The organism is Microcoleus harperi Pol14_C6, from assembly GCF_036701295.1.
Taxonomy (GTDB): domain Bacteria; phylum Cyanobacteriota; class Cyanobacteriia; order Cyanobacteriales; family Microcoleaceae; genus Microcoleus.
In genome coordinates this window covers 1-57,671 of record NZ_JAUBQN010000027.1, presented here as the reverse complement: position 1 = coordinate 57,671, position 57,671 = coordinate 1, and the positions used below count along the sequence as shown (strand labels likewise).

At 45.8% G+C, this 57,671-nt stretch carries 52 protein-coding genes, 1 tRNA gene and 1 pseudogene (1 of these 54 running past the window's edge); 17 read left to right on the top strand and 37 right to left on the bottom strand.

Translation table 11 applies throughout. The features are described from left to right. The 3 genes from QUA27_RS18335 to QUA27_RS18325 form a co-directional block, all read left to right on the top strand. Positions 1-208, top strand: the end of a protein-coding gene (locus QUA27_RS18335; RefSeq protein ID WP_333069553.1) for a tetratricopeptide repeat protein. The gene continues 1,607 nt to the left of window position 1, outside the view; 208 of the gene's 1,815 nt are visible here — the last part of the coding sequence; the start codon falls outside the window, past its left edge; the stop codon is at positions 206-208. 52 nt (positions 209-260) lie between these two features. Further along, on the top strand, positions 261-971 hold the full coding sequence (locus tag QUA27_RS18330; RefSeq protein ID WP_333069552.1) for a hypothetical protein: 711 nt from the start codon (positions 261-263) through the stop codon (positions 969-971). 133 nt (positions 972-1,104) lie between these two features. Further along, positions 1,105-2,370, top strand: coding sequence for a hypothetical protein (locus QUA27_RS18325; protein WP_333069550.1), 1,266 nt, complete (start codon positions 1,105-1,107; stop codon positions 2,368-2,370). A 30-nt stretch (positions 2,371-2,400) separates the two neighbouring features. Here QUA27_RS18325 and QUA27_RS18320 read toward each other — a convergent pair whose 3' ends face one another. The 3 genes from QUA27_RS18320 to QUA27_RS18310 form a co-directional block, all read right to left on the bottom strand. Next, a complete protein-coding gene (locus QUA27_RS18320; protein WP_333069549.1) occupies positions 2,401-2,694 on the bottom strand; it encodes a DUF3288 family protein in 294 nt (97 codons plus the stop codon). Positions 2,695-2,843: 149 nt separating this feature from the next. Then, positions 2,844-3,752, bottom strand: a complete 909-nt coding sequence (locus QUA27_RS18315; protein ID WP_333069548.1) for a hypothetical protein — start codon at positions 3,750-3,752, stop codon at positions 2,844-2,846. 55 nt (positions 3,753-3,807) lie between these two features. Next, complete coding sequence (locus tag QUA27_RS18310) at positions 3,808-4,383, bottom strand: tetratricopeptide repeat protein (RefSeq protein ID WP_333069547.1); 576 nt, start codon at positions 4,381-4,383, stop codon at positions 3,808-3,810. A 171-nt stretch (positions 4,384-4,554) separates the two neighbouring features. Here QUA27_RS18310 and QUA27_RS18305 point away from each other — a divergent pair, with 171 nt between their 5' ends. Continuing rightward, a complete protein-coding gene (locus QUA27_RS18305; RefSeq protein ID WP_333069545.1) occupies positions 4,555-5,295 on the top strand; it encodes an SDR family oxidoreductase in 741 nt (246 codons plus the stop codon). Positions 5,296-5,434: 139 nt separating this feature from the next. Here QUA27_RS18305 and QUA27_RS18300 read toward each other — a convergent pair whose 3' ends face one another. Both QUA27_RS18300 and QUA27_RS18295 read right to left on the bottom strand, forming a co-directional pair. Next, positions 5,435-7,489, bottom strand: coding sequence for a protein kinase domain-containing protein (locus tag QUA27_RS18300; protein WP_333069543.1), 2,055 nt, complete (start codon positions 7,487-7,489; stop codon positions 5,435-5,437). Positions 7,490-7,520: 31 nt separating this feature from the next. Further along, complete coding sequence (locus tag QUA27_RS18295) at positions 7,521-7,679, bottom strand: hypothetical protein (RefSeq protein ID WP_333069542.1); 159 nt, start codon at positions 7,677-7,679, stop codon at positions 7,521-7,523. Between the two features lie 248 nt (positions 7,680-7,927). Between QUA27_RS18295 and msrP the strand changes: the two genes are divergently transcribed. After that, on the top strand, positions 7,928-8,911 hold the full coding sequence (gene msrP / locus QUA27_RS18290; protein WP_333069539.1) for a protein-methionine-sulfoxide reductase catalytic subunit MsrP: 984 nt from the start codon (positions 7,928-7,930) through the stop codon (positions 8,909-8,911). Positions 8,912-9,042: 131 nt separating this feature from the next. Here the strand turns inward: msrP and miaA are convergent, their stop codons facing one another. Next, positions 9,043-9,963 (bottom strand): tRNA (adenosine(37)-N6)-dimethylallyltransferase MiaA, encoded by a 921-nt coding sequence (gene miaA / locus QUA27_RS18285; protein WP_333069537.1) that lies wholly within the window; start codon positions 9,961-9,963, stop codon positions 9,043-9,045. Between the two features lie 258 nt (positions 9,964-10,221). Between miaA and gyrB the strand changes: the two genes are divergently transcribed. Together gyrB and QUA27_RS18275 are read left to right on the top strand one after the other, a co-directional pair. Then, positions 10,222-12,162, top strand: a complete 1,941-nt coding sequence (gyrB, locus tag QUA27_RS18280; RefSeq protein ID WP_333069535.1) for a DNA topoisomerase (ATP-hydrolyzing) subunit B — start codon at positions 10,222-10,224, stop codon at positions 12,160-12,162. Positions 12,163-12,396: 234 nt separating this feature from the next. Further along, the gene (locus QUA27_RS18275; protein WP_333069533.1) at positions 12,397-13,113 is read left to right on the top strand and encodes a biliverdin-producing heme oxygenase; all 717 of its coding nucleotides are present in this window, start codon (positions 12,397-12,399) and stop codon (positions 13,111-13,113) included. Positions 13,114-13,257: 144 nt separating this feature from the next. Here QUA27_RS18275 and QUA27_RS18270 read toward each other — a convergent pair whose 3' ends face one another. Together QUA27_RS18270 and mfd are read right to left on the bottom strand one after the other, a co-directional pair. After that, a complete protein-coding gene (locus QUA27_RS18270) occupies positions 13,258-13,923 on the bottom strand; it encodes an S-layer homology domain-containing protein (RefSeq protein WP_333069531.1) in 666 nt (221 codons plus the stop codon). A gap of 120 nt (positions 13,924-14,043) precedes the next feature. After that, a complete protein-coding gene (gene mfd, locus QUA27_RS18265; RefSeq protein ID WP_333069529.1) occupies positions 14,044-17,607 on the bottom strand; it encodes a transcription-repair coupling factor in 3,564 nt (1,187 codons plus the stop codon). A gap of 417 nt (positions 17,608-18,024) precedes the next feature. Here mfd and QUA27_RS18260 point away from each other — a divergent pair, with 417 nt between their 5' ends. Then, complete coding sequence (locus tag QUA27_RS18260) at positions 18,025-19,356, top strand: hemolysin family protein (RefSeq protein ID WP_333069527.1); 1,332 nt, start codon at positions 18,025-18,027, stop codon at positions 19,354-19,356. Between the two features lie 67 nt (positions 19,357-19,423). Here QUA27_RS18260 and QUA27_RS18255 read toward each other — a convergent pair whose 3' ends face one another. The 13 genes from QUA27_RS18255 to QUA27_RS18195 form a co-directional block, all read right to left on the bottom strand. Further along, positions 19,424-20,758 (bottom strand): hypothetical protein, encoded by a 1,335-nt coding sequence (locus QUA27_RS18255; protein WP_333069525.1) that lies wholly within the window; start codon positions 20,756-20,758, stop codon positions 19,424-19,426. Positions 20,759-20,764: 6 nt separating this feature from the next. Continuing rightward, positions 20,765-22,090: a hypothetical protein gene (locus QUA27_RS18250; protein ID WP_333069524.1), complete on the bottom strand. Its 1,326-nt coding sequence runs from the start codon at positions 22,088-22,090 to the stop codon at positions 20,765-20,767. 19 nt (positions 22,091-22,109) lie between these two features. Next, positions 22,110-23,342, bottom strand: a complete 1,233-nt coding sequence (locus tag QUA27_RS18245) for an SGNH/GDSL hydrolase family protein (protein WP_333069523.1) — start codon at positions 23,340-23,342, stop codon at positions 22,110-22,112. 4 nt (positions 23,343-23,346) lie between these two features. Continuing rightward, positions 23,347-23,511, bottom strand: coding sequence for a DUF5989 family protein (locus QUA27_RS18240; RefSeq protein ID WP_333069521.1), 165 nt, complete (start codon positions 23,509-23,511; stop codon positions 23,347-23,349). After that, positions 23,512-23,919 carry an SxtJ family membrane protein gene (locus QUA27_RS18235; protein WP_333069520.1) on the bottom strand — a complete coding sequence of 136 codons (408 nt, stop codon included), beginning with the start codon at positions 23,917-23,919 and terminating at the stop codon, positions 23,512-23,514. A gap of 124 nt (positions 23,920-24,043) precedes the next feature. After that, complete coding sequence (locus tag QUA27_RS18230; protein WP_333069519.1) at positions 24,044-26,020, bottom strand: carbamoyltransferase family protein; 1,977 nt, start codon at positions 26,018-26,020, stop codon at positions 24,044-24,046. A 169-nt stretch (positions 26,021-26,189) separates the two neighbouring features. Beyond that, positions 26,190-26,675: a hypothetical protein gene (locus QUA27_RS18225; RefSeq protein WP_333069518.1), complete on the bottom strand. Its 486-nt coding sequence runs from the start codon at positions 26,673-26,675 to the stop codon at positions 26,190-26,192. A 161-nt stretch (positions 26,676-26,836) separates the two neighbouring features. Beyond that, positions 26,837-27,757, bottom strand: a complete 921-nt coding sequence (locus QUA27_RS18220; RefSeq protein WP_333069516.1) for an NAD(+) kinase — start codon at positions 27,755-27,757, stop codon at positions 26,837-26,839. 359 nt (positions 27,758-28,116) lie between these two features. After that, entirely contained in the window at positions 28,117-29,667 is a 1,551-nt protein-coding gene (locus tag QUA27_RS18215) for a hypothetical protein (RefSeq protein ID WP_333069515.1), read from the bottom strand. Between the two features lie 84 nt (positions 29,668-29,751). Continuing rightward, positions 29,752-33,567: a cobaltochelatase subunit CobN gene (gene cobN / locus QUA27_RS18210; protein WP_333069513.1), complete on the bottom strand. Its 3,816-nt coding sequence runs from the start codon at positions 33,565-33,567 to the stop codon at positions 29,752-29,754. Positions 33,568-33,758: 191 nt separating this feature from the next. Further along, positions 33,759-34,619 (bottom strand): EamA family transporter, encoded by an 861-nt coding sequence (locus QUA27_RS18205; RefSeq protein WP_333069511.1) that lies wholly within the window; start codon positions 34,617-34,619, stop codon positions 33,759-33,761. Then, the gene (locus QUA27_RS18200) at positions 34,616-35,353 is read right to left on the bottom strand and encodes an ABC transporter ATP-binding protein (RefSeq protein WP_333069510.1); all 738 of its coding nucleotides are present in this window, start codon (positions 35,351-35,353) and stop codon (positions 34,616-34,618) included. Before QUA27_RS18200 ends, QUA27_RS18205 begins: the two co-directional genes overlap by 4 nt. Positions 35,354-35,522: 169 nt before the next feature. After that, the gene (locus QUA27_RS18195) at positions 35,523-36,335 is read right to left on the bottom strand and encodes an ABC transporter ATP-binding protein (RefSeq protein ID WP_333069509.1); all 813 of its coding nucleotides are present in this window, start codon (positions 36,333-36,335) and stop codon (positions 35,523-35,525) included. A gap of 167 nt (positions 36,336-36,502) precedes the next feature. Here QUA27_RS18195 and QUA27_RS18190 point away from each other — a divergent pair, with 167 nt between their 5' ends. From QUA27_RS18190 to QUA27_RS27455, 3 genes are read left to right on the top strand one after another with little or no spacing between them, the layout of a single operon-like run. Next, the gene (locus QUA27_RS18190; protein ID WP_333069507.1) at positions 36,503-37,519 is read left to right on the top strand and encodes a HEAT repeat domain-containing protein; all 1,017 of its coding nucleotides are present in this window, start codon (positions 36,503-36,505) and stop codon (positions 37,517-37,519) included. Between the two features lie 6 nt (positions 37,520-37,525). After that, complete coding sequence (locus QUA27_RS27460) at positions 37,526-37,675, top strand: HEAT repeat domain-containing protein (RefSeq protein ID WP_445251524.1); 150 nt, start codon at positions 37,526-37,528, stop codon at positions 37,673-37,675. A 4-nt stretch (positions 37,676-37,679) separates the two neighbouring features. Beyond that, complete coding sequence (locus tag QUA27_RS27455) at positions 37,680-37,805, top strand: PAN domain-containing protein (protein ID WP_445251523.1); 126 nt, start codon at positions 37,680-37,682, stop codon at positions 37,803-37,805. A 299-nt stretch (positions 37,806-38,104) separates the two neighbouring features. Here QUA27_RS27455 and QUA27_RS18185 read toward each other — a convergent pair whose 3' ends face one another. After that, complete coding sequence (locus tag QUA27_RS18185) at positions 38,105-39,028, bottom strand: hypothetical protein (RefSeq protein WP_333069506.1); 924 nt, start codon at positions 39,026-39,028, stop codon at positions 38,105-38,107. Positions 39,029-40,407: 1,379 nt separating this feature from the next. Here QUA27_RS18185 and QUA27_RS18180 point away from each other — a divergent pair. Then, a complete protein-coding gene (locus QUA27_RS18180; protein WP_333069505.1) occupies positions 40,408-42,276 on the top strand; it encodes a tetratricopeptide repeat protein in 1,869 nt (622 codons plus the stop codon). Between the two features lie 196 nt (positions 42,277-42,472). Here the strand turns inward: QUA27_RS18180 and QUA27_RS18175 are convergent, their stop codons facing one another. After that, positions 42,473-43,108, bottom strand: coding sequence for a L,D-transpeptidase (locus QUA27_RS18175; protein ID WP_333069504.1), 636 nt, complete (start codon positions 43,106-43,108; stop codon positions 42,473-42,475). 670 nt (positions 43,109-43,778) lie between these two features. Between QUA27_RS18175 and QUA27_RS18170 the strand changes: the two genes are divergently transcribed. From QUA27_RS18170 to QUA27_RS18160, 3 genes are all read left to right on the top strand, one after another. Continuing rightward, entirely contained in the window at positions 43,779-44,279 is a 501-nt protein-coding gene (locus QUA27_RS18170; RefSeq protein WP_333069503.1) for an autotransporter, read from the top strand. A 298-nt stretch (positions 44,280-44,577) separates the two neighbouring features. Then, entirely contained in the window at positions 44,578-45,924 is a 1,347-nt protein-coding gene (locus tag QUA27_RS18165; protein WP_333069502.1) for a PQQ-dependent sugar dehydrogenase, read from the top strand. A gap of 10 nt (positions 45,925-45,934) precedes the next feature. After that, positions 45,935-46,138 (top strand): hypothetical protein, encoded by a 204-nt coding sequence (locus QUA27_RS18160; RefSeq protein WP_333069500.1) that lies wholly within the window; start codon positions 45,935-45,937, stop codon positions 46,136-46,138. Here the strand turns inward: QUA27_RS18160 and QUA27_RS18155 are convergent. The 4 genes from QUA27_RS18155 to QUA27_RS18140 form a co-directional block, all read right to left on the bottom strand. Next, complete coding sequence (locus QUA27_RS18155; protein ID WP_333069498.1) at positions 46,135-46,701, bottom strand: DUF924 family protein; 567 nt, start codon at positions 46,699-46,701, stop codon at positions 46,135-46,137. The genes QUA27_RS18160 and QUA27_RS18155 overlap by 4 nt on opposite strands. Before the next feature lie 144 nt (positions 46,702-46,845). Then, on the bottom strand, positions 46,846-47,202 hold the full coding sequence (locus QUA27_RS18150; RefSeq protein WP_333069497.1) for a peptidoglycan-binding domain-containing protein: 357 nt from the start codon (positions 47,200-47,202) through the stop codon (positions 46,846-46,848). Positions 47,203-47,331: 129 nt separating this feature from the next. Beyond that, positions 47,332-47,970: a ThiF family adenylyltransferase gene (locus QUA27_RS18145; protein WP_333069496.1), complete on the bottom strand. Its 639-nt coding sequence runs from the start codon at positions 47,968-47,970 to the stop codon at positions 47,332-47,334. A 12-nt stretch (positions 47,971-47,982) separates the two neighbouring features. After that, positions 47,983-48,810: a hypothetical protein gene (locus tag QUA27_RS18140; protein ID WP_333069495.1), complete on the bottom strand. Its 828-nt coding sequence runs from the start codon at positions 48,808-48,810 to the stop codon at positions 47,983-47,985. Positions 48,811-48,963: 153 nt separating this feature from the next. Here QUA27_RS18140 and QUA27_RS18135 point away from each other — a divergent pair, with 153 nt between their 5' ends. Next, positions 48,964-49,356 (top strand): DUF4189 domain-containing protein, encoded by a 393-nt coding sequence (locus tag QUA27_RS18135; protein WP_333069494.1) that lies wholly within the window; start codon positions 48,964-48,966, stop codon positions 49,354-49,356. Between the two features lie 144 nt (positions 49,357-49,500). On the opposite strand, the gene QUA27_RS18130 is transcribed toward QUA27_RS18135, so the two are convergent. Then, on the bottom strand, positions 49,501-49,842 hold the full coding sequence (locus QUA27_RS18130; protein WP_333039029.1) for a hypothetical protein: 342 nt from the start codon (positions 49,840-49,842) through the stop codon (positions 49,501-49,503). 443 nt (positions 49,843-50,285) lie between these two features. Between QUA27_RS18130 and QUA27_RS18125 the strand changes: the two genes are divergently transcribed. Further along, positions 50,286-50,540 (top strand): DUF433 domain-containing protein, encoded by a 255-nt coding sequence (locus QUA27_RS18125; RefSeq protein ID WP_333069493.1) that lies wholly within the window; start codon positions 50,286-50,288, stop codon positions 50,538-50,540. Between the two features lie 168 nt (positions 50,541-50,708). Here the strand turns inward: QUA27_RS18125 and QUA27_RS18120 are convergent, their stop codons facing one another. The 9 genes and pseudogenes from QUA27_RS18120 to QUA27_RS18085 form a co-directional block, all read right to left on the bottom strand. After that, on the bottom strand, positions 50,709-51,422 hold the full coding sequence (locus QUA27_RS18120) for a hypothetical protein (protein ID WP_333069492.1): 714 nt from the start codon (positions 51,420-51,422) through the stop codon (positions 50,709-50,711). Between the two features lie 338 nt (positions 51,423-51,760). Next, positions 51,761-53,200 carry a hypothetical protein gene (locus QUA27_RS18115; RefSeq protein WP_333069491.1) on the bottom strand — a complete coding sequence of 480 codons (1,440 nt, stop codon included), beginning with the start codon at positions 53,198-53,200 and terminating at the stop codon, positions 51,761-51,763. 210 nt (positions 53,201-53,410) lie between these two features. Then, positions 53,411-53,872: a hypothetical protein gene (locus QUA27_RS18110; protein ID WP_333069490.1), complete on the bottom strand. Its 462-nt coding sequence runs from the start codon at positions 53,870-53,872 to the stop codon at positions 53,411-53,413. 590 nt (positions 53,873-54,462) lie between these two features. Next, the gene (locus QUA27_RS18105; protein ID WP_333069488.1) at positions 54,463-54,663 is read right to left on the bottom strand and encodes a hypothetical protein; all 201 of its coding nucleotides are present in this window, start codon (positions 54,661-54,663) and stop codon (positions 54,463-54,465) included. A gap of 123 nt (positions 54,664-54,786) precedes the next feature. Further along, positions 54,787-54,987: a radical SAM protein gene (locus QUA27_RS18100; RefSeq protein ID WP_333069487.1), complete on the bottom strand. Its 201-nt coding sequence runs from the start codon at positions 54,985-54,987 to the stop codon at positions 54,787-54,789. Positions 54,988-55,291: 304 nt separating this feature from the next. Beyond that, positions 55,292-56,254: a GNAT family N-acetyltransferase gene (locus QUA27_RS18095; RefSeq protein WP_333069486.1), complete on the bottom strand. Its 963-nt coding sequence runs from the start codon at positions 56,252-56,254 to the stop codon at positions 55,292-55,294. 189 nt (positions 56,255-56,443) lie between these two features. Further along, positions 56,444-56,517 (bottom strand) — tRNA-Lys (locus QUA27_RS18090). A 136-nt stretch (positions 56,518-56,653) separates the two neighbouring features. Then, the gene (locus QUA27_RS27450) at positions 56,654-56,821 is read right to left on the bottom strand and encodes an ATP-grasp domain-containing protein (protein WP_445251522.1); all 168 of its coding nucleotides are present in this window, start codon (positions 56,819-56,821) and stop codon (positions 56,654-56,656) included. A 30-nt stretch (positions 56,822-56,851) separates the two neighbouring features. Then, a pseudogene (locus QUA27_RS18085) lies at positions 56,852-57,580 on the bottom strand (EF-Tu C-terminal domain-related protein); the annotation flags it as partial. Positions 57,581-57,671: the final 91 nt, after the last annotated feature.

Sequence of the window (57,671 nt, the reverse complement as noted above, 5' to 3'; positions counted from 1 at the left end):
GTCTATAGAACCGGGTACAATCAGCAGCTACAACAGCCAACAATTGCAAATATCCGGGACGGCCATCCAAGCGGGCAACTCCGGCGGCCCGGTCATCAATTCAGAAAATCAACTTTTAGGCATTGTAGTAGAAGTTGATGAAGGCCTTGGTTTTGCCTATTCTATGCCCGTAATTATGGAAAAATTACGAGCATTGGGAATTAAATAAGGTTGCTAACGTCGCCTAAGATAACCGCATTACCCAGTCAACGAAGGAAATTATGAAGGCCAAACTTTTATTTGCCAGCGTCATCGCCCTCACTCTCAGCCAAATACCCGCCCTCGCCTGTCCCGAAGGCAACCTCCGTTCCACCGACTACATCCGCCGAGACAACCGCTGCGAAGGCATCAAGCGGCAACCCGTCAGCGGCAATAGTTTGCGCTTAATTTCCCTCGCCACCCGCAACATCCCCAGCTATCAAGCACAAGTCTCCATGAAAATTCCCGGCATCAACGGCGGCGGAAAGCCAGAAGTGAAAGTGCAATCTTTAGACAAAAACTATCAATTAGATAACCCTTCCCTTACTGAAAACAGCGGATTCTATACCTTGTTATGGGATAGTTACGTTCTCAAGCAAGAGAAGGTTCCTAGCAATAGCCTGCGGGCCGTAGCATCAGTGAATTTCGGTTCACAAGTGGTGTACGTTCCAGTTATTTTAGGGCAAAGTTCTGGACAGTACGAATTTGTTTTCTATAGCCCCAGTCGGGTAAAATTCCCTGTCTTTAGAATTTTGCGAAACGGCAAAGAAGTATACAGCAACCCCCGCAATCTAATCCAAACTAATGAAATGATTTTTACCTGGGATAGCCGCAATGCCCCAGCCGGCCGCTATGAATTGCAAATTGAGGCGGAAATTGAGCCACGAGGGAACCAGCCAGAGAAAATTAATCGGAAAATTGTCTTTGAACACAATCCTAACTGGCTGAAATAAATGCTTGTCAAGGATTCAGTTTGTAGTAAGGACTGAAGCCCTTGAACTCCTAAAAAGCTTAGTACCAACTATTTTTTTATAATAAAGGTCAGATTGGGCAGCTTACCAGCTTAAAATCACCCAGGATTAAAACATGGCACGCAGGCAAAAAATTAAGCAGCAAATTGGTGCTTTTCTCAGCGCGATAAAGATAGATAAAATTGGGCAAAAGCTGATTGCCACAGGACGGCTGGTGATTTCTGGGATAAAAAAGGGGTTAAATTGGGTGATTAAAACTTTAAAATCCCTCTCCACCTATCTATGGTCAAATAAAATACTCACTTTTGTTTTAGGTCTCTTGCTAATCTTTAGCGGTTTAACGCTTGCCGCTTTTGTACCTAGTACCCACATTTTTGAAAGCAATCTCACCGTAGAAGAGATGAGCTTTACATACGCTGGCAAAGAGCCAAAACTGTTTTTAGATCCTGTTCGTGGCCTCAAAAGTTTAGAAATTGAAGGCCAACAAACTCTCACTTTTACAGGAAAAATTCAAAGCAAATCTACGCCCGCATTAAATCAACTCACCATCTTAGAAATAGAGCCAATAGATAGCACAAGTAAGTGGTCAATTGCTCCCGCCAACCTGAAACAATCTAGCGAACTAGAATTCACAGAACTGCGGCTGCAACCTGATACAAAAGTTAATAATCTGAGTTACGATACCTATCGCAATCAGCTTGCTTTTTCGCTGACACCAGTAAAAAAACCAACTAATACTAATATATTACAGCTTAATTTGGGAAATCAACCCCTGAAAGTTAGCTTAGAAGGATATCAATTGACAAATGTCAAATTGCCAATTGATTCAGAAAAACAAAGGCAGTTAGAATTTATTCTGACACCCAACACTCAGGAATTCAGATTAAACCTTGCAGATCCTGTTACTATCTATCTGCAACAACCACCTGCACCCAAAAACAATGAATCTAAGCAATGGTTTCGAGGTAAAATAGAGGTAAAAGATGTACAATTTCAGCGTTTAGATAGGACAGGAGCAAATCAGGACGATAACTTACCTATTTCAACAATTCTTAAGGGTGAAGTCCACATGGCAGAGCAGAAAAAGGAAATCAAGCGAAATCAATTTCTCATGGTGGAGGAACCGGGAATTAAACTGATCCGCTATCTTAATATTGTTCCCCAAGAAGGGTTAGAAGTCCGCATTTCTGGTAAATCGAAACTGATTCAGATCGGGTTAGATAAGGAGTTTCCTGTTTCCCGAATTCAAGCGAGTTGGCTAGATGGGGTTTTATCTGGCGATGCGATTATTGCGCTGATTTCTTTCTGTGCTGCTTCCTTTACTTACTTGTTGTCTTTTATCATTAATGAGATTTCTAAATCAACAAGTAGCAATCCGTGATTTGAATAAGCTATCACATGAAATTTGGTATTATACCCAATCTTCTTGATCGCTTTTTTGTTTCCTGTAAACTTCACCTGTGGCGTGAATTTTACGGGTTTGTTCATAAAGACTTTCTTCGGTATAATTCCATTTTTGCAGGACTTTTTTTAAGTCCGATTGAATATCTCTAGCGCCGGGAAAGCCTCGGTAGCGAATTATTAATCTTGCTAATTCCGATAAATTGTAGTCGGTTGCTTCTCCTGCTATTAAAGTATCGACACTGGCTCGATCCCGCTTGTATTGCGGATGCTGCTGATCTTGAGTTTTTTCTACTGAATCCATACTATTTTATGTTTTCCAATCATCTGAAAATGTTGCTACAAGCAACCGCCACCAAAAGCGCGGACATAAATAACCTAATGAATAGAGTCTTAAATCCGCGCTTCATAAACGGTTTGATTCGGGTATCATAACTGTCAACTGTCAACTGTTTAAGTTGTCGTTTCAGTCATTCCCAGAAATTTTTGTGTTTGTTCAGTAATACCAAATAGTCGATCGCCGTGACAAAAGATTTCCCAGGCGCGAATTCCCATAAAACCAATACCTGCAACCGCCAAGGGCATCGCTGCGGCACCTAAAAGCGCGGCAATGGGGGGAAATATCATGCACAGTGTTAACAGAATGCCAGTAATAACACCGCCAGCAATGCCAGCTTTGGCGGTGGCGGTGGCGACTTGTTCGACTAACTCTGACTGCGTAATTTTGCCTTCAACGCACAATAGCGAATTTTCTAAGATAGAAAATATTAACTCAATTACTGCAGCGGCAATCGCCCCTTTCATTGCAGCCCCAACGATTTCGGCAACTGCTGCTTTAAACGCTGCATCCGCTAAAACTTGCTTAGCGACTGCTAATTCTGCGGCAGTCATGTCTTTACCACCGCGAGCACGATTCACCCAAAAATATTCAAAAATCCCGTTAGCAGCTTCGCTTCCGCCTCCATTGACGTGGGCTTGGATGTGACTCCAATCTTTATCTTGACAGAAGTTGCGAATTGCTTCTGGGCCTTGGGCACGAATTTGGGCGGGTATTGATTCAAATACTTTTGCTGCTTCTTGCACATTTCGGATGCCGTCACGCATTCCAGCCCTCGCAAATTTCGATTGCAGATTTATTGGCAGGTTCTCAAAACGGATGTTGTGTGCTATTTTAAAAGCTTCTTGAGTGGCGATCGCCCCAGCACTAACCATTGAACTTGGCGCTGATTGTACCCACGCCGTTAATACAGTTGCATTTTCCTCAACTTTAGCAGCGATTTCGTTGGCTAAGTTTTGGGTATCGGCAACAGTTTCTTGTACTTTAGCCGTTAGGAATTCGAGCGGACTCTGGCTAATTTCCATGTCGATCCAGCTTGCATAGTTAATGATTGAATTATTTTGACTATAACATCCCTCTTCAGTAAGTGTAAGTGTGATTTTTTACTGAATTGCTTCTACCTTCTAACTCCGGCTGTAAATTTAGAGCTTTTTTTTGATAAAATAAACCTTCATTGATTCGACCTTGCTCTTCCAAACTTTTGCCTAAATTCCAATAAGCGACGGCTAAATCTGGTTGAAGAGCAATAGATTTTTGATAGTAAGTTATGGCGTCATCGAGCTGGCCTTGTTTGTAAAACATACTGCCCAAGTTAACATAGGCTTCGACAAAATTAGGATCAAATTCGATCGCCTTTGAGTAGGCGCGAATGGCCGCGTCTATTTTGCCTTGGGCTTGCAGGATATTGCCTAGAGTTTTGTAGGCGGGGGCGAAATTGGGTTGCTGGCGAAGTGCTTGGTAACAGGAGGCGATCGCCTCTACATATTTCTGTTGCATATAATAAATTTCAGCTATCTTGTTAAGTGCGATCGCACTATCCGGCTGAATGGCTAGTAATTTTTGATATTGAGCGCTCGCCTCCTCAAGTTTTCCTGATTTCTGGAGGCTCTCGCCCGCTGACAAATACTGCTCTGCTAACTCGGAACTTACGGTCATAGATTTTACTTTAACAGCCGATACTACTTTACCACAAGTGTTAGTTAGCAACCGCGATTTCGAGGGATATTCTGACTATTTAAGATTTTAAATTTGTTTGTGTACCGGAATGCGGAAAAAATAGTATGATTATTTTGAACCAGCATCAACGCTAATGGCAGAGGAAATCTCATGGCATCACTAGCAGGAAAAGTGGCAATTGTGACTGGTGCATCGCGGGGAATTGGACGCGCGATCGCCCTCCGATTATCCGAAGAAGGCGCATCAGTGGTCGTCAACTACGCCAGAGGATCTGAGCAAGCAAAAGAAGTTGTGTCAGCGATTGAAGCAGCAGGCGGCAAAGCATTAGCCGTGCAAGCCGATGTCAGCAAAACCGCAGAAATTCGCGATTTGTTCGATCGCACTCTCGAAACTTACGCACAAGTCGATATTTTAGTCAATAATGCCGGAACAATGATTAACAAACCAGTCGCGGAAGTTACCGAAGCAGAGTTTGATAATCTTTTTGCAATTAACGTCAAAGGCACGTTTTTTGCTTGTCAAGAAGCTGCTAAACGCATGGCGGAGGGAGGGAGAATTGTCAATTTTTCCAGTTCGACAACGGTGATGCTACTGCCAACTTACGGGGCTTATGTGGCCACAAAAGGCGCGGTGGAACAGCTAACTCGATCGCTAGCTAAGGAATTGGGCGATCGGCAAATTACAGTCAATGTCATTTCTCCGGGTCCAACGGATACAGAACTCTTTAATGTCGGCAAAACCGCCGAACAAATACAAAGATTTACTCAAATGGCTGCTTTGGGAAGACTCGGAAAAGTTGAAGATATTGCCGATGTGACGGCATTTTTGTGCAGCGAAGAAGCCCGGTGGATTACCGGACAAAATATCCGCGTTAACGGCGGGATTGCCTAAATATATACTTTAGTCAGCTTGGAGTGGATAAAAGTTTGTATAGCAGCGATTTCAATCGCCGATTATAACAATCCCCAACCAGAATCTTTGATTTTGGTTGGGGATTGTTATAATTTTATAGCGCGGACAATCTAACAAATCAAGGAGACAGCCGCCACACCTTAATCGTGTCGTCAAAACTGCCGCTGATCAGAGTTTTGTCCTGAGGATTAAAAGCCAATTCCACCCAGGTAGAATGACCCTTCAGCGTGCCCGCGATTTCGCCGGAACCCATCCGCCACAGCTTGATAGTCCCGCTCAAATCGGCGCTGGCCAGCTTGTCTCCGTCGGGACTGAAAGCCAAGGACTTAACCTTGTCGGAATGGCCGATCAAAGTCCGTAGCAGAGAACCGTTGGACTGCCGGAACTGATTATTTGCGCTGATATCCCACAACTTCACCGTCTTGTCCCAACTGCCGCTGGCGAGAGTTTGACCGTCCGGGCTGATGGCCAGAGACCAAACCCCCTCGGAATGACCCCAAAGAGTTTCTTTCAATTCCCCAGTCTGCCAGTTCCACAGGCTGATCTTACCGTCGCTGCTGCCGATAGCCAAAGTTTCTCGATCGGGACTGAAAGCCACCGACTGCACCTCATCAAAAACCCGCTTGAGAGTTTCCAACTCGGCCCCGCCTTGGACTTCCCAAAGCTTCAAAGTTTTGTCCTTACCGACACTGGCCACGGTCTGGCTATCGGGACTGAAAACCACCGAGAACACGCCGTCTTGGTGTCCGTCCAAAGTCTGAATTAACCTGCCAGAATAGAAATTCCACAATTTAATCGTACCGTCAACGCCGCCGCTGGCGATCGTCCTGCCGTCGGGACTGACAGCCACCGACCACACCGGCCCCAAATGTCCTGCTAAAACCTTGAGCAGCTTACCGTGACGCTTGTGCAGCAGGTGAATTGTGCCGTCATTATTCCCGCTGACTATCACGCGGCCGTTGGGAGCGACTGCTACCGCCCAAACCGGGTTTTTGTCTTGATCCGCCAGAGTCCGCACAGCAGGCCGGGACTGCGATGCCTCACCGTTGAAATCCTGCATCGGGGGCGGATTGAACCGAATTTCGGGAATGCTAGAAACAGGCTCAGAAGAAGTGAAAGCCTGGGGTGCAGGAGATGGCAAGCGAACACCCAGCACTACGGACAGCAGGGCAACCGCACTTGCTCCCCACATGGCTAAAGTCCATTTGGGTTTGCTGAGAATCACGTCTACCGGTGCCGGGCCGTATTTCATGTCTGTGAGAATTGCCTCGGTTGAGCGATAGCGTTTTGATGGTTCTCGCTGCACCATTTTATCCAGAATGCGGCCGAGTCGCGCCGAAACTGGTACTTTCAAATAATGTCTCCAAGTCCAACTTTCGGTTTTAATGTCAAACAAATCAAACGGCGACATTCCCGTTAACAAGTGAATGCAAGTGACGCCCAAACTGTAGATGTCGCTGCTTTTAATCGCTTGGCCTTTAATTTGTTCCGGGGCCGCGTATTCGGCAGAACCTGTGACCGTTTCTGTTTTCAGCGGCCCGCTATTTGCCGGAATTGCCGCGCCGAAATCGACTAAAACTAGCCCAGAGGAACTTTCTTGGGACACGGAATGTAAATTCTCTTTCCCTGCCAAAGCTGGGGATGCTTGGGGAGTTTTCCGGTGAATAATATTCGACGGTTTGATATCTCCGTGAATCAGTTGATGTTCGTGAACAAATTGCAGGACTGGCAACAATTCGCCCAGCAGATACCAAATTTGAATTTCTTTAACAACACCTTTTTCTGAAAGCCGATCGGCTAAATTGCGGCCTTCGATGTATTCTTGCACTAAATACTGGCAGCCTTCAAGTTCAAAAGATGCCAGCAGTTTCGGTATTTGCGGATGTTTGCCCAACTCGTCGAGAACTGAGGCTGAGCCGCGAAATGTCCGGTTTGACTGTGTGCCACCGTCTGCGGCTGCTGCTGAGCCGCAGAACTGTTGAATGACGCAGCGGGGTTGCGAAGGTTGGTCTTCATCGACTGCTAAGAAGGTGCGGCAAGTGAGACTTTGACCGAGGGTGTGAAAGACTCGGTAGCGGCCTTTTAGCAGCAAGTTCGACTCGCAACTTTTGCATACTGTCGCGCGATCGAGATTTTGGGGATTCTGGCAATGGGGATTGGTGCAGTAACTCATTTGTCTTTCCGCTGGAGACCCCCGTCCGACATTATTGCTGGTGGGGGAGGAAAGCGGGGCGGTGCGTGCCGCTTCCTGTGGACAAATTAAATAATTGGAATCTTTGCTTGATCATAATTGTTTCCCAGATTTTCGCCACAATGGCTTTGGTCGATCGCACGTAAATTATTGCTGACTTTCCTGCGAGCAAGGTTTAATAGGTCGATCGATTGCTCGCGCGATCGAGCGCTCGGCTGGATTTGCTGTTACCGAATTACGTTATACTGTCATTGCGAATACTTTCAGTGCGATCGCAGCAAACCAATCGCGAGGCATTGCCAAATATCCGCGATTCTTTCTCCTATGGAGTTAATCTAAAACTTCAAATTTCAAATCGACTAACCGATTAAAAATTTGGCAAATTTAGCCAAACTAACTACTAACTTTTAACTATTACTTATGCCGTTAATTCGCGTTCCCAAACCTTGGGAAATTCTCGAACCCCAAATTACCCCAGAAACAGCATTTCTCAACCGCCGCCGCTTCATGACAAATTTAATTGGCGCCGGCGTGACTGCTTCGCTGCTGCCGCTGACCGGCTGCCAAAGCAATGCTAGCTCAAAAACTGCTTTGGATCGAAGCTCAACCCAAGCATATTCGGAATTGAGCCGGAATCCGGCTTTTGCAAAAGTCGATCGAGCCATTACCGACGAAGCCTTAGCTACAAAATACAACAATTTTTACGAATACGGTGGCACAAAATCTATTTGGCAAGCCGCTCAAGCTTTGCCAACAGAAAACTGGAAAATAGAAGTAGGCGGTTTAGTAAAAAATCCCCGCACTTATGATATTGACGACCTCTACAAAAAATTTCCTATCGAAGAACGAGTTTATCGATTTCGCTGTGTAGAAGCGTGGGCGATGGTAGTTCCCTGGGTCGGATTTCCCATGAAATTACTGATGGCCGATGTCGAACCGCAATCGAAGGCTAAATTCGTTCGCTTTACCTCATTTTACGACCCAAAAATTACTCCCGGCCCCGGTTTGATGTCGCAATTTTATCCTTGGCCTTATACCGAAGGTCTGCGAATTGAAGAAATGGCCAATGATTTAGCCTTTTTTGCCACAGGCTTGTATGGCCGAAGACTACCAAAACAAAATGGTGCGCCGCTGCGGCAAGTAATTCCTTGGAAATACGGTTTTAAGGGCGCAAAGTCGATAGTCAAAATTGAATTTGTCGAAAAACAGCCCGCCACTTTTTGGAATACAATCGGCCCCAACGAATACGCTTTTGAAGCAAATGTGGAACCCGACAAACCGCACCCCAGATGGTCGCAGGCTAGCGAACGGATAGTCGGCCCCGGTAACAGTTGGTCGTGGGAAACTCGCCCAACTTTGCCTTATAACGGTTACGGCGAATATGTGGCGAGTTTGTACAGTTAATAGACGGATTTCCCCTCGTTTCTAGGCTCTGCCTAGGAACGCAGAACCGGAGGCTATGCTTCCCTATTTCTGCGAGGCAGAGCCTCGGATTCAGGCATTCCCAGGCAGAGCCTGCGAAGGAAAAATTGAAATTACATCCGTCTTGATCTGCGTCCCTCAAACTCTTCAACTCTCTGCCAAACTCTTTCTAGCAAATCTGGCGTGCTAACATCAAACCATTCAATTTCAGGATAAGCTCGAAACCAAGTTCGCTGTCTCTTGGCAAATTGCCGCGTGTGCAAAATAGTTAATTCTTTGGCTTCTTCAAGCTTAATGTCGCCAGCCAAATATTGTTTCATTTCCTGATAGCCCAGCGTGTTCAACAGTGGCAAGTCGCAGCCGTATTTTTTACACAAATATTCTACTTCAGCAATCCAACCGCGTTCTAGCATTTGTTCGGTGCGCTGTTCGATCCGATCGATCAAAACATCGATCGCGCAATCCAACCCAATTTGTAAAATAGGATAATTGGGAGGATTTTCGCCCTGCTGTTCGGAAATAGGGCGACCGGTGACATAAAATACTTCCAGTGCTCTTAAAGTTCTTACTGGATCATTGAGGTGAATTTTCTCAGCGGCAGAGCGATCGACCTGCTGCAACATCGCGTAACATTGAGATTGTCCGAGTTCGGCAAGTTGCGAGCGCAATTCGGGCATCGGCGCTACTCTCGGAATTTTCAAACCGCGCACGATCGATTTAATATATAAGCCCGTCCCTCCCACCAACAACAGAGGTGGAGACAGGGGAAAATCAACATCAGCAATTAGTTTTTGAGCTTGCTGTTGGTAATCTGCTAGTGTCAGAGTTTGTGTCGGATCGCAGATGTCAATTAAGTGATGCGGTACAGAAGTGCGATCGACCGCCGTCGGTTTTGCGGTTCCGATGTCAAATTCGCGGTACACTTGACGGGAGTCCGCACTCAGGATCGAGGATTGCAGTCGCCCCGCCAAAGCCAAAGCCACTCCAGACTTCCCCGTCGCCGTCGCCCCGCAAATCGTAATTAATCTAGGCATAAGCTGTCGCACATTTCCCTATAAAAACTCTCAAATCCTCTCGTATCCAGGCTTTCGCCTCTCTCCATCCACTGATTCACCGCGATCGACCCCTGGAGCCTTTGAGTAATCTCAAAACACTTCCCCTCCGTCCCCCCGATAAATTTCCCTTCAGAAAGCCCTAGCATCGCCTTTAACGGTTTTGTGCTATAATTTTAGAAGTTTTATCATTTTAGAAGCTTTCGGGGCTTGAGGCCTCATTATTGGAGCTATTTTTGTATGACCAGCAGCTACAGCGCCGACCAGATTCAAGTTCTCGAAGGTCTCGAAGCAGTCCGCAAACGACCGGGGATGTACATCGGTACCACCGGCCCGCGAGGACTCCACCATCTAGTTTACGAGGTTGTGGACAATTCCATAGATGAGGCGCTGGCTGGCCACTGCACTCACATCGAGATTGACATCAACGCCGACGGTTCCGTTACCGTGACAGACGACGGCCGGGGTATTCCGACCGGCATCGTTGCCAAGACTGGCAAATCGGGAATAGAAACAGTAATGACTGTACTTCACGCCGGCGGTAAATTTGGCGGTGGTGGCTACAAGGTTTCTGGAGGATTGCACGGTGTAGGTATTTCTGTTGTTAACGCGCTGTCCGAGTGGGTAGAAGTGACAGTTTGGCGCGACCAAAAAGAACATTTACAGCGCTACGAAAGAGGCAATCCAGTTACTGAACTTAGTGCCAAGCCCAACAAAGGCACTCGCACCGGCACTTCAGTTTCTTTCTTGCCAGATAGTCAAATATTTAGCACTGGCATTGAATTTGATTACACTACACTCGCCGGGCGCTTGCGAGAATTGGGTTACTTGAATGCGGGCGTGAGAATTACGTTTAGCGACCACCGTTTGGAACTGCTCAAAAGTAGCGAACCGCGCGTCGAAACCTATTGTTACGAGGGCGGAATTAAGGAATATATCGCCTACATGAACCGCGAAAAGCAGCCTCTGCACGAAGAAGTGATCTACGTGCAAGGAGAACGCAACAACGTGCAGATAGAAGTGGCTTTGCAGTGGTGCGTCGATGCTTTTAGCGACAACGTTCTCGGTTTTGCTAACAACATTCGGACGATCGACGGAGGCACGCACTTAGAAGGTTTGAAGGCGGTTTTGACGCGGACGATGAATTCGTTCGCCCGCAAGCGCAACAAAATCAAAGAAAACGAGCCCAACCTCGCTGGCGAAAACGTTCGCGAAGGTTTGACAGCAGTGATTTCGGTCAAAGTCCCAGACCCGGAATTTGAAGGTCAAACTAAAACTAAGCTAGGAAATACAGAAGTTCGGGGAATTGTCGATTCCTTGGTAGGCGAAGTATTGACAGAATATTTAGAGTTTCGCCCCCAAGTAGCTGACGCTATTTTGGAAAAAGCTATTCAGGCATTTAAGGCCGCTGAAGCCGCCCGCCGTGCCCGCGATCTAGTGCGCCGAAAATCCGTTTTAGAATCGTCTCCTTTGCCTGGAAAATTAGCGGACTGTAGTTCCAGAGATCCCGCCCTGTCTGAGATCTACTTGGTGGAAGGGGATTCGGCAGGCGGATCTGCAAAACAAGGGCGCGATCGCCAATTCCAAGCAATCCTGCCTTTGCGCGGTAAAATTCTCAATATTGAGAAAACAGACGACGCCAAAATCTACAAAAATAACGAAATTCAATCGTTAATTACAGCACTGGGTTTGGGCATCAAAGGTGAAGAATTCGATCCGGGTCAATTGCGGTATCACCACATCGTAATTATGACTGACGCTGACGTAGATGGTGCTCACATCCGCACGCTGTTGTTGACTTTCTTCTACCGCTATCAGCGTGCACTTGTAGAACAAGGTTACATCTATATTGCTTGTCCTCCTCTCTATAAAGTGGAACGGGGACGGAATCATTATTACTGTTACAGCGATCGCGAAATGAACAATCTCATCCGCAATGAATTTCCGGCGAATGCTAACTACACCATTCAGCGGTTCAAAGGTTTGGGTGAAATGATGCCGACACAATTGTGGGATACAACGATGAACCCAGAAACTCGTACGCTGAAACGAGTGGAAATTGAAGACGCTGCTGAGGCCGATCGCATCTTTACGATCTTAATGGGCGATCGTGTCGCCCCCCGCCGCGAATTCATCGAAACCTACGGCCCCAAACTCAACCTCCTCGACTTGGACATCTAAATTAGCCATTAGCTAACAGTCGATGACGAACGACTAACGACTAAACTTTTGCAGCAGTTTGAACCCTTGTGCCTTCCGAGGCACAAGGCTTTCTGCTGTTTGAGGGCTGTAGGTTTTGTTATAAAAATTAATACAATCTCTCATCAAATCGATCTAAGGTAAACACTTAGGTAAATTTTAGATTTTTGGCGCATCCATCAACTACCACAAAAATAGAAGGTTGGACAATATAGCATGAGCATCAATTTAGCGACCAAATTGCGTGAGGGAACCAAAAAGTCCCACACAATGGCAGAAAACGTCGGTTTTGTCAAGTGTTTTTTAAAAGGCGTTGTAGAAAAAACTTCTTACCGGAAGTTAGTAGGAAACCTCTACTTTGTCTACTCGGCAATCGAAGAGGAAATGGAACGTCAAAAGCAGCATCCGGTTGTTTCAAAAATTTACTTTTCTGAGTTGAATCGCAAACAAAGCTTAGAGCAAGATTTATTTTACTACTACGGTGCCAATTGGCGCGAACAAGTAGCTCCGTCAGCCGCAGCTAAAGCTTATGTGGAGCGAATTCACGAGATTTCGGCGACAGCACCAGAACTGTTAGTAGCTCACTCTTATACTCGCTACCTTGGCGATTTATCTGGCGGACAAATCCTGAAGGGAATTGCCCAGCGCGGGATGAATCTTTCCGATGGAGAAGGCACTGCTTTCTATGAATTCCAGGATATTCCTGATGAAAAAGAATTCAAGGCTAACTACCGTCAGGCAATGAATGAACTGCCGATTGACGAAGCAACAGCAGAGCGAATTGTGGACGAAGCTAATGCAGCTTTTGGCATGAACATGAAGATGTTCATGGAGTTAGAAGGCAATTTGATTAAAGCAGTTGGTCAGATGCTTTTCAATACCCTGACGCGGAAGCGCGGTGGTGGCAGTACCGAATTAGCTACTGCTGATTGAGCCAACACTCATTGGCAATAATTTGAGCCTCGTTTCAGAGGAAAAAATTAAATCCTGGGGGTTTGATGGCTGCTTTTACAGTCACCAAAGCTCCGGGATTTTGCATGATGGGCGATCGACTTTTTAACTCACAAATCAACACTATCACCTTCCCACGCCGCGATCGGGAGGCTGATCGTCCGGGACAGGCAAAGAAGTCGGCCTTACCTGCCGCTCCAAATACTTGCTCAAAGCGTAAGCTGTATCCCAGCGAGTCATCGGCTTCAAAGGATTAATCTTATTAGTTCCCAGTTCAACATTAACAAACCCTTCATAAAGTGCAGTAGCAATAGACTTTCTAGCCCAATTAGGAATTTCCCCTGCATCTGGATACTTAGCTAAAATCTCGGAAATACTGGCATCGGGAAACTGAAAAACCCCGTAAGCTTGAGCAAAAATCGCCAAAGCTTCAGCGCGAGTCACCCTTTGATTTGGGAAAAACATTCCGTCGCGATATCCACTCATTGTTCCCGTTTTCAAAACAGTTTGAATAGCACTGTAAGCCGAGTAACTCTTCGGTACGTCCGGCAATTCCCGATCCGGTTTCTGAGCTGTTTTCCGCCGTTCCAAACCAAAAGTTTTTACTAAAATCACCGCCAAATCAGCGCGACTGACAAGACCATCAGCATGAAAATTGCCACTGGCATCTTTATTCATCAATCCTGCACTCACAACCCGGTCGATCGGGTCAATTATTTCTTGAGATTGAACCGCCATAGGCACTCCTTGCAGTAGGGCGATCGCCAAAAAAACATTCACTAACCTTTTCACGATTTTAATCCTTTCTGTCGCTAAAACAATCATGAAAACAGCAGTAATATTTTTTCCGGTTCTATCGGTATAATTCTGTGGTTTCGGCAGTGCGCTAGATTGGGCGATTATATATCAAAATTAAAGATTTGCTTCCGGCAAAGCGTTCTGCATTTTACCCAGCCAATCAATCAAATTATCCAATTGCTTTTGGGCCGTCAAAACAGCCATACCTCGAATAGTAACCTTCCCCTTGCTGTAGACAAAACGAGCTTGCAAATGTTCCGGCAACTTAGCCTTAAGCAAATTCCAAGCAGGCTCCTCCATAGGTGTTTCCAACACAATGTGCTGCTTATTCTCCGGTTTGATCCGAGAAAAACCAATTTTTTTAGCGATTTGTTTTAGTTCGACAATACGGATAAGTTGCTGGGCGGGAAGAGGAATTGGCCCGTAACGATCGCACCAATCAGCCTGAATCTGCTGTAATTCTTCAGGGGTATTAGCAGAAGCCACAGACCGGTAAGCGCTCATCTTTTGATCCAAATCTGCGATGTAATCGGCAGGAATAAACGCCGTCAAAGTGAGGTCGATTTGCGCGTCCTCCACTTTCGGAATTTCCTGACCCTTGATTTCCCGAATAGCCTCCTCTAACATTTCCGCATACAAATCAAAACCGATCGCCTCCATTTGACCAGACTGTTCAGTACCCAAAACATCACCCGAACCGCGAATTTCCATATCTCGGACGGCCAACTGATAGCCGGAGCCCAACTGGGCAAACTCTTGAATTGCCCGCAACCTCTGCCTTGCAGCATCCGAAAGTTGGTTCTGCTTGGGATAAAACAGCCAAGCGTGAGCTTGAATCCCCGCGCGTCCCACCCGTCCCCGCAACTGGTACAGTTGACCCAAACCAAACCGCTGCGCGTCCTCAATTAAAATCGTATTGACTCGCGGAATATCCAAACCCGACTCAATAATCGTCGTACACACCAAAATATCGAACTCCGCCGCACTGAAAGTCAGCATGATCGATTCTAATTCCGAAGCCTCCATTTGACCGTGGGCGATCGCAATTCTCGCCCCCGGAACCATCTCCTGCAACTTATCCGCCAACTCATCAATCCCCTCAATCCGCGGCACCACGTAAAAAACCTGACCGCCCCTGTCCAACTCTTGACGAATTGCCGATCGCACCGTTTCCGGGTTATAGGGAGCCAAATGCGTCTGAATCGGGCGCCTGCTGGGAGGCGGAGTCGCAATTAAACTCATCTCGCGAATCCCCGACAGCGACATATACAAAGTCCGGGGAATCGGCGTTGCTGTCAGAGTCAGAACATCTACCTCTGTTTTGAGAGCTTTAATCGCTTCCTTTTGCTTAACTCCAAACCGCTGTTCTTCATCCACCACCAACAAGCCCAAATCCCGAAATTTAATCGCTTTGCTCAAAACAGCTTGAGTACCGACAATCACATCTAATTCCCCAGTCGCCAAACGCTTGTGAATCTCCCGGCGCTCGGTTTCAGTGCGAAAGCGATTGAGCAAACCAACTTCGATCGGATAAGGGGAAAAACGCTCCGAGAGCGTGTGATAGTGCTGTTGGGTCAAAATCGTCGTCGGCGCGAGCAAAGCCACCTGCTTGCCCGCCGTAACCGCCTTAAAAATCGCTCTCAGAGCCACTTCTGTTTTGCCAAAACCGACATCGCCGCACACCAAGCGATCCATAGGTCGATCGCCCTCCATGTCGCGTTTTACGTCCTGAGTTGCCTTCAACTGATCCGGCGTTGGCTGGTAAGGAAAAGAATCCTCTAATTCTTGTTGCCAAGGCATATCAGCAGGAAAAGCGTAACCTGTTTGTTTAGCTCTTTTAGCATAAAGATTCAGCAAATCTACCGCTAATTTCTTAACAGCTTTGCGAACCTTTGTTTTAGTTTTTTCCCAAGTTTGACCTGTCAGCTTGTTTAGATCCGGTACTTTATCGCCTACAGTCCGAAACCTCGACAAAGCGCCCAATTGATCTGCCGCAACTCTCAGAGTACCGTCAGCGTATTGAATCAATAAATACTCGCGAGTTTCGCGATCGATCGTCAAACGTTCTAACTTGAGAAATTTGCCCACTCCGTGCTGGCGGTGAACCACATAATCACCCGGGCTTAATTTATTCGGGTCTACTTGCTTAGAAGCAGCGCGGCGGCGCTTGCGGACGTAGCTAAAAGTAGCGAGAGAATGTTGACCGTAAAATTCCCGATCGGTAATTAAAACAATCCGAAAAGTAGGCAGAATAAAACCTTCCAATTCTGCTAAGCCGCTGTACTTCAAAGCAACCGGAACGTGCTGCAATTGCAACTTGTCGATCGCCAAATAATCGCGCGGATTCACCACAAACTGAGCCGGACAGTCGTGTTCCGACAGCAGAGAAACCGATCGACTCGGTTGAGCAGAAACCAGAAAAATGGTAAAACCCCGATCGCGCTCTTCCCTGAGCATTTGAGACAGCTTAGCAAATTGGTGAGGCATCACCGGCACAGGCCGAGAAGCCAAATTAATCGCAGACGGTAGCTGGTCGCCCTCCGCAGAGCTTTGAAATTTTTTAGCGGTAGAATCTTCTGCCAATTCTGAAAGTTCTAGCCTGTCGAAAGCTGCGACATCTGCCATCGATTCAGCAAAAGTGCGGTGAATTTTCGGAAGTTTCAAATTAGCAATTGGTAACTTTTCTGTTCCCGCACCAGAAACTTCCGATTCCCGATTGCAATTATTCCACTGTTCCTGTGCATTCTCAAACCAGCGGTCGCTGTGAGCTTCGCACCCTTGCGGTTCGTCAATAACAACTAAAGTATTTTCGGGCAAATAATCCAACAAAGATGCAGGTTTTTCAAACGCTAAACCCAACAGTCGGCGGACAAATTTTTCGGTTTCATTTTCTTCTGTGTCAATAGAGCCTCCGCGGTTGATTTCGTCAATATTTTTTTCAGCTAAAACTGCTTTAATAATTGTATTAAAATTAGTAGGAGTTAAAACTAATCGCTCGACCTTATCGAGCGATCGCTGCGAAGACGGGTCAAACTCCCGAATTTGTTCCAAATCATCCCCAAACCACTCCAGCCGCACCGGCAACTCAGCCGCCACCGGAAACACATCGACAATATCGCCCCGGCGACTCCACTGGCCCTCCATTTCCACCAGAGCCACCCGATCGTAGCCCATTGAAGCAAGTTGGCGGTCTAAAATCTTCGAGTCTTGAACCGCACCTCGCTTCAGCGTCAGACAGTAGGGTTCAAAAGCAGCAGGCGGCGGCAAGTGAGACTGGAGAGCTCTTTCGGTAGCTACAATCGCGATCGGCTTCGACTGATTGGCGGTTTTTTCTTCCTTATCCACCAAATCCGCCAGCACCTGCATTTGCCCCCACGTCATTTCATTTTCGTCGGAGTAAGATAGCTCGTAGGGTGAGGTCTCCGAAGTCGGGTAAAAATGTACGGTTTGCCAGCCCATCGCCTCTAAAGAAGCCACCCAGCGACCGGCTTCTTCTAAAGTAGCCGTTACTGCCAATAAGTTTCGCCCCTCTTGCTGTGCGAGGGCGGAAGCTACTAAACCTTTAGGCAAACGGGCGATGCCGGACAATTGCAAGCAGCGATTCCGTTTGAGCTTGTTGAGAAGTTCTGTTGCTAGGGGCGATCGCCCCAGGGTACGAATTATTGAAGAGAAAGTCATGCGCTTTTAATTTTAATCCCCGATCGGCTCCGGCTCTTTCCCTTTGCCTGTTAAGGAGATTGTACGACAAACATCCATGATTGTACCGCTCTGCGGTTGACGCCTGGGAACTGAACTGGCGATAGATTTCTGCTTTAATATCTCGATCCTGCGATCGCGATTGAGCCAGTTCCGTTAATCTAGTGACAGGTTTAGAAAAAATTTCGATTTTGCGATCGAGATTCGCAGCTTCCAGACCTCTCCTGTGACTGCACCCAAAGACGGATACCCTGCCACGTACTCAAGTTGTGAAGATCGAAGAATTTTAGACATTAGGGAAATCCCCCAGATACTGGCTGCAGAGTCAATCTAAAATCTAAAATCTAAAATCGACTAACCGGGCAGAGCGCTTCGCCGTTACTACCGAAAATTTTAGAAATGTCCCCAAGTACCGATATTCTGATTGTTCTCCTGCTAATTTTCCTCAATGGCTTGTTTGTGATGTCAGAGATGGCCATCATCTCTGTACGGAAGGTGAGACTGCAACAGATGGCCAACCAAGGTTCAGCCAATGCGCGCGTAGCCTTGGATCTGGCTAATGCCCCCAATCAGTTCTTACCGACAGTTCAAATCGGGATTACGATGCTGGCCATTCTGTCGGGCGCTTTCGGAGAAACGACAATTGCTAAAAGGGTAGAGCCTTTGTTGCGGCTGGTTCCGGCCCTGGCGCCCTACTCTCAGACGATCGCCTCAGTAGTAGCAGTTTTAACCATCACTTATCTGACCTTAATTATCGGCGAACTCGTGCCGAAGCGGCTAGCGCTAAACAACCCGGAGCCGATCGCTTCAAGCGTCGCCATTCCCATGCGGATGCTCTCAAAAATTGGCGCTCCTGCGGTTTATCTGTTAAGTTATTCCACTGACTTAGTGATGCGGTTGATGAGGATATCGCCCTCGACAGAACCGCAAGTTACAGAAGAGGAAATTAAAGTTTTAATCGAGCAAGGAACAGAAGCCGGAACCTTTGAAGAAGCCGAACAAGATATGGTGGAAAGAGTGTTTCGTTTGGGCGATCGGCGAGTCAGCGCCTTAATGACCCCGCGTCCCGATCTTACCTGGCTCGACCTCGACGACTCAGTAGAAGAAAATCGCCAAAAAATGCTCGGCAGCGGTCATTCTCGGTTTCCGGTGTGTCAGGGAGGACTCGACAACGTTGTCGGTTTAGTACACGTTACTGATATGCTGTCGCGGACTTTAACTGGTCAACCCCTGGATTTAAGCGCTTCTTTACGGCGACCGTTATTTGTACCGGAAAGCACGCGGGGTTTAAAAGTATTAGAACTGTTCAAACAATCTAGCAATCAAATTGCCTTGGTAGTAGACGAATACGGGGTGATTCAAGGATTGGTTACAGTCAACGACATTTTAGTCGAATTGGTGGGCGACTTTCCCTCTATTGAAGATGCAGACGAGCCTCAAGCCGTACAGCGCGAAGACGGTTCTTGGCTGTTAGACGGAATGCTAGCAGTCGAAGATTTTTTTGAGCTGTTTGGAATCGAAGAATTGTCAGCAGAACACAAAGGAAGTTACCACACAATGGGCGGTTTTGTGATTACTAATTTGGGCAAAATTCCCACAGCCGCCGAGCATTTTGAGTGGAATGGTTTGCGCGTGGAAGTAGTCGATATGGACGGGAACCGAGTTGATAAAATCTTGGTAATGCCGATCGACTCAGCGGGCGATCGATCTAGAACCCAACCAACAACCTAAAATTTAAACTCAGCGGTAAGGTGCGCTAAGCGCACCCTACATCAACCATTACGCGGATATTTCAGACCTACTTCTTTTTGCTTCTAGCCGCATCTTTCCGCAAAGATTCCAGAATAGAACGACCTACATAATTGCTGAAAACCACCTCTCCAGCTTGATTGTAGTGGCAGCAGCTATCTACATAAACAGCCTCTTTAGTCTTGTCAAAAACATTGACAGCATTCACTAAAGTGATATTATTTTTTTCTAAATTAGGAAATTTTTTGAAAAGAGCCGGATATCCAATTTGCACAGCTTTAGCATAAGGAGTATCCTTGTTAAAAGCAATCTGCTTTTCCGCTTCACCAAACACTCTTTTCGTCTGATAGTATTGATTAGGCTGAAGAACATGAAAATAAGGCACATTACTAGCAGACAGAACTTTGTGCATAAAAATTGAACTTTTTGCCCAATTTAAAGCCATTTCTTGAAAAGCTACTGAATCCTGTAAAACAGACTTATTAGTATTGATATAAATAACGCTGCCACTGTCATCTTTTTTTTGTTTAGTCCGTTCTTTTTCAAATTTAATAACATCGGTTTTATAGTTATTAACTAGATTTTGAACGTAAACAGAAGTCAAAGCATCGCACGCAGCAAAAGAACAGTTTTGCAAACGTTCCAAGCCCTGATTAATCCTAGCTTTATTTTCTTGGATTCTAATAGTGGCTTTCATTGCTTTGGTAGAAAGGCTATTATTCGCCAAGCTAGTCAGCGGCAAAATATGCTGAATGCTTGGCATCGCCAAATCGACTTGATTTTTATTGTTTAAGTTAGAAAGTGCTACTTCATTAAAACCATCTATATTGACGACCAGATCCAGTTCTTGCCCTAAAGCCAAAAAATAGTTTAAAATCAATAATTGCTGGGGTTGTTTGTAGCCGCCGGTAGCAAAAGACAAAATTACAAATTCTTTATCTTTCAAACCCGGAAGCTGCTTGAGGTATTGAGGTAAAATTTTATTTTGAACTTCAAATATTCCATAATTAGAAGCCACAGAACCGCCAAAAACTCCGATAATAAATTGATTGGCTTTAGTCTTTTTGAAAGGGTAATCGTAAGGTGAGAGAAACCCATAGTTGTTATTTTTAAAACCGGGGCGAAAGTCAGGCCCTGGTTTCTGAATAAACCCAAAAAAAGGATGAAATCTTTCGACTATAGACTCATTGAGTCGCACTCCTTCTAAATTAATTCCCAAGGCAGATTTATCTTGCGTCTTTTCTCTAGTATAGAAAAATTGCTTGTGCTTGACAAAATACCATCCCAAGGAGCCAAGTTCTAGGAAAACCAGTAAAAGCACTAAATTAATCAAAGTTATCTTGAGAAATTCTTGTCCTTTTTTGAGAAATTTTAAATCTTTCATAAACCTCTATTTCGACTCTCTTACTACTTTAATAATGGAACTAGAAACATAGTTTGCCAATAATTCGTCTCCGACTGAATTATAGTGGCAGCAGGCATCTTTGTAAACCGTCTCTTTTGTATTATCTAAAATATTCACTGCGTTAAAAACATTAACCCCAGCTTTTTGCAAATCATCGACTTTGGACAATAGCACCGGATAACCTTTTTTCACACCTTCAATGTAAGGGCTATTCTGGTCGATCGCAATTTCGTTTTCCTTGGCGGTAAACGCTCGCTTAGTGGGATAATACTGGTTGGGCTGGATAAAGTGAAAATACTTAATCTTTCTACTTGATAAAATTTGATTCATCCCGATCGACGATTCGTACCATATTGATGCCATTTTGTCAAAAGCAGCGGCATCCTGCAAAACAAAGTCTGCTTTGGGAATGTATACTATACCGCTATTTGCCGTGTCTGGGTTGGATTGTTTGACTTGCCTATCGTACTTGACAACGGCTTGCTGGTAATTGTTAACTAATTGTTGCACCTGTAGCGAGGTAACAGCGTGACACAAAGCAAGCTGACAAGTTTGCAATTTGTCAATACCTGCTTTCAACTGTTTTTTATTTTCGTTAATTTGCACGATAGATCTCATAGCTTCCGGCGACAAGTTGTTGTTGGCTAAACCAGTCAGAGGCTGTATGTGCTGAACGCTGGGCATTCCTATTTCTACTTGGGCTTTGTTATTTAAATTTGACAGTGCTACTTCGTTAAAACCGTCAATATTGATGACTAAATCTAACTCTTGACCCAAAGCCAGAAAGTAATTTAAAATTAATAATTGTTGGGGCTGTTTGTAGCCACCGTTGCCAAAATTTAAAACAATAATTTCCTTGTTCGCAAATTCTGGATAAGTTTTCAATTTGTTAGACAATCTACGAGTTACGTATTCATCTACTGCAAAGTTATTCGCAACTGAACCGCCAAATACTCCGATAATAACTTGATTTTTATTAGTTTTAACAAAGGGATATTCGTAGAGGGAAAAAAAGCCGTGTTTGTTGACTTTTAACTTTAATTTTTCATTAGTGAAAGCACCTTGCTTGAGTACATAGCCAAAAAGTGGGTGCAGTCTTTCTACGATAGATTCATCCAGTCTAATGCCGATCCTTTCAATATCTTCTAATACTTTTTCTTTGGCTTTAGTTCTGGTATAAAAAAACTGCTTTTGGTTGATAAAATAAAAAGCTAGCGATAAAGCTTCCAGACAAATAAAGGCGATCGCCAAATTAACCGCGATTATAATGAATATATTTTTGCTTTTTTTGAATATCGTTGAATCTTTCATGAAATTTGAATTTGACGGCTTAGGGTTGTTTTTTGGGGACTAGAGATTGCTTCAAATTTTCGCACAAATTTCGGTTGATTAGGATACTAGCCAGTCGGTGTCCGAGTTCATTCCAGTGACCCCCACAGGGTACAGAATTCTCAAAACCGTGGGCGCAAACTTGATATTTTTCAGTGTAACCTTGGATCTGTTCGGATAAATTTAGTACCCGAAAACCCTCGCGTGCGCCCAATTTTTCCAGCCGCCTATCGGGATAAAACAAATCCTGAATGTTGTTCTTTCTCATAAAATTTTTTCGCCTCTCGGCCTCCGGTCGAACTTGCATCGGATCGCCGATTGTCACAACCAAGAAATCAGCATTTTTCTGCACGACTTCATTCCGCATCGTCACAATCAAACCCTCTGTCACCTTCCAAGCCTCTTGCCAAACTGCATCTTGAGGTTCCTTGAGGTTCAGGGTACTTAAAGTGGTAAAGTCCCCCGATAACTCCCGCTTTTTCCGCTCTAAGTCTACTTTTTTAATGACCTGCAAAATGCGCGAATTGTTGACGATAAAACTGGGCATTCGATCTACGAAGGAAACTGCTCTTTCGTTGCGGTCGATCGGCGCCAAGTTGCGAAAAGACATATCCGGTACTAACTTGCCGCTAGCATCATAAGCAAAAAATGGTCGGTAGCGATCGTATTCCAGTTTCGGAGAATTATTTATCACATCATTGCCAATAAAAAAAGCAAGAATTACAATATCAGGACTGTAATCCCACACTTTTTTTCGCAGCATAATTAATTCTTGTGCAGTACCGTAACCCTGCACGCCGAAATTGATAACCTCAACATTTTTGCGTCCCTTAACGGCCTCGCAGTTGCCTAACTTTCGTTCCAATTTCGACCAGAAAGTTTGTTCGACAGGTACGTGAATTGCTTCGGTGAAAGAATCGCCCAAAACCGCCACGCGCAAAGTATTTGGAGGTTTTGCTTTTGTATGTTCGCGATCGCGCAAACCCTCGCTATTCACCTGCACAAAACTCGCACCTTCGCCATTCCACTCCCCCGACGCACCCGGTTTCAGCTTCCAGCCCAAATTTGGATCGGAAGTGTGGAAACGAGTTGGCGCCGACTCTACGAAATCTCCTATTTTTGGATATCCCTCAACTCTAGCAACTCGCAACCCAACTTCACCAATTACCACCCCCATAAATAAACCGCCGAGTGTCAAACCTAAATTGACACCCAAATTTTTCAACTTGCTCATTCTTTCAAAACAGGGTGTAAATAAACGGAGCAATCACAGAACCGTGACTCAATACAATCAAAGCTCCCAAAAAGACTAAAGTCACAATTAACGGCAACAGCCAATACTTTTGGCGTTCTCTCATAAACGCCCACAAATCTTTGAGAAAGTCTAATGTTGATTCAAACACTTAGAAAGGACGCTCCATACTAACTTTTGTTCTTGCTTTACTTGGGACGCGGTAAGTATCCATTTTCGGATTTAGTTTTCGCCGCATGGCATCTTCGCCCAACAGGCTTTTAATAACTCCCATCGGCCAAATTATCAGGTAAAAAACTATCCCTAGGACGATCGGCGTTTCGATTTTGTTAAGAATAAGTCCAAAGCGCATCCACGCGTGATAAACGGGATTCAGCGATTTCGGCGCCACCAATGCTAGCACGATTAGGACTGCGCCGATTGCCCAAGGCCACCAAGGTAGAGAATGTCGCCTCAGTAAAGGTACTGCTAAACCGAACAGCACTGCAATCAAGCCACCAATTAGCAGCCCGAAATCGCGCAAGCCTTTTTTGTCGAGTTTTTTAATTTCGTCGCTCATGGGGAAGAAGGAAGAGGGAAGAAGGAAGAGGGAAGAAGGAAGAGGGAAGAAGGAAGAGGGAAGAAGGAAGAATGACAATTGCCATCTAACAACTCACAACTGCCCACTGCCCACTGACTAATAATTAATCTAGTTCAAATTCATTTTTCCAAGCATCATCTTGTTTCCAAGGAATTTGTTCGGACTTGGGAAGCAAGTAATTTTCCAAAACCAGATAGTCCATTTCGGTTCGCATGAAACAGCGGTAAGCATCCTCTGGAGTACAAACAATCGGTTCGCCTCGGACGTTGAAAGAAGTATTTACTACAATAGAACAGCCCGATCGCTCTTCAAAATGGCTGATTAAGTCATAGTACCGAGGATTAGTTTCTTTGTGAACAGTTTGAATGCGAGCCGAGTAATCGACGTGGGTGACAGCCGGAATCTCCGAGCGCGGAATGTTGAGCTTTTCAATGCCAAACAACTGCTCTTGTTCGGGAGTCATCGGAATACGGAGACTGGCTTTGACAGGTGCTACTAATAGCATATAAGGGCTAGAATGGTCAATCTCGAAATAATCGGCAACTCGTTCGGCTAAGATTGACGGAGCAAAAGGTCGAAATGATTCCCGATATTTAATTTTCAGGTTCATCACGGACTGCATTTTAGCACTGCGGGGATCGCCCACGATCGATCGACCGCCCAGAGCCCGCGGCCCAAATTCCATCCGCCCTTGGAACCATCCCACCACATTTCCCTGTTCCAAAATCTCAGCCAACTGCGGCATTAATTCGGCATCGTCCAATCGGTGATAGCTGGCTTTTACAGCATCCAAATATTCGAGAATTTCTGCGTCAGTAAATCTCGGCCCCAAATAAGAGCCGCGCATTTGATCGTGACAAGTTAAATGAGCAACAGACTTCGCCACAGTTGCTACCGCTTGGTTTGCAGTGAGAACTTCAGTCCTCTCCTCAACCGCTGCGTTTGCAGTGACAAGTTCAGTTTTGAGGGATTCTATACTATTTGCTGTCGAGTTGGCGCTCACAGTGCGAGTTTGTTCGCAATACTGGTACCAAATCGCCAAAGCCGCGCCCAAAGCACCCCCAGCATCTCCCGCCGCCGGCTGAATCCAAATATCTTTGAAAATACCTTCCCGCAAGAGTCTACCATTAGCAACGCAGTTGAGAGCAACGCCGCCGGCAAGACAAAGATAATCGACATTCAATTCTTTTTTAACTGTTCTGCAAAGCCGTAAAACTACTTCTTCGGTAACAACTTGAATGGAAGCTGCAATGTCCATTTCTCGCTGAGTCAATTTTCCTTCAGCTTGACGCGGCGGCCCTTCAAACAGTTCGTCAAACTTCTTGTTTGTCATGGTTAAGCCAACCGTATAGTTGAAATAATCCATGTTCAAACGGAAAGTTCCGTCATCTTTGAGGTCGATTAAATAGTTGAGAATTTTGTCTACATACTTGGGTTCGCCGTAAGGAGCTAAACCCATGAGTTTGTATTCGCCAGAGTTGACTTTGAAGCCGGTGTAATAGGTGAAAGCTGAATAAAGCAAACCCAAGGAGTGGGGAAAATCGATTTCCCACTGAGGTGTCAGTTGGTTCCCGTCTCCCAACCAAACCGAGGTTGTGGCCCACTCGCCCACGCCGTCGATGCACAAAACGGCTGCTTTTTCAAAGGGGCTGGGAAAAAATGCCGATGCTGCGTGCGATTGGTGGTGTTCGGTAAATAGCAGAGATGGCAGTTTATTCGTTTTGCAGTTTGCTATTGCTGCCAGATCTTTTTTGAGCATGGTTTTGAGGTAAAGCTTTTCTTTGAGCCATATCGGCATGGCTGTTACGAAAGAGCGAAAACCTTGGGGCGCGTAGGCTAAATAGGTTTCGAGAAGGCGCTCGAATTTGACTAAAGGTTTGTCGTAAAAGACTATGTGATCGAGTTCCCGCAAATCTATTTTCGCTTCTTTCAAGCAATAAGCGATCGCATTCTTGGGAAATCTGGCGTCGTGTTTTTTGCGGGAAAATCTTTCTTCCTGCGCTGCCGCTATAATTTCTCCGTCGCGAATTAAGGCTGCGGCGCTGTCGTGGTAATACGCCGAGATTCCAAGTATGTTCATTCGTCTCCTCACAAATCGCAATGCGTTTGTATCTGACTATTTAGAATAGCTAACGATTATAGCTGCTTAAGTGCGGATTTGGGCGAGAGTTTTGCGATCGCCTCTAATTTTACCTGGATCGATGTCGGTGCACCGTCCGAGGGCGATCGGCTGTTAGAGAGCATTTAAGCTAGCGCCGGCTTATCCTGCGCCCCCAAGCTCTGAAGTAAGTGACCACCGGGAATTGATAAAATTCACCTACCAACCACAGCACGATGCCTAAATGCGACAAAAAAGCTAAGCCTGTCCAAGCTAGGGGCAGCCAGGACAACCGGCTGCCGGGAACCGGGGGAAAATAGTAAGCTGAAAGTCCCAGCAAAGTAGTGGGAAGGAAAATTAGACCAATAGCCGCTGCAAAGTAGGGCCATCCGAATTCTACACCTTCGAGGTGTGCTCCTATCCACTGTTTGCCGTTCCAGTGCCAAGTTACGGGCGGTTGGCGATCGGCCATTTGGAGCGATTGTCTTTCAACGCTTGCGGTATAAATGTGCTGGCAGAAGTTGCAAGCTAGGGCGTCCATCAGCGCTAGGGTGGAAATTTGACCGGTGCGGCACACGGGACAGGGATATGTATCTTGAGGGTTGAAAGGTCGGGTTGATTTTTTGAAAATCTGCATAGATCAGGCTGTTTGTCAAGATATTGAGCGATCTTAACAAAGTACAGAGATTATGGGTTGGCTGATGGCGGTTTTTGTATCTAGATTGTTGGTGATTTAACAAGTTTTTTCACGCTTACGTGTCCTAGGGGTTAAGGCAGTTTCATGGTGGATGATTCGGATTAATTGCGGTGATTGTTGCTGTAGCGAATTCTGGCTCCTGCCCAGTGAAGTTTTTCCCTCAAAGTGTTGAAATAAGAATAGTTTTCCCGCAAAATGATAAACTGGGCTTCGCAGTCTGCCCTCCGCACGTCTACGCGCTGTCCTGGCCAAATTGCAGTACCCAAAATGCCGTCTGTCCAGAGTTTGGTACTGAGTTCGTAATCTGCTAAAGGCCAAATGCTGACGACTGAACCGGGCGGGAGGACGATCGCCCGACTGGATAAACTCAAAGGGCAAATCGGAGTAACTGCGATCGCCTCCATTCCCGAGTGCATAATCGGCCCGTTGGCAGATGCGGTGTAGCAAGTCGAACCGGTGGGAGTTGCCACAATTAAACCGTCGCCTTGATACTGATCGACTACTTCGCCGTCAACTTCCATTTCTAGAATACAGCTCGGCATTCGATCGGCTGAAGCAGGTTTGACACACATTTCATTTAGTGCCAAAAATCGATCGCTTTGGGGTTCGAGATTGCTTCTGTTTCCCTCAAAAACTGTTGACTGCAACATCATCCGCTTCTGCACAGCATACCTATCTTCCGAAAGTCTGTCCCAAATCTCCTCAGTATTTTGGAAATCCTCAAAAGACTCGGTTAAAAACCCCAGATGTCCCCCCACATTCGCTGCCAAAATCGGGATGCCATCAGCCGCCAAATTCCGCGCAGCAGCTAGGGCCGTACCGTCGCCCCCCAGCACTACCGCTAAATCAATTGGGCTGTTACTAGAAGCTAAAAACACCGGATACGGGTTATCTTTCGGGCCACTGGGCCCCATTAAAACCTGACACCCGCGACTTTCTAATTGGCGGGCACACTGTTCTGCCCACCGCTGGCTAAGCGTATCTCTGGCTTTGTGGGCGATAATTACTTGTTTTAGTTGCACAACCTATCGATTTTAGATTTGGGATTTGGGATTGTTAGATTTTAGAGTGAGATCACAATCTATCGATTTTAGATTTTAGATTTGGGATTTGGGATTGTTAGATTTTAGAGTGACCTCACAATCTATGGATTTTGGATTTTTGATTGTTAGATTTTAGGCTGAGTGAAATATCTTAAAATGTTCGATCGCACAAATTGGTTTTGGACATCAGGTTAGATTTTAAACTATTTTTGAGCATTGCGAGGCAGAGCCTGTGGATCTGCGTTACCAGGATCTGCCTGGTAAAAAGAAAGCCGGGAATAAGAAATATTATTATGACTGCATTTCTACATCTTCCTTCTTCCTTCTTCCTTCTTCCTTCACCCGTCGCTGCGGCTGGATTTGGGCCGCGGCCAGATAATGCTGGAATCTGCCGCGAGTAGGCGAGAAACTGCGATCGCCCCAAAGCGGTTGAGGTGGCTGGGGTCAAAAAAATAGTCGTTGCGGCCCGGCCACCGCTGCGACAAGTCGCGGAAAGCGAAGCCTTTTTGCCGCGAGAGTTGCTGCATTCGCTGCCGAAACTGCTGTTCTGCCCACAGGCGAGTCCCGTCTAAGTAGTCGTCGGTGAGGGGCAAATTGACGAAAATCAGGGGAATTTTGCGAGCTTTGGTAAATGCTACAACGGAATTAAAAGCTGTTGCTTGTTTGCCTCCGAGGTTGAAGTCTTCGTAGTCGCGATCGTACTGGCCTGAAACGTAAGCGCGTTCTCGATAATAAGTGTTGGGGTTGTAAGTGCCCGACATAGCCATGAATCCGTTGGAGTCGATCGAATCTGCCAATTCGCTAACTTGCCTCATTGCTACTGTTGTCCGCCACGAGACTGGAATCAATTGTGCTTTTTGGCTTCCTCCATCCGCTGCGATCGGTTTTAACTCATATCTTGCAGCATTCTCAGCAACGGGCCAGATGCCCGTTCCACTGGACGGTCGATCGACAGATGCCAATGCTTTGCGGAAAGTGTTGTTAGCGCAGGGCTGCGGGAATCTGTAACACAGCGGAATCACATTCGGTTCATCGGACTGGAGTTCGGGGCGAACGCCTGCAGCTAAAAGTTGGCTGCCTTCAGAATCGACGATCGAATTAAAAGTGCGATCGTCCCGGCCGCTGTTAAATCCGCGCACACCATCCGCCCAGACAATCATTTGAGGCAAATGACCCGGCTTCAAAAGCCGCCGCAGTTGAAAGTCAACTACTTGTGCAGTTGCGCCGTTGACTGAAAAGTTAAATACTTTTAAGCCGGGACGGCCCCTTTGGGCCAAAGATTGTTTTAGCTGTTTGGGATCGACGCCTTGCAATGCCCGGGAACTGCCGACAATCAAAACATCTGGCGGGCCGACCGCAGCAACGTAGGATAGGTAAAGTTCTAGTTGTTCGTTGAGCAAATCGCTGCTGAAGCTGACTGTACTGGCTTGCGATCTGGTTGCGCCCGCTTGCTGCTGGGAATAAACCAGGTTTCTCATGTACTCGATTACTTTTTTCTCAGCAAACGCCCGTCTGGGACTGCCTGGGGGAACCGCTTGCATCCAAGCGACGGCCTGCACCCACAGGGCGGCTACTTCGTCCCAGTCTTGTTTTGAATTGGCTGATTGAGCCAAATTAGAAGCTTGGGTGGCAAAGTTAACTGCCTCCGTGAAGCCATCGTTTTGGGGGCATGAAGAAACGCTGAGGGATTTTTGGGTTTGGTTGGCGTTTTTAGCTAACAGAGGCGTTGACGACTGCGCTAGGACAGGGGATTCACTCGAACCAGAAGCCGCTGCGGTGTTGGGCGGCTTGGGAGGCGAGCATCCGACTGTTAGCGCGAGCACGGCAGCAGCGGCGCAGGTACGTTTTAAGATGCTGGTACTGAGGCTAGCAATGTAGCGGCGAATCATACAGCTTTCACCGTGGGCAAAACATTACTAGATATTACCGCAAGCCGCCATTGGTCTGCTGCCGCGATGGTGACTTTTGAGTATTTATGTATGGGATTCGATGACTGCTTCGGCTTGCAGGGCGATCGCTCTCAATTTATCCAATGTATCCTGCTTCGCACTCTGCCATAACCCCCGCTGACGAGCTTCTAGCAATCTTTCCGCCATATCTCGCATTGCCCAAGGATTGTTTTCTTGAATAAATGTCTGCACTTTTTCATCAAAAATGTAAGCCTCTGCGATTCCTTCATACATAAAATCCTCTACACAATTTGCCGTAGCATCGTAAGCAAACAAAAAATCAACAGTTGCTGCAATTTCAAAAGCACCTTTATAACCGTGTCGAATCGCACCTTCTATCCATTTGGGATTCACAGCCCTGCTGCGATAAACCCGCGCAATTTCTTCCCGCAGTTGCCGCACTTTCGGATTCTCAGGAATTGAGTTGTCGCCGAAATAAGTTTCAGGATTTTTGCCTTGCAAATTGCGAATGGCGGCGGTCATTCCCCCTTGGAATTGATAATAATCATCCGAGTCGAGGATGTCGTGTTCGCGGTTGTCTTGGTTTTGCAGAACTATTTGCATTTGACCGAGGCGTTGTTCAAATGCTTCGGGTGCAGAACATCCCCATTCACTCTGATTAACTACTGCTAAATCTCCCGGCAAATTTGAGGAACTAGAGGAGGTATAGGCGTAACTGCTCCAATTAATGTAAGCTTTTGCTAAATCGCTGTCGTCTGTCCAGTTTTGAGCTTCAATTATGCCTTGAAGTCCTGCGCCGTAAGCACCTGGTTTTGAGCCAAAGACTCGAAATTGCGATCGCCCTTGCGCCTCTTCCTGACTCAAACCTCTAGATTCCCAATACTGAATCTCTGCTTGAACTTGTGCTGCTAAAGGATTATTTTCTGCCGATTCGTCTAAATCTGCCACAGCTTTTACCGCACTATCAAACAAATCAATTAAATTAAAAAAAGCATCGCGAAAAAAGCCAGAAATTCGCAAAGTAACATCAACGCGCGGCCGCCCCAAAACAGAAACTGGCAAGATTTCAAAATCTACAACCCGGCGCGAAGGGCCATCCCAAACTGGTTGAACTCCTATCAGCGCCAAGGCTTCGGCGATGTCGTCTCCCCCCGTCCGCATGGTGGATGTTCCCCACACTGACAAACCCAAAGTTTTCGGATATTCGCCATTTTCTTGGGTGTATCTTTCGATTAAAGTTTCAGCAGCAACTCTGCCAACTCTCCAGGCGGTTTCTGTGGGAATGGCGCGGATATCTACTGAGTAAAAATTGCGACCTGTGGGCAATACATCTGGCCGTCCGCGAGTGGGGGCGCCAGATGCGCCGCTGGGTATGTGCCGCCCATCTAGTCCGCGCAAAAGGTTGGTAATTTCTTGGTTTGTTTGGAGGAGTGAAGGTAAAAGATAGTTACTGATCCAGTCTAATTCTTGTTTGCTTGCTTCTCCTAGTTGGATATTTTCAACCGCAGATGAACGCGGATTAACGCGGATATTTTCGATTAAGTTATCTACTAATTCAGCGGCTTTGTCTTCGAGTTCTGCTGTTAAATCGCCTGCTGTGCGGTGCTGAATTATCGAGGTTGGATCGCAGGTTAAGGGGTCGAAATCGTAGCCTGAGTCTTCTGCTAGGGCGCGGGTTATGCCCGATCGCCCGTTGGTGGGATGACGGGCGATCGCAATTATCAAATCTCTCAACTGTCTACCTTCGGGACACTGACCGAAAATGTGCAATCCGTCGCGAATTTGGGATTCTTTGAGTTCGCAAAGATAGCCGTCTGTGCGGGTGATAAATTCGGTGAATTCCGATTTATTTAGTTGTATTCCTAAGTCTTTATCTAAGTTTTCTTTGTTGGTGAGGGCGAGAATGCGCTCGCGAATCATGGGCACTCTGGACGGATCTAAACTTTGGGCTTCGCAATACTCATCAATTAAGGTTTCCAACTGCTGCAAAGGCCCGTAGAGTTCGGCGCGAGTCATCGGCGGTGTCAGGTGGTCGATAATCACAGCTTGCGATCGTCTTTTTGCTTGGGAACCTTCCCCCGGATCGTTGACAATGAAGGGATAAAAATTCGGCATCGCGCCTAATGCTACTTCTGGATAACATTTGTGAGATAATGCTATACTTTTACCGGGAAGCCATTCTAAATTGCCGTGTTTTCCGGCATGAATTATAGCGTCAATTCCAAACTTTTCTCGCAGCCAGTAATAGTAAGCTAGATAATTGTGAGTTGGTTCTAAATCCGGTGCGTGATAATTTAACGCGGGGTCAAGTTCGTATCCCCGCGATGGTTGAATTCCTACAAATACATTACCGAACTGAATCCCCGGAATCGGAAAAGACGTACTGTTACTTATAAAATCTTGTGTATAGCTTCCCGGAAGCCCCCATCTTTTACAAATCCCATCTTGCACTTCCTGCGGCAAAGTAGCAAAATATTCTTCATATTCGACCAAATCCAAAGATTGATGAACAGGCCGCAATTCGCGTCCTTCCGGGTCATTTGTCACACCTGAAGTCAGGAGTTCAATTAAGTGGTTGCCACTAGCGGGGATGTTTTCAATTTGATAGCCAGCTTGCTGCATAGCTTTGAGGATTTCGACACAGCTAGCGGGCGTATCTAAGCCGACACCGTTGGCTAAGCGGGCGTTGCGGGTGGGGTAATTTGCTAAAATTATGGCGATGCGTCTGTTGGCGGGTGGGGTTTGTTTCATTTTCACCCAATTCGCGGTTAAATCTGCTACAAATTGAATGCGATCGCCCGCTGCTACATAGCCTACTACATCTGTTTCTAATTCGCTGTTCCAAGTCTGTACGGCTTTAAAAGAAACAGCCCTAGTAATGATTTTTCCGTCTACTTCCGGCAATGCTACATTCATCGCCACATCGCGGGGCGAAAGTCCCTGAAGTTCCGTTTCCCACTGTTCCAAACCACCACCGCTGAAGATTGCTTGCAATACGGGAACGTCTAAGGATTTTAAGCTGTTTTGTGCCGGTTCTTGACTGCTGAAACCCGAGACTGCAAAACTTGTGGTGTTTAGCAATAATTGAACTGGTTCTGATTCTTTTGGCTGGAAATATTCCAGCAATTCTATTTGCAAATCTGGTTCCCGCAGAGAAGACACAAAGACGGGAACTGGTACTAAGTTTCGCTCTGATAGAGCTTGACAAAGTGCATCAATTGGTGCTAAGTTTCCTGATAAATAATGAGCCCTATAAAATAAAATTCCTACTTTAGATTTAGAAGTAATGTCCCCGTGTCCGCAAGTTGGGGACGAGTCAATTGGCTTTTTCCAATCATAAATTCCGACGCGGGAAACTGTTTGAGGTAGAGGCGGATTATAAGCAGTTTTCAAACAAGTATCGGCGGCAAATTTTAGTGCATTAACAAAGTTTTGGACTCCGCCTTCTGTGAAATAGCGCCAAAGTTGATTGACTGCTGACAGCGATACATTGGAATGGCTGATTAAATCGGGGTCGGGACTGTCTTCTCCCGGCATTACAATCAGTGAGGCGTTAGTTTTCTGCACAGTTTCTCGCAGGATTTCTAACCCGTAAGACCAATAAGAACGCCCTCCTAACAGTCTTAAGATTATGACCTCTGCGCGTTCTAAAACTTCCTCGGCATAAGTATCAATTGTTAGTTGTTGCTGTAATTGAAGCAGGTTTACTGCACGCACTGTGGGGAATGCTGCCGGCATTTTGGATGCGGCGGCTGCGAGAGTTTGAATGTCGGTGTCAGCAGCACTAATAAAGACTATTGGTGCTGGGGTTTGCTGAATAAAAATTACTCCTTCGGATTGAGGGTTCCAACCTCCGGGTGTGGTGGCTATTTTGTGCATTAATTTTTTTTATTTTAATAAATAGTGAGAGAAAGTGCGATCGCCTTGAGTATAACATGACTTATACATCAATAGAGGCTAGGGCTTGTTTCCCACCCAGACATCCCCGCCCAACCGAGAGAGGGCGGGCACGGGGGCACCGCCCCTACATTCGGGAGGAGAATGAGCGTTAAAGTCCCGGAAATCTCAACCTATAAACTGATAAATAAAACTCCCAAAATCATGATTCCGGCCCCTAATAATCTTTCTTGAATATCTTTTTCCTTAAAAATGAAATGACCGAACAATACACCCATTAACACGCTAGTACGCTTAAGCGCGATCACTCGCACTACGAAAGTTAATGTCAAAGCTTGCATTTGAAAAATTATTCCAGTAGCATTGATAAACCCCATAGCAGCTAGCATGGGTAAGTGTTTGATAATTTGTCGCCCTGGATTTGGGGTTTTGTGCAATAAAACTGGCAGTAGCAAAACACTCATTGTACCAAACAAAGAGAATACCCAAAAAATAGGGTAGGAATTTGTAACTCCTATTTTGTCACAATTGGCGGCAATACTCCATAGAAATGCGACGATTAACATCAATTTTGGGCCTGGCTCGTCCAGCAGTGCTTTGAATGGGGCTAAATATCCTTTATATTTCTCTTTGATATTTAATAAATAAGACCCGGCTACGATTAGTAAAATGCCAATATAATCAAAAATTTTGGGATATTCACCGACCATTATCGGTGAAGTTAGCAACATAAATAAGGGTGTCAAAGCTACCATCGGTAATGTCAGGGATAAATCTGATAATTTGATGGCTTTGATGTAGAGGAGAGCTGTGACAGCGTTGATGCTACCTCCGATTAATAGGGCGATCCAAAATTGAGAGTTTAATGCCGGAATTCCTGTAGAAAATACCCAGGGAATCAAAAAGATGACTGAAAAAAATGAGAGAGACCAAGCGACGACATATTCGTCACTTTTTTTGAGGTTTTGTTTGCCAAAAACATCTTTGACGGCTTCAAAGAAAGCGGTCAAGAGTCCTAAAATTAACCAAGTCATCCTAAATATGCGCTCCTGACTCGCTCGTCGTTTAGCAAATCCGCTCCAATACCTGTGAGAGTAATATTACCAGCTTCTAGCACGTAACCCCGATCGGCAATTTGCAGTGCTAAACTGGCGTTTTGCTCGACTAAGAGGATTGTAACGCCTGTGGAGCGGAGGTTTTGAATAATTGCAAAAATTTCTTTGACGATCGCAGGTGCTAAGCCTAAACTGGGTTCGTCTAATAATAGCAGCTTCGGGCGACTCATCAGAGCGCGGGCGATCGCCAGCATTTGCTGTTCCCCGCCGCTGAGAGTCCCTGCTAGCTGGCGGCGCCTTTCTGCTAGGCGCGGAAATATCTCAAATTGGCGCTCTAAATCGGCTTTTACTGCCGCCGAGTCCGATCGAATATAGGCCCCCAATTCCAAGTTAGTCAACACCGTTTGCTGCGCCAAAACCCGCCGCCCTTCTGGACTGTGGGCGATTCCCAATTTCACAACTTCGTGAGCTTGGCGTCGGCTAATATCGCGCCCGCTATAAAGAATTTGTCCTTGCCGCAAATTAACTATTTTAGAAATCGCTCTCAGGGTGGTACTTTTGCCCGCACCGTTGGCACCGATGAGACTGACAACCTCGCCTGCATTAATCGTGAGATTAATATTTTGTATGGCTTGAATCCCCCCATAACTTACAGAAACATTTTTGAGTTCTAAGAGGATGTTTTGGGTTGTTTTGGGTGGGATATGTTGCATTTTTTGTGACTTGATTTTTGATGACCAAACTGTCTATTTTCCAGCAGTCCTCCAGGGGTTGAAACCTGGCTCATAGCTGAATTCCTCTTAAGAGGGCTGGAAGATTCATTTAAGGCTAACTATTAATTTTACTCGTTCCCCGCCAGAGCCGGGGAAACATTTACAATTTCTACGTTTCATCTCCCAAATAAGCCTCAATTACCGCTGGGTCATTCCTCACAACAGCAGGTTCTCCCAAAGCAATAAGCTGACCGAAATGCAAGACGGCAATTCGATCGCACAACCCCATAACTAGCGGTACATGATGCTCGATCAATATTACAGTTAAATTGAATTGTTGGCGTACTTCTCGGATAAATTCGCTTAATTTGTGCTTTTCACTGGGATTCATCCCTGCGGCAGGTTCATCTAACAAGAGTATTTGCGGTTCTAAGGCTAAAGCGCGGGCAATTTCTAAGCGCCTCTGGTCGCCGTAGGCCAAGTTTTTGGCTTGTTCGCCCGCGCGATCGCCCAATCCGACTAAATCCAACAATTCTAAGGCTTTTCGCTGGGTTTTGCGTTCCATTGCGTTAGATGCTGGCAAGCCGAAAATCCCAGCCAGCACCGATAAAACTGGATTGCCCGATCGACTGTGGATGTGTCGGGCGATCGCGACATTTTCTAGGGCAGAAAGTTCCCCAAACAACCGGATATTTTGAAAAGTTCTGGCAATACCTTTATTAGCAATTTGATAAGGCTTCAATTGGGAAATATTTTCATTTTGATAAATCAGGTTGCCGCTAGAAGCAGGTATCAGTCCAGTCATTAGATTAAATAGAGTTGTCTTGCCCGCGCCGTTAGGGCCGATCAATCCAAAAATTTCGTGTTTTTCAACTGTAAAAGATACGTTGTTTACAGCAATTAAACCACCAAAACGACGAGTTAATCCTTTGGCTGCTAAAACAGGATTGCTTGTTGAGAGGGTAAGGGGTTCGGAAATCATAAACACATCATAGAACGAATATAAGATATCTATAGCAATCCTCGCATCATTTGTGAATTTCTTACTCCTGAGCGAGCGGATTCGGGGAGGGTTGGGGTGGAGTAAAAAAATTACGACTCCTGCAAGGAGTCCTATAATTATGCCTTAGACTGCGGAATGCTCTTAAAGTGGCGCTTTTTAAAGTATTTAGGGCGATCGATTTCACCACAGACAAGCACAAATTTAGATCGCCCGGAGTCCTGAAACAGTTTGATGAGAATGTATACACAATTATTCAAATAGCTGAGACGGCTCATCAAATACAAGGATTCTGGCCCATGACGAAGCACTACCGACAAAGATTAGTTGCCGTAATTGCCCTGTCGTTTCTATCTTTCACATCCCCTTTGCTGTTGACTCGCAATGCTGCGGCTGGAATTAAGGACGAACCCACAGCTAATCCCAAAGAGATTCCCTCCCTCACCGAGAAGTTAAAGAGTAACGATGAAACGGCACTTGATCCAGCTATTAAGCTGTTACGAAAAATAGGTGAACCAGCCATCCCTGATTGGATGGAAGCTTTGCACGATCAGAATTTGTCAGTCGGCCAAAGTGCTGCTGAGGTTCTAAGACAAATTGCTCTTCCTGCTATTCCTGCCTTTGTCAAAACCTTGAAAGACTCAGATGTGTCGGTTGGTGCAGAAGCTAAAACTGCTGTGCCGCAGCTAATTCTGTTGCTGAAAGACTCAGATGCAACTGTGCGTAGCCGTGCTGACTATGCTTTGGGAAGGATGGGTGCAGAAGCTAAAACTGCTGTGCCGCAGTTAATTCTGTTGCTGAAAGACTCCGATGCAAATGTGCGTAGCCGTGCAGCCAATGCTTTGGGAAGGATGGGTGCAGAAGCTAAAACTGTTGTGCCGCAGCTAATTCTGTTGCTGAAAGACTCCGATGCAAATGTGCGTAGCCGTGCAGAGTATGCTTTGGCAAGGATGCGTGCAGAAGCTAAAACTGCTGTGCCGCAGCTAATTTCCCTGCTTCAAGACTCAGATGTAACTGTGCGTAGTAGTGCAGCCAATGCTTTGGGAAGTTTCGGTGCAGAAGCTAAAACTGCACTGCCGCAGCTAATTGTCTTGCTGAAAGACTCCAATTCAAATGTGAGTAGCAGTACAGCCTCTGCTTTGAATAAAATCCGTGCAAAAGCTTAAACTGCACTGCCGCAGCTAATTGTCTTGCTGAAAGACTCCAATCTAAATGTGCGTAGTAGTGCAGCCTCTGCTTTGAATAAAATCCGTGCAAAGGCTAAAACTGTTGTGCCGCAGCTAGTGGTTGTTGACAAGGTGGAATTTAGAGTGAAATTCTGACAGAATCGGCGCTGATTATAGGAATATGTACATTAGCCAACCCGACCCGGATATTTGCCAACAAATCCGTGCGTTTGATGAACAATGTCAGGCTTTTACTTTCGTGAGGCCGGAAGTGGAGGACGATTGAGCGTGGTGTTATTTCAAGAATGGTGTGCCGTCGCCAAGTCTGAGAGAAGGCAGGATTTCTAGTGTAAAACCAAGGGGTTAAAGAAAAACGAAAGCGGAATGTTCTTAAAGTTTCCCTGTTTAAGCTCAACTTCCCCCCACGGGGAAGTTTAACTCAACTTCCGAAGCGATTACAGAATTTCATCGACTAGAACACCACGGATGTAACCGTTCACGGGTTTTAAACCAAGACTTGAGAAAATCGCCGAGTCCGATTAAGGTAAGCCAGTTAGATAATTCCTAAACAAATCCGGTTACAGGTTACTTCTGCGGACTTGGAATCTTGCTGAGAAATAATTCCTTAGTCCGAGAATCGCGATCGTACATATGTATAACAGGAACAAGGCGATCGTCAACCATCACTTTGTCATCGTGAATTTCCCAAACTCCCTCATAATCTCCACACAGTGTGAGGACTGCACCACTCTTCAAATTATGTTTCACAGTTTGGTTACTGGGAAATTCAAAGTTAATCACCTTATTGAACATTGCTTGATCTAGAGGCTTACGACGATGGCGTTCAGCCTCCACCACCATTAATTCAATTAATTGCATCATGAGATGGTTTCCTCCTAATACTGTCCCTGCACAGAGTATAGGTTTTCCCAACAGTTTTTCAAGAGTTGTTTTTCCATAAACAGCATTCACCCATTCACTATCTACATTTTCTGGAGTGGGCGGCCCAAAATAAATACCTGCTTCTTCAAAAACGTGAAGCTTACTAGAGTCTAAGTCATCGAAGGGAGAAGCTTGGAAAACAACATCACGCACATCTGAAGTCATAACCATTCGATAACTGGAATTAACCTTAAGGAATGTATGGTAAGTAATCCACCGACCTGCTAGTGGATGAATCCAATTGGCAACTGTACTCCTATAATCCTCCTCTAAGTAGGTACGGTTAGACCCTGAACTTAGTCGAATTAAAGCTAGCAGTCCCACCATCTTTGCGTGATAGATAAGATTTAGGATCTTTGAGCTAGTAACCCACTTCCACACATTTTCAATTGGTATAAGGGTGATATTTTTTTCTAGAGCTACCTTGGCGAACTCATCCCCTAAGGCATTAATAAACACAACAATATCAACTTTATCTGGATCGCAATGCTGACGAGTTGAGGCCACGAATCTGTAGAAATCATCGAATTTACAATTTGTTGCATAACCCATTATTAAGTCTTTCATTGTTTGTTCCCTCAAAATCAGTAGATTTAAACAGTAAAGATACTAACAGAGTCTTAATTGAGTTCTGGTGTAGCCGTCTAAGCGTTGACCGAAAACGGCTTCTGTAGTCACAAAAAAGTCGGCAGAGCCACAACTAATTGTGTCGCAGATATTGGGTGGCAGATGTCCAATAAATGATTCCACCTACCATACTACAAATACCTCATCTATGTCAACCTGTTGTTATTGCCAGTCGTCATCTTTTTTGGTCGCTCGAATTCGGCGCACCATCAAACTCAAAAATTTGAGCGATTGCACTTAAAAATGTTACCTACATTACATACTAAAATACGTTATAACTATCCCAAAAAATCTCAAACCGACCGTCAGAGCAAAATAACAATATTTATTAAGAAAAGTTGTGGGCGATGGTCGTTATTTAGCAAAAATTTCCGGTACAAAGGATAGCGACGTTCTGCCACAACAAATCACATCGCGTTATAATGTAAGAATTACCATACCGCCTGAATCTCCTTAACATCTCGCAGGGATAATTGTATAACAATGTACATAACAGATTCGCCTAACGCAAACAAAAGTGCTGCTGACGATGTACGCTCTACCAAGTGAAGGCTCGAATCTCCCAGGCTTGCCTGACCAATATCACCCTGGCAATCACAAAAGTTTTGAGATAGTTGCTTTCTCCCTAATTATCTAGCCGAGCGCGTATTCTCTGTCAGCTATATAAATCTCTACTACGACTCCAATCCTCCCAATTGGTAGAAAAGACCCGATTGGTATTTAGTTGTCGATGTTTGGAGAGTTTGCCGAGACAGAGACTTGCGCGAAAGTTACGTCATTTGGTAAAAAGCAGTAAGTCGTTTAATCGCCATTTAATTTCTGTTACTAGGTATGGAAGATGAAGATTTGAGCCTGACCGAATCGGAACCAAATCAACCGCTACTAAGTGGCCGATTTACGAGATAATTTTGAATATTCGTTATTACTTTGTTTTTAGCAAATACAACAACCAATTGAGAGTATTTCGCTGAGTTGCCAACCTTTACCGCGAACAAGTGTTAACAGGTGTTCGATTCTGGATACTGGAAATAAAATTGAGTTTTGGTTTGTGGTAAGGTTCTTTCTTGGAACATCAGAGGTTGTGGCTGCGCTAGTATGATGTTAATGGCAATTTAGCTCGGACTCCAGAAGCATTTCCAAGACAGCGAGCTCAATTGGAAAAGCAGCTAGCCGAATCGGAAAGTCAGCGGGCAAATCCATTAGCCGATCGACTCCGAGCAATGGGCATTAATCCAGATGAGCTGTAAAATTAAGTAGCAGCATGAAATGGTGCAAGCTGCAAGCACTGTCCATAAAAATTTATTAACTAAAAATAACTTATGCCTGAATCTACCTCATTGCGCGATCGCTACCTAGCCCTAATCGACAAAATTGTCGAAATCACCCTCAAAGGTCAAATTCGCTCCAAAGAACAAGTTTATCAAATGCTGGTGCAAGACATTAGTACCGGTACTGGCGAAATCTTTGAACGCTGTTTCGGCGAACGCCTTGATGCCGCCGAAAATCAAGTCAGAAATGAAAAAGACGAAATCAAACAAGCAAAGGCAAATCGCACCCTCCGAGCTCTCAAAACCATCCAAGGAGAATGGGAACGCTGGCAGAAAGATAACCGCGTCGATCGCGCAATTGCATCTTCAATCCAACAAATCGTTACTGCCGAATCTAACGCCCGCCTCCTGGCATTATTGCAAGTAATCGATCCGAATAAAGAACATCCGCTGACTCTAGCTCAATTGCAGCAATTGGCCAAATCTCTGCACCAACAAATGCTGCAAACTGCCAATCCTGAAACCGAACAAGATTTGCAGCAAATCACTGCTGGTATTGCTAAAGGTTTAGAATCTTGGCAGCGTTTGGAACCGGAACTTGTGGGCTGGATTTATCAGCCGCAGCAGCTAGGATTTGCTGGTAGTCCCGAGCAAAATGGGCCTTGGGCTTTTTGGGCAAAAAAAGTTAACAGTCCCTTTCCCCAGGCTCTTTTGAATACTATTGCGCTCGGTGAATCTGTAGTTCAATTCGCAGCCCAGCAATCGAATTTAGATTTAGGCATATTGGTGGAAGCGGCGATTATTTTGCAGTGCTTGCAGCGGGCGTTGGCGACCTGGTTTGACAAGCAAGTTTACGATTCCAAAGTATCAACAAAAGCTTCAATTTCTACTTACATTACTTTTGCGGTAATTTGGAGTCAGCTAGCTAGTGGGTTTAATAATTCTACCAAGAGCGGCGAGCAGTTGGCAAATGCTTGTTTTCAAGTAACTTTGCAAATTTTGCGCGCTTTTTCTCAGCGAGAATATTTTCCGCTTTACGGGGGAATTTTTGCTTCGTTTGATGGTAAAGCCCTGCGGCATACTTTGGATTATTTAGACGAACCGCTGCGGCGAGTTGAAGGCACTCAAGCGAAAGCTCGGATTCTGACGCTTTTGGGTTATTCGATGCAGGCGGCTGGGGCCTACGAGCGATCGCTCTTGCTGCACAAGCAAGCGCTGGAAATTGCCCGTACCGAAGGAGACAAAGCTTGCGAAGTTGCCAATCTCAATCACATCAGCCGCAACTATGTTGCTCAAAAAAATTATCAGGAAGCGATTAATTACAGCCAGCGGGCTTTAATTATGGCACGACAAGCGGGAGAGCGACAAGGCGAGGCAAATGCTCTGGCTAATTTGGGTTACAGTGAAGTGTTTCAAGCGCGGCAGTTGGAGGAGGTTGAACCGGAGGTTTACGAGAGTGCGATCGGTTATTTGGAACAAGGTTTGTTGCTATCGGAAAAATTGGGCGATCGCCAAAGTCAAGCTTTTTGTTCCAGCAGTCTTGGCATTGCTAAAATCGCCCTGGAAAATGCTGAAGCTGCGATCGAATATTTGGTAAAAGGTTGGCAAGCTGCCCAATTTTCGGGCGACTTATATTTGCAAGGTCTGAATTTGGCTTACCTGGCTCAAGCTTATTACAGAATCAACTCACTAGAAAAAGCGATATTTGCGGGCAGTTTGGGGATGTATACTTTGGAACAAATTGGTGCGATGGAGTGGCGTCAATCGGCGGGTTTGTTGACAATTTTGCGCGGTCAAATGGGGGCGGAATCTTTTAAAGAATCTTTGGCGAAAAGTCGAGCGAATATCATTCCGGCGATCGGTGTTGACGGCTACGATTACATCCCGGAGTTGCTGGAAAAATATCAGCAATCTATTTAACTCTTTGTGCAACAGGCGGGAAAGCCTGTTGCTGAGAGGGGTACAAAATGTAAGTTTTAACTCAGCCAATAGCTGCATTATCAATAAGTCTTTCATGGGCGGGATCTCCTGCCCACCCCACAACCAAATTTAAGTCTTTGTGGAACAGGCCGGAAAGCCTGTTGATGTGTTTTTATGCACCCCAACCTCCAAATAATTAATGCTCAACTATCACGGGTGTGCCAACTGCGACTTTCTCAAATAAAGCCTGTGCGTCTTTATCAAACATCCTGACGCAGCCGTGAGAAGCCGCCCCCCCGATCGACTCTGGATTCGGAGTACCATGAAAACCAATCACATTCTTGCCATCCGTCCAAAACCCCATCCACCTACTCCCTAATGGATTGTCTGGCCCAGCAGGAATAAGTTCTCCTGTCCAAGGATTTTGCCAAACTGGATCTTTGATCATTTGAATAACTTTAAAATTGCCTGTAGGAGTTTCCCAGCCGCCTTTTCCCACAGCAACAGGGAAACTGGTTTGCACCTTATTTTGTCGGTAAACATAGACGCGGCGTTCTCGCAATTTCAGGACTAAACGCACTTCCTCAATAGGATTTACCGCAGGCTTTGGTTCCTGGGGAATATAACGAAATGGTTCTCCCAGGGGCGGCAGTTCTGGGATTCCGAGATTCGGCAATTGTGTCTCGGATGTGGGCCGCTGCGCTGCGATCGCACTATTACTTGAATTAGCCACCACTTCGGCAGTCGCCTGCTGCTGTAGGCCGACCGACAGCGCGGCGGCACTCAAGCTCAGTACAATTAACTTGTTAAACAAAAATTTGCTCTTCACCATTGTTTTTTTCGCTAAACTCCTCACCAGCATTTCCTACAAAGTTCCTATCTAATTATCCGCCAACCGCACCCGATGAGAAAAATTTTGAGATGGCTTTTTGAGGGGAACTGCGCTGCACAGTTTTTAGTTAAAATTCCACCACTGATAGCTTGTAACTCAACACAAAGCTTAGGCAATAATACTAAAACCACAACGTTTTTATAAGCGGCTCAGTGGAGTTACCGAATAGAATGTCGTTAAAAAACCCGGTTTATGCGTAAATATTGCCAGAAAATGATTAAATTTTACCTCCGACTAATTTGATTTTTTAGCCATGACCGACTGGCGATCGAGTATTCAACCTATGTCGCTTCTGTATCCGGCAAGCACAATCTGTCTTTGGGTAGAGTTGCCCCCAGCAACAGTTAGGTTGGCGGAAAAAAACTGCTACAGTCGATCGAATAAACTCAATATATCACGGCAACACTCTAGAGATGCGAACCGCTGAACTTGTTGTAAATCGGGAACTTATGATGTAAAATTTAGTCTTTCAATACTTGTTCGATAATCTTTTTTTGAGATTGTCATAAATTTCCTACTCTGGGGATTAAACTGGATTAGGTATAGAGGTTGGGACTTTCGCGCAGCGGAAGCAAACCCGACCCTGAATAGCAGTAAATGTGAGGTTTCAATGCGTCTTCAGAAGATCAAATTATTGACAGGTGCAACACTGTCGGTGGTAATTTCGGCGGTCTCAGTACATCCTGCGATGGCTAACCCTGCAACTCAAATAGCCCAAACGCAAACCACCACAACAGCAAACACTAGAACCATTGTCGGTTTTGTCAAAAGTATTGTCGGCGACGTAGTAACTATTCGCGAAGAAAACGCGCCGTACAGGACTCTCAGGATTCAAAGATGCGTCTTGAGAATTATTGGTCTAGTACCGGGAATGAAAGTCAGAGCCACCGTCGCCGGATCTCAGATACAAAATATCGCGGTGATCCCCGATTATAAGGTTGTAGCCACAACGGTTGCTCGTCCCGCAACCCCAGCACCAGCACCGCGTCCGGCTCCCGAACCGCCACCGCGTCCGGCTCCTCGTCCGGCTCCGGCTCCGGCTCCGATTCCGGCTCCCCGTCCAATTCCGGCTCCGGCTCCCCGTCCGGCTCCTGTGAGAGGACTTTGGTAGAGCTAGGTTATACCATTTTAGATTTTCGATTGAAGATTGGCAATGACAATCAAGCAATTTGATCCGGGACCCTTGGATTCATTCGTGGGGTCGCTTTCTTCAATTTAAAATCTAAAATCTAAAATCTAAAATCCATTGACTGATAAAGCTCAAGGTTTGGATCGCAGGTCTACAGTTGTATTCTTTTTTGCAACTGGTATCAGTAAATGGAATTAAGCCACCGCGCCGGCGGTGGCTTAGCTGTTTAATACCAGTTAGAATAATAGAATTGTCCCGCAATTGTTTAGAAATCGCTGCTATGTATTACCTGCGTTTCTTGCTGCTAATTCTGCTGTTGCCGGTGATTGCGTGCGATCGAGCTACAGATGCGATCGCGCCTGCTGTGGGCGACAGCGGCCCCCTGTCACAAATTCCCTCCCGTGCACCCCTGGTAAATGTTGGGACAAATCAAATTGTACCGACCAAACCGCTTTCGCCGCAGCCAATCCGCATCGTTGCAACTTCTTTGCCGCAGCCAGGAGCCAGCGAAAGCGCCTCAAAACCTCCTCAAGTAGTACCGATTCCCGCATCGCCAGTGCTGCAAGTCCCTCCTGGCTTTGTCGTCAACGTTTTTGCTGACAATTTAGACGCTCCGCGATGGCTGGCTTTGACGCCGACAGGCGATGTTTTGGTAACAGAAACCCGGCAGAATCGGATTACGCTGTTGCGGGATGCCAACCGCGACGGCGTTGCTGAGGTTCGCAAAACTTTTGCAAGTACCCAAAACGGTTTAAATATTCCTTTTGGTATGGCTTTTGCCGATCGCTATTTTTTCCTCGGAAATACCGCTGAAGTCCGCCGATTTCCCTACACAAAAGGACAGGAACAATTGGCAGGTACGGGTCAAAAAATTGCCGATTTACCGGGCGGCGGCTACAACCAACACTGGACGCGAAATGTTGTCGTTTCCCCCGACAATAGCAAGCTTTTCGTATCAGTTGGATCGCAATCTAATGCCGATGTCGAACCGCTGCCGAGGGCCTCTGTTCAAGTAATGAATTTGGAGGGCCAAAACAAGCAAATTTTTGCTTCCGGTTTGCGAAATCCGGTGGGATTGGATTTTCACCCAAAAACCAATCAACTCTACGCAACAGTCAACGAACGCGACGGTTTGGGAGATGATTTGGTGCCGGATTACTTGACAAGAATTCGTCAAGGCGAGTTTTACGGCTGGCCTTACGCTTATTTTAAGCCGAATTTGCTTGACCCTCGCCACGCTAGAAACGGCAATAGCGATCGACCTGATTTAGCTGCTAAAACATTAACGCCGGACGTGCTGTTTCAGGCACACTCGGCGGCTTTGGGGCTTCAGTTTTACGACGGCAAAACGTTTCCCAAAAGATTCCTGAACGGGGCATTTGTGGCGTTTCGCGGCAGTTGGAACCGGAACGCTGGAACTGGTTATAAAATCGTGTTTGTACCTTTTAATGCGGCGAACGGACGCCCTCAAGGTTATTATGAGGACTTTCTGACTGGTTTTCTCACAGATCCGTCGGGCCCGAAAACTTGGGGGAGGCCGGTTGGTTTGCTGGTTTTACCTGACGGGAGTTTGCTGTTTACTGAGGAAGCGAATAACCGGATTTATCGGGTGCAGTATCGCGGCTGAGGATTGGGCGATGGATAAATTCTTCACCCCCGTATACTTTTTGTTGAATCAAGAATTTATCTTCTTTTCTAATTTCACTATTCAATTTGAGATTCGCTGGGTTGCGGCGGGTTTTGTAGACAGATTGCCTGCTGTTGGTTGTGATTGCGCGCTCAAACAGCCTCTACAACCTCGAATATATCAGGACGATCGAGATTTTGCGATCGCGCTTTAAAATCCAGAACCGGGTTGTTTGAGAAACTCGGCTTCTTCAGGGGTTGTTTTGCGTCCGAGAATTTCATTGCGGTGGGGAAATCTCCCAAAACGCTGGATTATTTCCAAATGCTGCATCGCGTATTCAATGAATGAATCGCTGTCAGGTTCGCCGCTGAGTTGGCTAAATAGTTCGACAGATTTTTGCTGGTTTTCTAAGTTTTCGCTGTGTTGAAAAGGCAGATAAATAAACAATTTTTGTACAGTCAGCAATTCGCGATCGAAGTTATTATTAACAGCGTATTCGGCGGTGGCTAAAGCTTTGCTGTCTGTGGCGAATGCTTGGGGCGTTCCCCTAAACATATTACGCGGAAATTGATCGAGCAGTATAATTAATGCTAGGCAGTTTTCGGGGGAATCTTGCCAGGAGTCGAGTTGACCGGAGGCGGCGAGTTCGTAGTGCGGCAGAAAGCGCGATCGCACTTCTGCATCAAAATCCGCATTTTTTTCAAACCATTTCTTGTGGACTTTGCCAAACTCATGAGAGTGCGCTCGACCAAACCAAAAATCTAAAACTTCATTCATTAGCAATCTAGTAGGCGATTGATTTTTGGATTAAAGCTTCTGTGTCTGTAGTTGCACAAAACCTGCTATCTGTGCAACTACCAACCACAGCGATTAATGATTAGCAATAATGACTTAGGAACCTTTGTTGTGCGGTGCTTAAAGTTAGGAACTAGCAAACAGTCTGTCCCAAGTTTTGCCTCCCACAATTCCGTCTACAGGAATATCAGCTTGTCGCTGAAATCTTTTCACTGCATTTTCGGTTGTCGGACCGAACACGCCATCAATTACGATCGGGTGTGGGGACAAGCCCCGCGCGTTCAACAACTTTTGCAGTTTCTTCACATCGTGCCCTTTCGAGCCGCATTTTAAAATCCTTTTATGGTGTCTCACTGCTGGTCGATGGCAATCATCAGTAGAGCAAACTGCGGAGCCTGCTGCATAGTTTGCTCTACTTGTGCCCGTCAAAACTAATAGGGCGAGAATTGCTAGTAAATAATAAAAAGTCTGCGATCCGGCCATACTTTCCCTGTTAATTTTTCAAGCGTTTTTTGCAAGTTGGACGATTGTTTGAGGGTGAGAAACCGGGTTTATAGGATGGGGGCATCCAATCTTGATTGACCGGGTTTCTGGCAACAGTCAACCGACATTCTACAATATAAGTGGCTTTACTGCAAAATCTCCGATCGTGCAAGTTAAATTTTGTTGCTCTTTGGTAGCAGCAAAGGTAACAATTACTTCGCAGGCAACTGCAACCGTCAGCATTACCAAGTTTCTCGCCAGCGGGTAATCGCAAACGTCATCATTCGCCGCTGAAGGAACCCGATAGTGTTGGTTCCAAATTATTTCGCAGTAATCTGCAGCTAATCCGACGTGTACGCATGGAAGGGAGGCAATCGCACAGTAATCTTTGACTGCTTGCCGCCCGATACTGTTATCAAAAGTATCGATGACTGTGGCGCTGTTGGCCAGCAGCCGATCGGCATTTGCGGGCGTCAATTCTTTTGAGTGCGCGTCAATGCTGACTCCCAAAGCGCGGTAGATGTTGTTGGCGAGAATTTTGGCTTTGAATGCGCCGATGTCCGATCGATAATAGGGTTGAGTGGAAAGGTTGCGTTCCTCGATGCGATCGCGATCGATGACTTTTAACTGACAAAAGCCCGATCGCGCCAGACTTTCTGTAATATTCGCACCCAAAGCGCCCGCCCCGCACACCGTTACCGGGAAATTTTTGATCTGCGACATCACTCCGGCACTTCTGTAAAGTTGTTCGTGAAAAAATATACTCATGGTAATCAAGAATTAGCGATTTTCGACCACTCCAACCAATGAATGCAAGTCGAAGTCGTTGTCCAATCCGCTGAGACAAATCCCCGCACTCATAACTGTCAAGTCATTTTTGGCGATCGCAGAAGTGTGGTGTTCTCCCGTTCCGCTCGTCCATTCAACCAGCCAATAATTTTCGCGATCGCAAAAATCCTGCAATTCACCGCCGCCCATTTTTAGCGCCCGCTGCAAGCGCTTTTCTTCCCGAACTTTCGGATCGAAACCTTGAATATTTCGGGACACCAATTCATAAACAGTTCGCATTTCCGGTGTCATCCCTTTAAAGCGAACATCTTGAGGCAAAATCAACTTTTTTAAAGCTGCTTTTAACTTCTCAGATGGCAGCGGATCGGCGCGCCTGTCAATCTCTTCAAACCACAAACAATGACCGTCCCACCGCGCAACAATCGGCTCAAACTGCGAACCTTCTGTTACTAAATGAACTGGTACGGGTTTCACAACACCAGTGCGCTGTTTAGCATCTGATTCGTTAACAGGATAAGCCAGCCAAGTTTGCCCTTGCAGCACGCAAGCCAAGTGCAAGCGAACGGGTACGAGCAGTTGCAAATACTCGGCAACTTGCGGCCAACTCGGTTCCTCAATCACCGCAGCAATTTTCTCATTAATCGGCCTAAAAATAGCCCATCCTTCAAATTTGCGCGGCTGCGGTTGAAAAGTATAAACCATTGAGCTAACTCTTATCCGCACGCTTCCTCCGGGCACGCAAGGAGCCAGGAACTGGGTATCGAGTAGGTGCGCTTCTTGGGCAGCGAGTTGGCTGAGGATTTTGCGGATATCTGCCACTGAATTCACCTCCGTCATCTTACTTTTTGTTACCGAAGACACTTTTAGTTTAAGAAAACATAAAGATTTTTCAACACTATTGACAAGAATTAATATCCTAATCTAATATTGAGCGAACCTCGCAACTTAACCTGGTAAATATCTTAAGTAAATATGCTGCAAAAGCTTTTTTCTAAGTGGGTTGTAGTCACAGCTTTGACACTTCCTCTTTTTGGCTCAGTCCAGGTAGCTAAAGCTCAAGACACCTATGGAGCTACTGCTTATTCTCCGACTTCTGACGCCACTGGTATTAGTTGGGATCATGCGACAGAGAAAGAAGCACTAAACGCAGCAGTAGCCGTCTGCAATGAACAAAGTGGAGGTGCGAACGACTGCGAACCCCTGACATCTAATAGTAATAATTGTGGAGCGATCGCAGTAGGCAAAGGAGGAGCAGGTGCGGGTTGGGGCGACGATAAAGCAGCAGCAGAAGCTCAAGCTCTCGCAGGTTGCAGCGAACTAGATGGTGGAAACTGTAAAGTCCAACTTTCAGCTTGCAACAACTAATTAAACTGCTAAAAATCGGTGGAACAGGTGTATATGTGGGCTGCTCAAACAGCTTAAAAAATAGTATTTGGTATGGTGTGCAATGCACACCATACCAAATACAACTCAGCTAAAATTAGGGTACACAATGCACACCCTACGCAGTTAATCTCCTACTTCGGAAGTAACTGCATCTGGTGGCAGCAAACTTTCTAATCTATCTTTAGACCAATATTCAGTAGGGTAAGCGAGTGCAATAATATCAGAGAGTCGAATCAGCCACGTAACTTGCCCGTAAGCATCGATATGTTCCGCCTGTTCGTTAGGGGGAACTATCACCAAAAGTTCCACAAACTCCCCGAACAAATTAATCGGGATGCCGCCGAAACTGCTGTTGTTTGTTTTAATCCAAACTTTGCTGCCTCGATCCAGAGCTTCTTGGAGTCGCTGGCAGAGCAGACTGGACTTTTTGACCTGGGATTTTTTTGCTTTCGACTTTTTTCCCATAGTTTTAAGAAGTTAAAGTAGTTGTATTGTGGGTTGCACAGTTCGTTAGACCGTGGGTTGAGATTTAGTGCGATCCTCTTCGTTGGCGTAGCCCCCGTAGGGGCGGGCTTCGCTAACGGGGTTTGGTATTGAAACGGACAAAATAAAAAAGGGCGATCGCCCCGTCGCTACCCCATCACTCTAGTCTATAAGAAAGTGCTGTACTGCGATCGTAATAACAATTTAATCCCATAATCGGGAAATGACACCAGCTCAAAAAAAATGCCCGTGTCGCCAAACTCCAAACCCTGGTTGTCATCAGTGATTCCCAATCTAAAATCTAAAATCTAAAAAGGTATTACCTGCCGTATCATGTTACACAATCCATCAAGGAAGTCCGTGTTTCTACTGTGCCCAAATGCAGTATAATCGGCGGAATCTTCCCAAATCGTTTAAGTAAAACAATGGACTGGCGAAAGCTCATTCATCCAAACCCGAAAGCTTCCACAAGTCAACCAGCAGTGCCAGAAACTCGATTGTCCGTAGAATTTTTGCTGGGACTATTTGCTGCGGGATGGACGGAACAACAGGTGTTAGAGAAATATCCTGCTCTCACTTCGTCCAAGCTGCGCGCTGCTTTAGCTGCTGCGGATTCCCAGTTAGTGTCATCCATAGCTAATCCAGAATTACTAGAAATTATCGCTCAAATTAGAGAATAATTGAAAATAGGTAAAAAGTTGTCGCTTGAGGATATTGAGGGAGATGTTTGGGAGTAAACAGCGATATTAAATCTCAACTTCCCCCTAAATTTTCTCTAACTCTTTTCCGAAACTCCAACACCGCCTCAAGGCTATCTGGTTGCTCCACATAATATGACTTTCGCTTGCTTATTGGTTTGGCGGAACAAACAAATTTGAGTTGAGGCGGCAAGAGTAAATTTGCCTAATAATATCCTCAATCTCGTTGCTCTTTTGAGCCAAATCTGCATCAAAAGCACCTTCATGCAAAATTTTGCTCCGAATTTTATAAGCTTCCTCAACCGTAGAAACTGCATCTGGATTTTCTGGAAAATTATCCTTGACAAGGCGCTTAATCGCTTGAGAAATTGATTCATTCTTTAGTTCGTTAATCCGACCTTGGACTGACGATTTAATATTTTTTGGAATAGAGGTAGTTTTGTTTAATTGAGCGACAAAACTCTCCACTAACTCTTTAAGTTCTGGGTTATCATAAGCTTCTGACTGGGCGAGTGGTTCAAGGGAAGAGACCTGTCCAACAAATCGAGCGCGCTCAGTAGTTTCGAGTCTGGCAGATGCAAACAGCTCCATTGATACTAAGAGTTTTTCATCAACATCAATATTAGCTGAAAATATCTCCTTGACAAGCTCCACCATTCTACTGCTGTCCATAGCTACGGTTAGACTTGCACTTGTCATACATCCACTTCCGCTCTCTTGGATACGATCGTATACCATACAAGGTCGTGGAGTATGATAATCAAGGCGAAGTGGATGCTTCCTTGATACGGCTTCCCATAGCAGAGCCAATGAGAGCTTTAATCCCTTCTGTTCAGCTTCAGCCGCCGTCGCAAATCCTTCCACGTATACATCTAGTTTTTGCGGCTGTTGTCTCCCCAACTGGCTCTCATCTTGTAATGGTGATATACGGACAATAGACTTATCATCAACTAGGAGGCACGCTTCACCATTAAAGCCTCATTCATCTCCTACATCCAAGATGATTCCAACCTTTGCTCCGTAGGGGTGACGCTTTGGACTTTCATCAATTATTTGTCTGGGTTCAGGTTCCTTTTTGCTCATTAGGTGTTTGCCATAATGATAGAGCATTTAAATATTGAGCGCTAGCTGACAGGGTGACAGCCCCGTCAGGTCTATGATACCCGAAAAATAAGTAAGGTGCGGAGTACGCACCCTACAATTTACTTATCATCCCTCACAGGCAGCGACGTATCCAGAATTTCCATCAACAATTCCAGTCGCGAAGGACGGCTCAACATCGGCACTAAATTCGGCAGGGAGTAATAATCACCCGCAAACGTAAAGGTTTCCACCGCTACTTGTTTGTCCTTCAATTGCTTCTGGACATATTCGCACCAAGAACCAACTCGGACAATCACAACATCAGGAATTACCCCCAAAGTGCGGCAGTAATTTTGATAAGCATCTGCAAAATAAGGTGCAGCGTTTTCGCCTTCATCTGTTACCAGAATGAATTGCTCGACAACCTGCTTTTTAATTCGCATTGCTTCCACGGCGCAACCGCAACTTGTGCCGCCGCCACCGTGAATGTGCTTGAAAGCGCGTTCCCAGTCTGTCAATTCGCTGCCGTTTGCTTCCACTGGATACGGCATCGTGTCAAAGGCATAAACGAACAGTGCGGCCTCGGAAATGCCGGAAATCAAAGCAGCCAGACGCTTCCCGACTTCGATCGCACTTTCCATCGAACCAGACTTGTCAATCAACAAACCGGTTGCTTTGGCAATCTTGCCGCGCTTCTTCACCTGTTCGTTTGTCACCGCTTCCAGCTTCGCCGCCGTTGCTGCGTCGAAGTTCGCGCCCGCGCCCGCAACACTCGCTTTGTAAGCAGAAACCCGATCGCACTTTGCCGCTTCATCCAGCTTCGAGTCAATCAACTGCTTGACTTCCGGGTGATCCATCGCGCCGCGCGACTGAATCGATTTCAAATTGTTGATAACTTCCTGCGGTGACATCGAGTTAATCAGCGCCGCCAAAACCGTTGGCGTTAGCTGTCTGATCGCACCAACTGCGATCGTATACGGAATCTTGTACTCAACAATCAAATTCGCCTGTTCCGCAGGTGTCGCCGCCTTGGCCAACTGCTTCAAAACTAATGCCAGAGAGTCTTCTGGCGGATTGTCTTTGAAGAGAATAGCGTTAGCGCGATCGCTCGGCTTGACGTGCAGCGTTGCGTACAAATGCTTCATCGCCTTGCGGTTGCGGAGGGCAGCGCGATCGAAAAACTGTGCATTCTTTTCCCGCGATTTCAGATAGCGAGTGACAGCAGTGCGCGCGCTGCGGGGCACCTTATTCTGGTGCTGCTTCATAAAGTCCACAATCCGCGAAACCTCGTAGGGAGGGAACTCTTGCAGCATCATAAAACCGGCATCTCGGTGTTCCGTCAGCGCGGAAGTTAGCAAGTTTCCGGCAAAAACTTCCTTGTGATCGCGCACGTCGCCGTGACGCTGATACCACACTGCTAAATGACCGTAAAATATTGGGTCTAATTCGATAATTAACTTGTGAATTTCTGCTACTTTTTCTAATTGGCGGTGAGGAGTTGTGAGCAGGCTGTTGAGCATTTCCAAACGTAAATCGCGCTCTGCTGTATTCATATTCATTGGTGTTACCTTCCTATTCGATTTTGGATTTTGGATTTGAGAAGTATTCAAAATCGGTGGTTGGCAGTTGTTGCACGCTAGCGAGTGAAATTTAAAAATCACCGCGCAAGTTTGGGGAGCTTTTTTTAGTAAACCTATGGCTAAACCTAATAGGGTCTGTATGTAAGCTCTCGCGATTGGGGCGCGGCAAAAACTGCGATTTGAAATTAACTATTTCAGGGAAACTGTTTCTAATTCTATCGCTCTCAAATCTGGTTCAACCCAGTTATTTCGAGCTTCCCAAGACATCAGCCGATCGCGCGTGTAGTAGCGAAAGGGTAAAGTGCGATCGGCGTATTTTGCAATCAAACCGTTAGCCAGATGTACGATCGATCGATTCCGGCTTTCATCGGCGAGATACCGGCGAATAGTTCGCACCCAAAACAGCGTTAGGGTTTCGTGATATCCGCTATCTTTTTTAGCCTCAATTCCCTGAACCGAGTTGTAACGTTTAATGCCATTCCGCACCGCATTTATCGCTTCTTGTTCCGAATCATAAAACAGATACCAAAGGGCAACGGTTAAATGCGCTTCGTGAGTCCATTGACTTCGCGGCAGGCTGCATTCTTGGAAAGCGTGAATCAGATTGTCTATTTCGCAGGGCGATCGGTAAATTAGAGTTGTATTTTTCATAATTTAATTCTCCTCACCACTTTTACATCTAATATTTATAAATATGAGATGTTCCGCACAAGTTAGCAAAGCGTTTTGACAGCCGAACGCTCTACCCCTGAGCTACAGTCCCTTAAGCGGGACTGGCAGGATTTGAACCTGCGACCAATCGATTAAATTGTGTGTAGGCGCTTCATTTGTTAGGGCGCGGAACAGATGTTTTTTTCGTACAAAACCGTATAATACTTTTACTTTATCTTTCTCTTACCTCGGTAAATAATTATTTCCTTAGAGTAGTGAAATGCACTTCGCACAAGTCAAGAAAGCCGTTGTTCATACGCAGGAGTTGAACCCGCGACCTTTTCCTTTAAAGGGAATTGCTCTACCAATGAGCTAGTATGTAAGCTTCCTCAGTTAGGGCGCGAAGTGTTGTTTCACTTTAAAAATTGCTGGTTTTGGCGGCGCACAAGTCAGAGACGCTATTTTTAAAACCCCTCTCCAAGAGGCGGAGAGGGCAGGAGTCGAACCTACTATTCGATCGCTCGAATGTTACCAGTTTGTAAGCTTCTTTTGTTAGGATGCGCTGCCTAATACCTGCTTTAAGTTAATTTCTAGCCGTAAACGGCTTCTGGGCGGACAATTAAATCACCGCTGGGACGGCGATCGAGCACGTAAGACTCGAAGCGAGATCCATTGACATCAAAATGCTTTGCCAGACGTTCCTTAATAGCCTTGTCGCTCATTCCTGCCGCGATACCCAGTTGGTTTTCCGCCAAGTCATAGGAACGTCCTTCAAAACGAATGTGAACCATTACCGATACCTCCTAGAGCGATTTTGGATTTGGGATTGGTAGCTTATCTGCTCTCGACTTTGGCTTTTTGTGAGACTTAGCAAATTGCCAGTATCGGTAAAAATTCACGAAATCTGATAATCTTTACTGAAAGAAGCGCCGTTCTAGGTGATAAGCTTGTTTAATTTTGCGGATTTCCTCAGCCTTTTTGGTTGCTTGAAATCTGGCCGAACTTGTCTGTTCTGAATCCGCATGAAATTCATTGAAATTAGACTGATTTCCTACAGCATCTGACTCTGGTCGAGTCAGTTTGTAACCGAACAGTCTCGTATAAAGTAACAACATGACAATTGAGTCTGTATTGCAAGACTTTCAAATTGATGTTCCTTGAAATTTTGACCAATATTTAGTTGTCAAGGTTCAGAATTTTCACGAAAAATACAGTTTTTTGCTTGTCCTGCGTTTTCCATAATTCCATACTACGTATATACTACAAATCTGTCAAGGGGGTAGCAAAAGTTTTTTAGATAAAACTTACACCAGTGGCGAGAAACCTGGTTTTTTCACGAAAATATTTCGTTGCAACCCGCAGATTCGTTAAAAAACCGGGTTTCTTGGGTCAAAGTGCGATCGCGAACTGTAACATCGATCAAACGTCCTTAACATAAGAAATGCTGTCGCGAATATTGTGGAAGCCAGCAGACTCGTAAAGATGCAATGCACCTGATGAATTTTCAGCATCGACGCCGAGAATAGCAGTAGCCACACCGGCAGCTTTGAGTCGATGCAAACCAGCCAGCAACATAGCTCGTCCCAATCCCATTTTGCGGAAGCCGCGCCTAGTGCCGAGACAAGCAATCCAGCCTTCATTGCGCCCGGTACGATCGCACTCTTGCACACTAATCTCGCAGTAACAAAAACTGACAAATGTGCCGTCATCAGCAACAGCAATCAAGTCTAAATCATTTCTGTAATCGGGTTTAGCTAACTCGTGCTTAAATTTATCCACCGTTAAATCGTGATGATTCCAGTGATCGATAAACGACTGGTTGAACATTTCTACCCAAGCTGCCGCATCCTGTTCGCCGGGGAACTGAATGAGGGTAAAACCTTGTGGGAAGTGCGGTTCTGGGATCGGTTCAGAGAGCGATCGCGCCATTCGGTAAAAATAGCGATCGACCTTAAAACCGCAACTAGCCAGCACAGAAATGCGATCGCAATCCTCAGCGCGCGCGTAGGTTCGCAGCTTCACGCGCGCGCCCCGCATCGCAGACACTTCGCGCATCCGCACTTCACCCCAGGCGATCGCGGCTGCTTCCACATCGCCTCCGCGCGCCTCCGGGTGGACGCGAAACCACAGCCAACCGTCAATTACTTCGCCAGGCTCAGAAACTGACAACTGAGAAAAACCGATTAATTTTCCCTCCGCATCTTCCCAAAGGCGGATATCGCGTACTAAATCTAGGGACGGTGCGTTAAATTCTTGTTGTAGTTCCGAGATGGAAGTGCCTTCATCGAGGCGATCGACTTCTTCGCAAGTATTGATTAAATGGGCGATCGCATCTAAATCGCGATCGCCCGCATAGCAGCGCGCCGAGAGATTTGCCATCATAGCTAATCACCATTTCCTGTTGTTATTCAGTTTAAAAATAGCTTGGGCGATCGCACTTTTATCGATCGACTCGCCCCAATGGTCGATCGACATTAAAAATCCGACCGCGCAAACACCCAGGCGCATCGAACCGCTACAGCAGTTAACTGCACTCGTGAGTTTCGATAAATTCAGGTTCAGGATTTGGGATGGGAGTAGAAGGACTTGAACCTTCGACCTTGAGATTAAGAGTCACCTGCTCTAACCAACTGAGCTATACTCCCGCATCAAAGCTAGTATAACACAACCGTTCTGAAAAATCAACTTTTTTTGTAAAAATTTGTGGCGATCGCCCTTACTGCAATATTTAATGTAAGTTTTATCGCCCTGATTCCATATTTCATTTAAGCGCGATCGACCTCAAGTACCTCCCCAGAGTTGTGCAAAACGTGCGGCAGACCATCCAACCAGGTCTGATACTTGCCCATCTCCAATCTCGACAATTCGCTTGACTCCATCTTGAGGCTCTACTGCATCAACACTGAAAAACTTGCTGTGAATTAATGAGTAAGGTGGACTTTTGCCCACCCTACTGATTCTAATTGGTTGCGAAAGCGTCTACTTCAGAATTCGGGAGACTACACCGGCGCCCACAGTGCGATTACCTTCGCGGATGGCAAAACGCATATTTTGTTCGATCGCGATCGGCTGCAACAACTTCACAGTCATATTCACCCGATCGCCCGGAACTACCATGTCGATCGCGCTGCCGTCATCAGCAGTAAAAGATGCGATCGTACCCGTAACATCCGTTGTCCGCACGAAGAATTGAGGGCGATATCCCGCAAAGAAAGGAGTCCGGCGGCCGCCTTCTTTTTCCGACAGCACGTAAACCTCAGAATTGAATTCAGTGTGAGGTTGAATTGAACCGGGTTTAGCAAGCACCATCCCCCGCTCAATTTCGTCTTTTTGGATGCCGCGAAGCAACAAACCGACATTATCTCCAGCCATTCCTTCATCCAGAATTTGCTGGAACATTTCAACACCGATAACAGTTATCGTGCGAGTGTTGTGGATTCCCACCAATTCCACAGTATCGCCGACTTTGATTTTACCCCGCTCGATTTTGCCCGTGGCGACAGTTCCCCGACCTTTGATCGAGAATACATCTTCAACAGCCATCAGAAAAGGTTTGTCAATATCGCGATCGGGCGTAGAAATCCAGTCATCTACCGCATCCATCAAATTGTAAATGCCATCAACCCACTCATCCTCGCCGCGCTGTATTTTCGGATTAGCAGTCATCTTTTCCAGCGCTTTCAGTGCCGAACCTGCGACAATTGGAACAGGACTTACGCAACTGGCACAAGGTGAAGAGGATTTCTTCCACCATCTTGCATTAGACAAGTAACATCGGAACGTCCGGACGTTTCAGTTG

Excerpts from the sequence above, each read along its gene's own strand:
- QUA27_RS18225 (WP_333069518.1), bottom strand. The coding sequence starts at position 26,675 with ATGCAGATTTTCAAAAAATCAACCCGACCTTTCAACCCTCAAGATACA.
- QUA27_RS18255 (WP_333069525.1), bottom strand. The coding sequence starts at position 20,758 with ATGAAAGATTTAAAATTTCTCAAAAAAGGACAAGAATTTCTCAAGATA.
- QUA27_RS18185 (WP_333069506.1), bottom strand. The coding sequence starts at position 39,028 with ATGAAAGACTTAATAATGGGTTATGCAACAAATTGTAAATTCGATGAT.
- QUA27_RS18135 (WP_333069494.1), top strand. The coding sequence starts at position 48,964 with ATGCTGCAAAAGCTTTTTTCTAAGTGGGTTGTAGTCACAGCTTTGACA.
- QUA27_RS18330 (WP_333069552.1), top strand. The coding sequence starts at position 261 with ATGAAGGCCAAACTTTTATTTGCCAGCGTCATCGCCCTCACTCTCAGC.
- QUA27_RS18130 (WP_333039029.1), bottom strand. The coding sequence starts at position 49,842 with ATGGGAAAAAAGTCGAAAGCAAAAAAATCCCAGGTCAAAAAGTCCAGT.
- QUA27_RS18305 (WP_333069545.1), top strand. The coding sequence starts at position 4,555 with ATGGCATCACTAGCAGGAAAAGTGGCAATTGTGACTGGTGCATCGCGG.
- QUA27_RS18180 (WP_333069505.1), top strand. The coding sequence starts at position 40,408 with ATGCCTGAATCTACCTCATTGCGCGATCGCTACCTAGCCCTAATCGAC.
- QUA27_RS18165 (WP_333069502.1), top strand. The coding sequence starts at position 44,578 with ATGTATTACCTGCGTTTCTTGCTGCTAATTCTGCTGTTGCCGGTGATT.
- QUA27_RS18260 (WP_333069527.1), top strand. The coding sequence starts at position 18,025 with ATGTCCCCAAGTACCGATATTCTGATTGTTCTCCTGCTAATTTTCCTC.
- QUA27_RS18150 (WP_333069497.1), bottom strand. The coding sequence starts at position 47,202 with ATGGCCGGATCGCAGACTTTTTATTATTTACTAGCAATTCTCGCCCTA.
- cobN (WP_333069513.1), bottom strand. The coding sequence starts at position 33,567 with ATGCACAAAATAGCCACCACACCCGGAGGTTGGAACCCTCAATCCGAA.
- QUA27_RS18320 (WP_333069549.1), bottom strand. The coding sequence starts at position 2,694 with ATGGATTCAGTAGAAAAAACTCAAGATCAGCAGCATCCGCAATACAAG.
- QUA27_RS18250 (WP_333069524.1), bottom strand. The coding sequence starts at position 22,090 with ATGAAAGATTCAACGATATTCAAAAAAAGCAAAAATATATTCATTATA.
- QUA27_RS18235 (WP_333069520.1), bottom strand. The coding sequence starts at position 23,919 with ATGAGCGACGAAATTAAAAAACTCGACAAAAAAGGCTTGCGCGATTTC.
- QUA27_RS18315 (WP_333069548.1), bottom strand. The coding sequence starts at position 3,752 with ATGGAAATTAGCCAGAGTCCGCTCGAATTCCTAACGGCTAAAGTACAA.
- QUA27_RS18105 (WP_333069488.1), bottom strand. The coding sequence starts at position 54,663 with ATGGTTCACATTCGTTTTGAAGGACGTTCCTATGACTTGGCGGAAAAC.
- QUA27_RS18200 (WP_333069510.1), bottom strand. The coding sequence starts at position 35,353 with ATGCAACATATCCCACCCAAAACAACCCAAAACATCCTCTTAGAACTC.
- QUA27_RS18195 (WP_333069509.1), bottom strand. The coding sequence starts at position 36,335 with ATGATTTCCGAACCCCTTACCCTCTCAACAAGCAATCCTGTTTTAGCA.
- QUA27_RS18215 (WP_333069515.1), bottom strand. The coding sequence starts at position 29,667 with ATGATTCGCCGCTACATTGCTAGCCTCAGTACCAGCATCTTAAAACGT.
- msrP (WP_333069539.1), top strand. The coding sequence starts at position 7,928 with ATGCCGTTAATTCGCGTTCCCAAACCTTGGGAAATTCTCGAACCCCAA.
- QUA27_RS18095 (WP_333069486.1), bottom strand. The coding sequence starts at position 56,254 with ATGATGGCAAATCTCTCGGCGCGCTGCTATGCGGGCGATCGCGATTTA.
- QUA27_RS18100 (WP_333069487.1), bottom strand. The coding sequence starts at position 54,987 with ATGTTGTTACTTTATACGAGACTGTTCGGTTACAAACTGACTCGACCA.
- QUA27_RS18325 (WP_333069550.1), top strand. The coding sequence starts at position 1,105 with ATGGCACGCAGGCAAAAAATTAAGCAGCAAATTGGTGCTTTTCTCAGC.
- QUA27_RS18175 (WP_333069504.1), bottom strand. The coding sequence starts at position 43,108 with ATGGTGAAGAGCAAATTTTTGTTTAACAAGTTAATTGTACTGAGCTTG.
- QUA27_RS18310 (WP_333069547.1), bottom strand. The coding sequence starts at position 4,383 with ATGACCGTAAGTTCCGAGTTAGCAGAGCAGTATTTGTCAGCGGGCGAG.
- QUA27_RS18160 (WP_333069500.1), top strand. The coding sequence starts at position 45,935 with ATGGATAAATTCTTCACCCCCGTATACTTTTTGTTGAATCAAGAATTT.
- QUA27_RS18245 (WP_333069523.1), bottom strand. The coding sequence starts at position 23,342 with ATGAGCAAGTTGAAAAATTTGGGTGTCAATTTAGGTTTGACACTCGGC.
- mfd (WP_333069529.1), bottom strand. The coding sequence starts at position 17,607 with ATGACTTTCTCTTCAATAATTCGTACCCTGGGGCGATCGCCCCTAGCA.
- gyrB (WP_333069535.1), top strand. The coding sequence starts at position 10,222 with ATGACCAGCAGCTACAGCGCCGACCAGATTCAAGTTCTCGAAGGTCTC.
- QUA27_RS18230 (WP_333069519.1), bottom strand. The coding sequence starts at position 26,020 with ATGAACATACTTGGAATCTCGGCGTATTACCACGACAGCGCCGCAGCC.
- QUA27_RS18155 (WP_333069498.1), bottom strand. The coding sequence starts at position 46,701 with ATGAATGAAGTTTTAGATTTTTGGTTTGGTCGAGCGCACTCTCATGAG.
- QUA27_RS18300 (WP_333069543.1), bottom strand. The coding sequence starts at position 7,489 with ATGAGTTACTGCACCAATCCCCATTGCCAGAATCCCCAAAATCTCGAT.
- QUA27_RS18145 (WP_333069496.1), bottom strand. The coding sequence starts at position 47,970 with ATGAGTATATTTTTTCACGAACAACTTTACAGAAGTGCCGGAGTGATG.
- QUA27_RS18205 (WP_333069511.1), bottom strand. The coding sequence starts at position 34,619 with ATGACTTGGTTAATTTTAGGACTCTTGACCGCTTTCTTTGAAGCCGTC.
- QUA27_RS18275 (WP_333069533.1), top strand. The coding sequence starts at position 12,397 with ATGAGCATCAATTTAGCGACCAAATTGCGTGAGGGAACCAAAAAGTCC.
- miaA (WP_333069537.1), bottom strand. The coding sequence starts at position 9,963 with ATGCCTAGATTAATTACGATTTGCGGGGCGACGGCGACGGGGAAGTCT.
- QUA27_RS18125 (WP_333069493.1), top strand. The coding sequence starts at position 50,286 with ATGGACTGGCGAAAGCTCATTCATCCAAACCCGAAAGCTTCCACAAGT.
- QUA27_RS18170 (WP_333069503.1), top strand. The coding sequence starts at position 43,779 with ATGCGTCTTCAGAAGATCAAATTATTGACAGGTGCAACACTGTCGGTG.
- QUA27_RS18110 (WP_333069490.1), bottom strand. The coding sequence starts at position 53,872 with ATGAAAAATACAACTCTAATTTACCGATCGCCCTGCGAAATAGACAAT.
- QUA27_RS18115 (WP_333069491.1), bottom strand. The coding sequence starts at position 53,200 with ATGAATATGAATACAGCAGAGCGCGATTTACGTTTGGAAATGCTCAAC.